Raw genomic sequence first — 57,671 nt, forward strand, 5'->3', positions numbered from 1 at the left:
GATGGCGGCATGGCCCAGATGCATGTAACGCGGGATCGACAGCCGCGCCCGCGGTTCGGCGAGGCGCGCGGCGTCGAAACCATAGTGCTCGAGCAGCGGCTGCGAAGCATGGCCAAGGTGCTCGACGGCGTCGGCCAGGCTGTGCAGGTAGCCAACGGAAAGATCGCCCAGGCGGATGGCGGCAGGTTTCATCGATTAGGTCGCGCAGGAGGGTTCGCCAGCCTAGCCCGGTCATTGGCTGTGCGCCAGATGCGCTGTCATTTATGATCATTGATTTGTCATTTACGATCATTGAGTGGGTGCATCTGCTTCACTATCGTTTAAGAACCTGTTCAAGTCTCGCGAGCTAGAGCAATGCAAGGCGAAAACAGGCGAGGACGCGGAGTTTACGAGCTGTAAATGAGCAGTCCGAGCCTGTTTTTAACGCTGCAGTGCCGACGCGCAGCAGACTTTGAACAGGTTCTAAGCCATACGACCGCTGCCCGCGCAGGTGGCGGCAACCTCCGTGATCGACGCCGATGGATCTGACCATGACCGCCTACCCGCACCTGCTCGCGCCCCTGGATCTGGGCTTCGTGACCCTGAAGAACCGCACCCTGATGGGTTCCATGCACACTGGCCTGGAAGAGAAACCGGGCGGCTTCGAGCGCATGGCGGCCTATTTCGCCGAGCGCGCTCGTGGCGGCGTTGGCCTGATGGTCACCGGTGGCATCGCGCCGAACGAAGAGGGTGGCGTATACGCCGGCGCGGCGAAGCTGAGCACGGCCGAAGAAGCGGCCAGGCACCGCATCGTCACCGACGCGGTGCATGCCGCAGACGGGCTGATCTGCATGCAGATCCTGCACGCCGGCCGCTACGCCTACAGCCCCAAGCAGGTGGCGCCGAGCGCCATCCAGGCGCCGATCAATCCGTTCAAGCCCCAGGAGCTGGACGAGGCGGGCATCGAGAAGCAGATCGCCGACTTCGTCAATTGCGCAGTACTGGCCCGCCAGGCCGGCTATGACGGCGTGGAAATCATGGGTTCCGAGGGCTACTTCATCAACCAGTTCCTGGCGGCCCATACCAACCAGCGCAGTGATCGCTGGGGTGGCAGCTACGCCAACCGCATGCGCCTGCCGGTGGAAATCGTGCGCCGGGTGCGCGAGGCGGTGGGCAGCGATTTCATCATCATCTATCGCCTGTCGATGCTCGACCTGGTCGAGGGCGGCAGCAGCTGGGAGGAGATCGTGGTGCTGGCCAAGGCCATCGAGGCCGCGGGCGCGACGCTGATCAACACCGGTATCGGTTGGCACGAAGCGCGTATCCCGACCATTGCCACCAAGGTGCCGCGCGCCGCCTTCACCAAGGTCACCGCCAGGCTGCGCGGCGAGGTGCAGATTCCGCTGATCACCACCAACCGCATCAACACCCCGGAGGTGGCCGAGCAGGTGCTGGCCGAAGGCGATGCCGACATGGTGTCCATGGCGCGCCCGTTCCTGGCCGACCCGGAGTTCGTCAACAAGGCGGCGGCAGGCCGCAGCGACGAGATCAACACCTGCATCGGCTGCAACCAGGCATGCCTGGATAACACCTTCGCCGGCAAGCTGACCAGCTGCCTGGTCAATCCGCGGGCCTGCCATGAAACCGAGCTGAACTACATCGCCACCACCGCGGTGAAGTCGATTGCCGTGGTCGGTGCCGGGCCTGCCGGGCTCGCCGCCGCCAGCGTGGCGGCCGAGCGCGGGCATCGCGTGACCCTGTTCGATGCGGCAGGGGAAATCGGCGGCCAATTCAACGTGGCCAAGCGCATACCGGGCAAGGAAGAGTTCTCCGAGACGCTGCGCTATTTCACGCGCAAGCTGCAAATCACCGGTGTCGAGCTGCGCCTGAACACCCGGGTAAGCGCGGCCGAACTGCTGGCCGGTGGCTTCGACGAGATCATCCTGGCCACCGGGATCGTGCCGCGCACGCCGGCCATCCCTGGCGTCGAGCACGCCAAGGTTATCAGCTACCTGGACGCCATCCTGGGGCGCAAACCGGTGGGCCAGCGGGTCGCGGTGATTGGTGCCGGGGGCATCGGCTTCGACGTCAGCGAGTTCATCACCCATGCCGGCCCGGCCACCAGCCTGGATCGCGAGGCATTCTGGAAGGAGTGGGGCATCGACCCGAGCCTGCAGGCCCGTGGCGGCGTTGCCGGCGTGCGACCCCAGGTCGAGCCCGCCGCGCGCCAGGTGTTTCTGCTGCAGCGCAAGAAGAGCAAGGTCGGCGACGGCCTGGGCAAGACCACCGGCTGGATTCATCGCGCGGGCCTGAAGAACAAGCAGGTGCAGATGATCAATGCCGTCGAATACCTGCAGATCGACGACGGGGGCCTGCATATCCGCGTGGCCGATGGCGAGCCCCAGGTGTTGCCGGTGGACACGGTGATTCTCTGCGCCGGTCAGGACCCGCTGCGCGAACTGCAGGACGAACTGGTTGCCGGCGGCGCCTCGGTGCACCTGATCGGCGGCGCCGATGTGGCCGCCGAGCTGGACGCCAAGCGCGCCATCAATCAGGGCTCGCGGTTGGCGGCAGAACTCTAGGGACCTGTCCGCGACCTTTTTAGGCGACATTGAAGAGGCTGCTTCAAGGCAAAAGCGGACATCCAGCGCTTTGGCTTTTTTATGTCTCTCTCGTGCAAAAGTAACTGACGACGCCAATCGCCCCTTCAGGAGGCCGAGTGGAATCGTTGTGAAGAGGGTTGAGCGACATGGATGTCGCGAGAGCCGCGATGGGCCAAGGATGGCCCTTCGTGGGGGGCCGCCTAGGTCGGGCCCTCGGAACAATGATGAAGCGAGGGAACCCCGGCGAAGCCGGGGCCGGATGGCGGGGCTAGACCTTTTGGTTTCTTTTGGCGGGGCCGGCCATCCGGGCAATGCCAAAAGAAACCCGCTCGCCAGAGCGGAACCGAGCGCACAGGCAGCTCGGTAATGCTGGCGGGCTCATTCTGGAAGGATGGGCTATGTCCATTATTTTCGCGGGCATGGCCCGCTCCCACAGATAATCACCAGCCACCCTAACGGGAGCAACCGGCCGCTTCCGCCACTTTGCAGTCAAAGCGCTGCAGTCGAGCCGAAAGATCGTTAACAGGCTCTAATCTGCACTTTTCGGCCGGTCTCTACCGAGACGGTCACAATTCGGTCGTGCCGTTCGTCCTGGGGCTGAATGACTGCCAACCGGGTCACACAGGCTGTAATGGGTTCTCGCCTAGACTTGCCTGGCTGCCGCCTCAGCGTGGCCGCTCACATGGACCGAGAACCGTTATTTGCCTGGAGAACATCAATGAGCAAGGCGCAACTGATCGAGGCCGTGATGTTCTTCACCCCGGACGGCAGCATCGGCAAGCAGATGTTCTACGCCGAGTTCGAGACGCTGCTCGATGGTCTGGTGAAGATGACGAGCTTCGCCGACGAACAGGTGCGAGCGGTGTACATGGTGGTCAACGCTCGCCTGCAGATTCGCTCGGCGGTGTTCTTCTACCTGGATTTCGACGAAGAAGGTGCGCCGGACAGCGGCTGGAACATTCCCCTGCAGCAGATGGCCGAGCGTGCCGGCCGTGGCCCGGACCTGGGCGCCGGGCCGATTCGCCTGGCCTGTCGCAGCCAGTGCCCGGTGTCCTGGCACCAGATGCACCTGTGGGACCCCAGCCTGGTACCCGGCAACAATGACCTGGCCACTCTGCGCGAGACGGTGCGCGCCAACAGCCTCGGTATCCTCATCCAGGAAGAAGAGGCGCCCTCGGTAACCCCCGAGCGGCTGCAGGTCGCCTCCGAGGATCAATGGTACGCCGTCGATGCCTCCCGGGACCTGGCCGAGAAACTGGCCGAGCGGTTGTCCCATGACTACCGGCAGAAGGCCGCGCAGCTGGTGCGCCAGCAGCGCGAGCGACTGGCTGCTCTGGCCCGCGAGCAGCAAGCCGAGCTGGCGCGCGCTGCCGCCCATGGCGATGCGCAACGGGCCGAGCTGCAGGGGCAGATCCAGGCGTTGCGCCAATCGCTGCGTCAGCAGGAAGGGCTCAACCAGAGCCTGAAAGCCCAGCTGGCCGAGCAGTTGGCGGCGCAGCTGGGCGAGCGTGAAGAACTGGCGGTACGGGTGCGCGCCGCCGAGCGCCATGCGCGCACCGAGCGCGAGATCCTGCGCGAGCAGTTCGACGAGGAACTGCGCGTGCGCATTCAGGCCACCCAGGCTGCCGCCGAGGAGCAGGCGCGCCGCCGTGAGGGCGAAGCCGCGCAGCGTGGTGCTAGCCAGGTGCTCGAACGCCTTGCCGCGCAAGGCGTGGTGTTCGTGGTGTTCCATCCGGGGGCCGGGCACCTGACCGTGCCGCTGCAGGATGTCGACCGTTACCTTGCCAGCCCGCTGGCCTATGCGGCAAGCAAGTGCTTCGTGCCGGAAGGCCAGTACCGCCAGTGGCTGGAGCACTACCAGCGGCCACGCTGCGCAGGTATGCAGGCGGACGGCCAGCGCTGCGACGTCGCCCTCGAACGGGTCGAGACGCCAGGCCGTTTCGTGGTCGGTGAGTCCAACTGCTGCATGCTGCACAAGGCTGCCCGCCTGCGTACCGTCGGCTAAGTTAAACTCACGGCCTTTTTCCAGGCCGTCTGTTCATGACCTCAATACCACTTGCTGCCATCAGCGCCTGGCATCCCCAGGCGCCACTGCAGCGCGTGCATTTCGACTGGTTGGCGGGCGTCGAGCTGGCGGTGCTGCGCCTGGACCTGATCGACCCGCTGATCAGCGGCAACAAGTGGTTCAAGCTCGCGCCCCATCTGCGCCTTGCGGCCGAGCGGGGCGCAGCCGGCATCGTCAGCCTCGGCGGCGCCCACTCCAATCACCTGCATGCCCTGGCCGCCGCCGGCCAGCGTTTCTCCTTCGCCACCGTCGGGTTGTTGCGCGGCCACCCCCAGAACACGCCCACCGTTCAGGACCTGCAAGGCTTCGGCATGCAGCTGCACTGGCTGGGCTATGGCGGTTATCGCGAGCGGCATAGCCCAGCGTTCTGGTCGCCATGGCATGCGCGCTACCCAGGCTTCACGGCTGTGCCCGAGGGCGGCGGCGGGCTACCGGGCGCCCTGGGCTGTGCGCAGTTGCCCGCCATGGTGGCTGCGCAATTGCCGGCGCTCGGTTGGGACGACTACCACGGCTGGTGGCTGGCCGCCGGTACTGGCACCACGCTTGCCGGGCTGGTGGTCGGCGAAGGCGGGCGGCGCACCGTGCACGGCGCCCTCGCCGTGCCGCTGGATCATGGCGTGCCCGAGCAGGTGCGTTCGCTGCTGAGCGAAGCCGGTGTCAGCGACGCCGGATACCGGCTGCTGGATGCCTGCCGCGGCGGCTTCGCACGCCAGGATGCCGAGTTGCTGGCCTTTATGACGCAATGCGAAGCGCAGAGCGGTTTGCCCCTGGAGCCGCTGTACACCGCCAAGGCGCTGCTGGCCCTGCGCGACGCCATCGGACGAGGCGAAGTCGAGGCGGGCAGGCGTTTGGTCTTCGTGCACACCGGCGGCCTGCAGGGCCGTCGCGCTGCACTTGGTAACGCGTCAGGTAGCTGAGGGCGGCGCGCCGCCGGGTTCGGTGCCGCTGGCCGGCCAGTCATCGGCGACCAGAAAGATCCGCTGGCGCTCGGCGAGCGAGCCGCTGCCATCGGGCTGCAGATCGACCAGCAACTGGGCGCCGGCATCCGCGGGCAGGGCTTGCAGCCAGCTCTGCAACTGAACCTCGGACCAGCCCTGCGTCGCCGGCAGTTTCGCCGCGGCCAGCCAGGCACTGCGCGGCAGCGGTTGCCAGCGGGCATCACCATGCTCGGCCTGTAGCGCCGCCCATTGCCGGCGGTGCAGCCAGCGCCCGCGTAGGTGCGCCGGCTCGGCCCCGGGCGGCGGCGGGTGATCCAGCCCATGGGGATAGAACAGATAGCCACCCAGCCACATCGAAGCCTGGATCGGTGCATCGGTTAGCGCCTGCAAGGTCTCCCGCGCTTCGGAAGAAGCCGACAAGGGCAACTGGTGGGCGGCGAGATGATCGAGCTTGAGATCCAGCCGGTCACGCCCGCCCGGGCCTATCCAGCGCTCAGGTGCGCCCGGCGGCTGGCCCAGGTACAGCTTGATCGCCAGCTCCACATGGTGCACGCCACGGGCATCGTGCAGCAGCAGATCCAGCTCGCCAAGCGTATGACCGGCCTGGCGAATTGGCAGGTTGGCCGCCAGCACCTCGATGCCGGGCGCGGCGTGCAGGGCGAATTGCCACAAGCGTTCGTAGTAGAGGCCCAGGCGACGCACCGAGCTGCGCGACAGCCATTCCTGCAGCGCTTGCGGGTTTTCATCCTGACGCTGCAACCAGTCGGCGAGCAGGCGCGGCTCGGCCGCCCAGCCCGAGTCGGCCAGCGGGTGGCGCTGCGGCCAGGGCGTGTGGGCGAGCAGTGGTGGTGACAAGAGCGTCCAGGCCAGATCGCGCACGGCGGGTTCGCTGAGTTGGCGGGGCAGGTCGGCTAGCGCGGCGAACGGATTCATTGCCGCAGCATAGGCGTTTGCGCGGCTTGGCGTCAGGCTTTGCTGGCCCAGGGTTACTCCGGAAATGTCAGTAAGGTAGTCAGTACCAGGCCTGGGCGGCATCCTCAAACAGCCGAAAAAGTGCCGTGATGGCAACCCGGGTGGTTTTGGGGGTGCCCCTGAAACGGCCTTTCACCCATAATCGAGCCATTAGAGCCAGAGCCTCGCGGGAGCCCCATGGAGCAGTTTCGTAATATCGGCATCATCGGCCGCCTGGGCAGCACCCAGGTGCTCGACACCATCCGTCGCCTGAAGAAGTTCCTGCTCGAGCGCCAGCTGCACGTGATTCTCGACGACACCATCGCCGAAGTGCTGCCTGGCCACGGCCTGCAGACCTCGGCGCGCAAGCACCTGGGCGAGTTCTGCGACCTGGTGATCGTGGTCGGCGGCGACGGCAGCATGCTCGGTGCCGGGCGCGCCCTGGCCCGTCACAAGGTGCCGGTACTGGGCATCAACCGCGGCAACCTGGGTTTTCTCACCGATATCCGCCCGGACGAGCTGGAGTCCAAGGTCGCCGAGGTGCTTGAAGGCAACTACCTGACCGAGAACCGCTTTCTGCTCGAGACCGAGGTGCGCCGCCACTCCGAGGCGATCGGCCAGGGTGATGCGCTCAACGACGTGGTGCTGCACCCCGGCAAGTCGAACCGGATGATCGAGTTCGAGCTGTATATCGACGGCCAGTTCGTCTGCAGCCAGAAGGCCGACGGCCTGATCGTCGCCACACCGACCGGCTCCACGGCCTACGCGCTGTCGGCGGGCGGGCCGATCATGCATCCCAAGCTCGATGCCATAGTCGTCGTACCCATGTACCCGCATACCCTGTCCAGCCGCCCCATCGTGGTGGACGGCAACAGCGAATTGAAGATCGTCGTCTCCAAGGATCTGCAGCTCTACCCGCAGGTGTCCTGCGATGGCCAGAACCATTTCACCTGCGCGCCGGGTGACACCATCACGGTGCGCAAGAAATCCCAGAAGCTGTGCCTGATCCACCCGCTGGATCACAACTACTACGAGGTCTGCCGTACCAAGCTGGGCTGGGGTAGCCGACTCGGCGGAGGCGACTGATGCAACTCGATCCGTCTCGCGGTTATGACCTGATCGGTGATGTGCACGGCTGCGCCAATACCCTGGTGCGCCTGCTCGAACGCATGGGTTATCGCCGCCAGGACGGGGTCTGGCGCCACCCGCAGCGCATGGCGATCTTCCTCGGCGACCTGATCGACCGCGGCCCGCGCATTCGCGAAGCCGTGCACCTGGTGCACGACATGGTGCGCGCCGGCGAGGCGCTGTGCATCATGGGCAATCACGAATTCAACGCCCTGGGCTGGATGACCCCGGCGCCGCCAGGCAGTGGGCGTACCTTCGTGCGCGAGCACACCGCACGGCACGAGCGGTTGATCGGCGAGACCCTGCGGCAGTTCGAGGCCTACCCGGACGAGTGGCGCGACATGCTGGCGTGGTTCTACGAAATGCCGCTGTTTCTCGATGCCGGCCATTTCCGCGTGGTGCATGCCTGCTGGGACGAGGACATGATCGCCTCGCTGCGCCAGCAGTTCCCGGATGGCTGCATCGACGAACATTTCCTGCAGGCCTCGGCCGTGCCCGGCAGCTACGCCTGCACGGTGCTCGACCGGTTGCTGCGCGGCACCGACATGCGCCTGCCGGGCGGGCTTACCATGACCAGCAGCGACGGTTTCACTCGCTCCTTCTTTCGCACCAAGTTCTGGGCAGGCAACCCGCTGACCTACGGTGACGTGCAGTTCCAGCCCGACCCGCTGCCCGAGCAGGTGGCCTGCATGCCGCTCAGCGCAGAGGACAAGGCCCGGCTGCTGACCTACGGCCCCGAGCTGCCACCGTTGTTCGTCGGGCATTACTGGCGCAGCGGCACGCCGGCGCCGATCTGCCCGAACATCGCCTGCCTGGATTACAGCGCGGTGATGTACGGCAAGCTGGTGGCCTACCGGCTGGATCAGGAAACCCGCCTGGATCCGGCCAAGTTCGTCTGGGTCGAGGTGGAAAAACCGGAGCCCCTGCAATGAGCCCGGTGATCGCCCTGCGCGCCCCGCTGGACGAGGATCTCGGGCCGTTCATCAGCTTGCTGGCCAGGCTGGGTGTGCCGCACCGGGTGGCCGAGCAGGGCAACGAGCAGGTGCTCTGGGTGCCGAATGACGAGATCGCCGGGCAGGTGCGTGAGCTGTATGCACGGGCGCCCCAGGGCGACCCGAATCTGCAGCCGCTGCGTGCGCCGGTCACCAGCTCGCGGCCCGGCATCGCCGCCCAGGCCAGGCGCAGCCCGCTGACCCTGGTGGTGCTGGCACTGACTCTGTTGGTCGCGGTGCTGACCTGGGGCGGCGAAGAATACGACGTGGTGCGCTGGCTGAGTTTCGTCGACTTCCATATCGAGGGGCAGTACATCTATTTCGGCACCTTTGCCCAGGCCCTCGACAGCGGCCAGTGGTGGCGCCTGCTGACGCCCATGCTGCTGCATTTCGGCATCCTCCACTTGACGATGAACAGCCTGTGGTACTGGGAACTGGGGCGGCGTATCGAAGCACGCCAGGGCGCCCTGATGCTGTTGCTGCTCACCCTGTGGTTCGGCCTCGCCGCCAACGTGGCGCAATACGTCTATGCCGGGCCGGCTTTGTTCGGCGGCCTGTCCGGTGTGCTTTACGGGCTGCTCGGCCACTGCTGGTTGTTCCAGCTGCTGGCGCCGAATACGGCGTACAAGCTGCCGCGCGGCGTGCTGGTGAGCATGCTGATCTGGCTATTGATCTGCATGACCGGAGTGTTCGAGCTGCTGCAGTTCGGTGCCATCGCCAACGCTGCCCACGTCGGCGGGCTGGTCGCCGGCTGCCTCAGCGGGTTGATCGGCGGGCTGCTGGCTCGCCAGTTCGCGCGCCGCTGAGCGCTGCTGGCGCCTCGGCTTGGTGGGTCAGATAGGGTAGAATCAGCGCTTTTCCAGCCCTGGAGTCAGCCATGTCCTCCTTCGTCGAATTGATCCGCAACATCACCCCGGACGTGTATGAAAGCCTCAAGCTGGCCGTGGAGATCGGCAAGTGGCCGGACGGCCGCAAGCTCACCCAGGAGCAGAAGGAGCTGAGCCTGCAGGCGATGATCGCCTGGGAAATCGAGAACCTGCCCGAGGACCAGCGTACCGGCTACATGGGCACTTCCGAATGCGCGTCGAAATCCGCGCCCATTCCCAACATTCTGTTCAAGTCCTCGGAAACCCTGCACTGATGTTAGAAGTAGCCCGCGGCGCCCTGAGCAAGATGGCCACCAGGCTCGATGCGCCAGTGCAGTATGCATTTCGCCTGGGTGACGAGCAGGTCGCCGTCAATCCGATGATCGGCAAGACCGTGCGCCTGGAATTTCTCGGCGCGATTCACTGCAGCCATTGCGGCCGCAAGACCAAGACCAGCTTCAGCCAGGGCTACTGTTACCCGTGCATGCAGAAGCTCGCCCAGTGCGACCTGTGCATCATGAGCCCCGAGCGCTGCCACTATGACGCCGGCACCTGCCGTGATCCCGGCTGGGGCGAGCAGTTCTGCATGACCGATCACGTGGTCTATCTGGCCAACTCGTCAGGCATCAAGGTCGGTATTACCCGCGCCACGCAGATTCCCACCCGCTGGATCGACCAGGGGGCCACCCAGGCGTTGCCGATCATGCGTGTGGCCACGCGCCAGCAGTCGGGCTTCGTCGAAGACCTGCTGCGCAGCCAGGTGGCGGACAAGACCAACTGGCGCGCGCTGCTCAAGGGTGATGCGGCGCCGGTCGATCTGCTGTACGTGCGTGAGCAGATCTTCGATGCCTGCGCCGGCGGCATCACCGCGCTGCAACAGCGCTTCGGCCTGCAGGCCGTGCAGCCGCTCAACGAGCAGAGCGTGGTGGAGATCCGTTACCCGATCGAGGGCTATCCTGCCAAGATCACCAGCTTCAACCTGGACAAGAATCCCGTTGCCGAAGGCACGCTGCTGGGCATCAAGGGCCAGTACCTGATGTTCGATACCGGCGTGATCAATATTCGCAAGTACACCGCTTACCAGATCGCCGCCAGCTGCGCCGCCTGACCGGCAGGCGCGGCCCACACCATTCACCTGTCTGCCACGCCAGCTGGCGCGGCATCGAAGAGGTTTCCCATGCGCACCGAACAATCCAAGACCATCTACCTCAAGGACTATCAGGCGCCGGATTACCTGATTGACGAAACCCACCTGACCTTCGAGCTGTTCGAGGATCACACCCTGGTCCATGCTCAGCTGGTGATGCGCCGCAACCCGGCGTTGCCTGCCGAATTGCCGGCGCTGGTGCTGGACGGCCAGCAACTTGAGCTGTTGCACCTCAAGCTCGATGACCGCGAACTGGGTGCCGGCGACTATCAACTGACCGACAGCACGCTCACGGTGCAGCCGACCCAGGCCAGCTTCGTCATCGACAGCACGGTGCGCATCCACCCGGAAAGCAACACCGCGCTGGAAGGCCTGTACAAGTCCAGCGGCATGTTCTGCACCCAGTGCGAGGCCGAGGGCTTTCGCAAGATCACCTATTACCTCGACCGCCCGGACGTGATGAGCAGCTTCACCACCACGCTCAGCGGCGACAAGCAGAAGTATCCGATCCTGCTTTCCAACGGCAACCCGATCGCCAGTGGCGAGGAGGACGATGGCCGCCACTGGGCAACCTGGGAAGACCCGTTCAAGAAGCCCGCCTACCTGTTCGCCCTGGTCGCCGGTGACCTGTGGTGCGTGGAAGACAAATTCACCACCATGAGCAGCCGTGAAGTGACCCTGCGCATCTACGTCGAGCCGGAAAACATCGACAAGGTGCAGCACGCCATGGACAGCCTGAAGAAGTCCATGAAGTGGGACGAAGAGGTGTATGGCCGCGAGTACGACTTGGACATCTTCATGATCGTCGCGGTCAACGATTTCAACATGGGCGCCATGGAGAACAAGGGCCTCAACATCTTCAACTCCAGCGCCGTGCTGGCCCGCGCGGAAACCGCTACCGATGCCGCCCACCAGCGCGTCGAGGCGATCGTCGCCCACGAATACTTCCACAACTGGTCGGGCAACCGGGTGACCTGCCGCGACTGGTTCCAGCTGTCGCTCAAGGAAGGCTTCACGGTATTCCGTGACGCGGCCTTCTCGGCGGACATGAACTCGCCGACGGTCAAGCGCATCCAGGACGTCGCCTACCTGCGCACCCACCAGTTCGCCGAGGACGCCGGCCCCATGGCCCACCCGGTGCGCCCTGACGCGTACATGGAAATCTCCAACTTCTACACCCTGACCATCTACGAGAAGGGCGCCGAAGTGCTGCGCATGATCCACACCCTGCTGGGCGCCGAAGCGTTCCGCAAGGGCTCGGACCTGTACTTCGAGCGCCACGATGGCCAGGCGGTGACCTGCGACGATTTCGTCAAGGCCATGGAAGATGCCAGCGGCGTCGACCTGACCCAGTTCAAGCGCTGGTACACCCAGGCCGGCACCCCGCGCCTGGCGGTCAGCGAGCGCTACGATGCTGCCGCGAAAACCTACACCCTGACCTTCACCCAGAGCTGCCCGGCCACGCCGGGGCAGAGCGAGAGCAGCAAGCTGCCGTTCGTGATTCCGGTAGAGCTGGGCCTGCTGGACGGGCAGGGCAACGACCTGCCGCTGCGCCTGCAGGGCGAAGCCGCTGCAGTGGGCAGCAACCGCGTGCTGTCGGTGACCGAGGCTCAGCAGTCGTTCACCTTCGTGGATATCGCCGAGAAGCCGTTGCCGTCGTTGCTGCGCGGCTTCAGCGCGCCGGTCAAGCTCAGCTTCGCCTACGACCGCGACCAGCTGATGTTCCTGATGCAGCACGACAGCGATGGTTTCAACCGCTGGGAGGCTGGCCAGCAGCTTAGCGTGCAGGTGCTGCAGGAGCTGATCGGCCAGCACCAGCGCGGCGAGAAGCTGGTGCTCGATGGGCGCCTGGTCAGCGCGCTGCGCACCTCGCTGCAGGACGATTCGCTGGATCAGGCCATGGTCGCCGAAATGCTCTCGCTGCCGGGCGAGGCCTACCTCACCGAAATCAGCGACGTGGCTGACGTCGATGCCATCCATGGCGCTCGCGAGTTCGCCCGTCAGCAGTTGACCGACGCCCTGTTCGAGCCGCTGTGGCAGCGTTATCAGGCCAACCGCGAGGTGTCGCGCAACACGCCGTACGTGGCCGAGGCCGAGCACTTCGCCCGCCGTGCGCTGCAGAACATCGCGCTGTCGTACCTGATGCTCGGTGACAAGCCTGAAGTGCTGGCCGCGGCGCTCGACCAGTTCGAGACCAGCGACAACATGACCGAGCGCCTGACCGCTCTGGCAGTGCTGGTCAACTCGCCTTTCGAGGCCGAGCGCAGCAAGGCGCTGGCCGCCTTCGCCGAGCAATTCAAGGACAACGCTCTGGTCATGGATCAATGGTTCAGCGTGCAGGCCGCCAGCACCTTGCCGGGCGGCCTGGCCCGCGTGCAGGCGCTGATGGAGCACCCGGCGTTCACCCTGAAGAACCCCAACAAGGTGCGCGCATTGATCAGCGCGTTCGCCGGGCAGAACCTGGTGAACTTCCATGCCATCGACGGCAGCGGTTATCGCTTCCTGGCTGACCAGGTGATCGTGCTCAACGCGCTGAACCCGCAGATCGCCTCGCGCCTGCTGGCGCCGCTTACCCGCTGGCGCAAATACGGCGCCGAGCGCCAGGCGCTGATGAAGGGCGAGCTGGAGCGCATTCTCGCTTCCGGTGAACTGTCGCCCGACGTTTACGAAGTGGTCAGCAAGAGCCTGGCCTGAGGCCGAACCCCGGAGCGGCGTATGCCGCTCCGGGCAACTGCTGCATGTCCCTCCGGCGTCCGTTCTGGACGCCATCGGCCCACCGAGATGCCTCTTGCGTTGTTACCAGCGGCTTGCGTGGTAACAATTTTCTGTTACCTCAGGGAATGAAAAGCTTCCGCTGCGCCCAGGGACACACTTAATATCGCGACCGCTTGCGTGATGCTGGCATTTAGCCGGTTTTTTTACCGGTGGTCAGGTGCTTCGACAGCTTGTTGAAAGCTCTTTTGAGCGATTCTGGGTCGATATCGGGCTGCTGCTGATCAGTGGCCGATCAGTCACAAACAGACGCTACGGAGCTGCTCTAGAAAAGCACTTTCGGCTAATACGATCGTTTGAATTGGCACCAAGGTTGCACTGCACAAGGCAGTGACGCCAGCCAGTCCAAGGTCATCAACGGTATCTCGCCAGGCCCATCGGAAAATGGGCCACAACGAACAATGACTGACTGTCTGCGGAGTAGCGATTCAATGCGTATCAAATCCCTTGAGCAGGCCCAGCGGGCGAAGGCCGGTTTTGCCCTGGCGGGCATGTTGCCGCTGCTGGCTGCCGCGCCCGTGCAGGCGGTGGAATTCAGCTTCGCCGATAACGAGGTCAGTGGCTCGCTGGACACCACGGTGTCCTACGGGCAGCTGTGGCGTGTGCAGGGGCAGAGCAAGGACAACGACGACGTCAACCTCAACGACGGCAATCGCAACTTCGATACAGGCCTGGCCTCGGAAGTGTTCAAGATCACCTCCGACCTGGAGATGAATTACCAGAACTATGGGTTGTTCGTGCGCGGCACGGCGTTCTATGACACGCAGATCATGGACAAGCGCAACGACTTCTACAGCGGCAACCGCAGCGCCCAGCCCAGCCAGAACAGCCCCGACGATGACCGCTTCACCCGTGACACGCGGCACGCCGCCGGGCGTGATGCGCAGATTCTCGACGCCTACGTCTATGGCAACTGGGATATCGCCGAGCACCCGGTCAGTGCGCGCTTGGGGCGCCAGGTGTTCAATTGGGGCGAGGGCCTGTTCTATCGCGGCGGGGTGAATTCCAGCAACCCGGTGGACGGTGCACGTTTCCGACTGCCTGGCGCCGAGATCAAGGAAGTGCTGATTCCCGTCGAGGCGGTCAGCTTCAATATCGGCCTGACCGACAACCTGTCGATGGAAACCTTCTACCAGTTCAACTGGAAGGAGACCGCCATCGATCCGGTGGGCAGCTATTTCTCCGAGACCGATCTGTTCGCCGAGGGCGGCCATACGGCCTACAGCCGCAATGCAGCCTTGGGCAGTGCGGCGTTCCAGAACACCTACAACGCCTTGAGTGGCCTTGGCGTTGGCGGGCTGCAGGGTAGCGACTATCTCGACAGCAACGGCTATTTCAAGGTCGCCAGCATCGGCTCCGATCTCAATGCCAAGGATGACGGGCAGTTCGGCGTTGCCTTTCGTTATATCGCCGAACAGCTGAACGCCACCGAGTTCGGTTTCTACTTCATCAACTATCACGCCAAGGAGCCGACGCTCTACGCCGATCTGGATGGCTTTTCCGGCCTGGATCTGGATGCCGTTAGCCGCGTTGCCAGTGGCGGTGGTTTCGCCGACTACGCCTCCCTGCTCAGCGCCGCAGGTGCCGGCAGCGTACCGGCGCAGACGCTGCTGGGGCTGGTCAACGGGGCGGCGACCGTCGATGCGGCCAACCAGGTCAATGCCCGTCGCGAGTACGTCGAGAACATCCGCATGTACGGCGTCAGCTTCAACACCACTCTGGGCGATGCCTCGCTGTTCGGTGAGCTGGCTTACCGGCCAAACCTGCCTATCGGGGTTGCCGCGACCAACGACCTGCTCGGCGATCTGCTGCGCCAGGCACCGCGACTGGTACAGGGCCAGCAAGGCAACATAGGCGGTCAGGCTTTGCAGCTCGGTGATGCCATCCACAACTACGAGCGTGTCGAGGCCTACAACGCCTCGCTGGGCAGCATCTACAACTTCGGCCCGTCGCTGGGCTTCGATGCCCTGACCGGGGTGGCCGAACTGGCCTCCGAGCACCTGCGCGGCAGCGACCTGAAGTACACCGCGTTCGATGGCTCGACGCGGTATTACTCGGGGCGCGGCGATTCGTCCTACACCTTCGGTTATGGGCGCAGCTACCAGGTAGACAGGAATGCCTATGGCTACACCCTGGTGCTGTCCGGCACCTGGAACGATGTGATGGCTGGGGTCAACCTGTCGCCCTTCGTCGTCTACAAGGATGATTTCGAGGGCAACTCCTACCAGACCGGCAATTTCATCGAGGGCCGCAAGGCCTACACCCTCGGCATGAAGGCGGCGTACATGAACAGCCTGGAAGCCGAGCTGCAGTACACCGAGTTTTCCGGTGGTGGCAACAACAACGCCGTGCGAGACCGCGACAACATCGGCGTCAACGTCAAATACTCCTTCTGATCACGGGGAAACAGCATGCTGAACATCAAGGGTGTCGCCGTCGCGCTGGTGCTGCTGGCTGGCAACAGCATGGCGGCCGTCGCGCCGCAGGACGCCGCCAAACTCGGCAGCAGCCTGACGCCGCTGGGCGCTGAAAAAGCTGGCAACGCTGCCGGCAGCATTCCCCCGTGGACCGGTGGCATCACCCAGGCGCCAGCCGGGTACAAGGGCTCGGGCACCCACCACATCGACCCGTTCGCCGGCGACAAGCCGCTGTTCACCATCACCCGCGCCAACCTGGCCCAGTACCGCGATCAGCTGACGCCGGGGCAGGTGGCGTTGTTCGAGAGCTACCCGGACAGCTTCCAGATGCCGGTCTACCCCAGCCGCCGCTCCGGCTCGGCGCCGCAGTGGGTGTATGACAACACCGCGAAGAACGCCGTCAGCGCCAAGCTGCTGGACGGCGGCAACGGCTTTGCCGACGCCTATGGCGGCATCCCGTTCCCCATCCCGCAAAGTGGCGTCGAGGCCCTGTGGAACCACATCGCCCGCTACCGCGGCACCTACGTGGTGCGCCGCGCCTCGGAAGTGGCGGTGCAGCGCAACGGCTCCTATTCGCTGGTTACCTCGCAGCAGGAAGCGCTGTTCAAGTTCTACGACCCGAAAGGCAGCTACGCCGACCTGAACAACGTCCTGTTCTACTACCTGTCGTTCACCCGCAGCCCGGCACGTCTGGCCGGGGGCGCGGTGCTGGTGCACGAGACCCTGGATCAGGTCAAGGAGCCACGCCAGGCCTGGGGCTACAACGCCGGCCAGCGCCGTGTGCGACGTGCGCCGAACCTGGCGTACGACACGCCGATCTCGGCAGCCGACGGCCTGCGCACTGCCGATGACACCGACATGTTCAACGGCGCCCCGGATCGTTACGACTGGAAGCTGCTCGGCAAGCGCGAGATCTACATTCCCTACAACAGCTACAAGCTCACCAGCCCAGAGGTGAAATACAAGGACCTGCTGCAGGTCGGCCATCTCAACCCGGCCTACACGCGCTACGAGCTGCACCGCGTGTGGGTGGTGGAGGGTACGCTCAAGACTGGCGCCCGGCATATCTATTCCAAGCGTACCCTGTTCCTGGACGAAGACAGCTGGCAGGCCGCTGTGGTCGATCAGTACGATGGTCGCGGTGAACTGTGGCGTGTGTCGATGGCGTACCTGAAGAACTACTACGAACTGCCGACCACCTGGTCTGCTCTGGACGTGTTTCACGACCTGCAGGCACGCCGCTACCACGTGCAGAACCTGGACAACGAGGAAGCCAATACCATCGACTTCAGCCAGCCGACTGCCGATGATGGCTATTTCACGCCGGCGGCGCTGCGTCGTCGCGGCACCCGATAGCAGGGAAGGCCCGCCTGTTGTGTGGCCGGCATTCGCGCGGTCGATAACACGGGCTTTTTCTTACAAAACAGCAGATCGTGGCGGCTACCATGATGCATAAAGGCCGCTAGCATAGGCGGCGCCGCCCAGGCGCCGGATATAACAAGAACAAGGGGGAGTTGTGTATGAGTGAGCCCATCGTGCGGCGCACCCGAAGCGGTAAGATCGCCCGGCCCATGCTGCGGGCATTGGCGCTGTGTTCGCTGCTGGTGGCCGCCGCGCCGCTCGTCCAGGCACAGGCCGCCGATGCGGCGACCTTCTCGGTGCCGTCGAGCCGCGCCGTCTCCAGCCTTCTGCTCGACGTCGCCCATGCCGGCAAGCGCTTGGTGGCGGTCGGTGAGCGCGGCCACGTGCTGTACTCCGACGATGACGGCGGCAACTGGACCCAGGCCAAGGTGCCGACCCGGCAGATGCTCACCGCCGTGTACTTCGTTGATGACCAGCATGGCTGGGCGGTCGGCCACGATGCGCTGATCCTGGCGAGTAGCGACGGCGGCGCGACCTGGAGCAAACAGTTCGAAGACCTGCAGCGCGAAGCGCCGCTGCTCGACCTGTGGTTCAAGGATGCGCAGCACGGTTTTGCCATCGGCGCCTACGGTGCGTTGCTGCAAACCAATGATGGCGGCGCCACCTGGGACGACGTCAGCGACCGCCTCGACAACGAAGACACCTATCACCTCAACGCCATCGCCGATGTGCCGGGCGCTGGTCTGTTCATCGTCGGCGAAGCGGGCGCTCTGTTCCGTTCCATCGATGAGGGGCAAAGCTGGGAAACCCTGGAGGGGCCTTATCAGGGCTCGCTGTTCGGCGTGATCGGCAGTGGCGAGGCCAATGGCCTGCTGGTATTCGGCCTGCGCGGCCACCTGTTCCGTTCCACGGATGCGGGCGATACCTGGCAGCAGGTTCCGCTGACCACCGCCGGTGGTGGCGACCTGGAGTTCGGCCTGGCCAGTGCGGCCACCTTGAACGATGGCAGCATCGTGGTGGTGGGCCACGGCGGCAGCGTGTTGCGCAGTACCGATCACGGCAACAGCTTCAGCGTGTTCAACCGCCCGGATCGTTTATCGGTGGCGGGCGTTACCGCCGGGGCAGACGGCAAATTGGTGCTGGTCGGGCAGGGCGGTGTACGCCTGACCACCGAGACCGGTGCCAATCCAGGCCAACAATAACAAGCTGGGGTAGTGTTCGATGAGTAACCTTGATCAAGACAAGGCCAGCTTGCTGGAGCGCCTGATCTTCAATAACCGACCGGCAGTGATCCTGATCTGCTTGCTGGTCAGCGTCTTCCTGTTCTTCCAGGCCACCCAGGTGCGCCCCTCGACCAGCTTCGAGAAGATGATCCCGCTGAGCCATCCGTTCATCCAGAACATGATGGAGCACCGCAACGACCTGGCGAACCTCGGCAATACCGTGCGGATTGCCGTGGAGGCCAAGGATGGCGACATCTTCAGCCAGTCCTACATGGAGACCCTGCGCCAGATCCACGACGAGGTGTTCTACATCCCCGGCGTCGATCGCTCGGGACTGAAGTCGCTGTGGAGCCCCAGCGTGCGCTGGACCGAAGTGACCGAGGAAGGCTTCGCCGGTGGCGAGGTGATTCCGCAGACCTACGACGGCAGCGCGCAGAGCCTCGAAGAGCTGCGCGGCAACGTGCTCAAGTCCGGGCAGATTGGTCGCCTGGTGGCCAACAACTTCAAGTCCAGCATTATCGACGTGCCGCTGCTCGAGTCCTACCCGGACCCTGAAGACCAGGGCCGGCTGATCAAGCTCGACTACCAGCAGTTCTCCCACCAGCTCGAAGAGAAGATCCGCAACAAGTACCAGGCGCAGAACCCGGACGTGCAGATCCACATCATCGGTTTCGCCAAGAAGGTCGGTGACCTGATCGATGGTCTGATGATGGTCGCGCTGTTCTTCGGCGTGGCGCTGCTGATCACCTTCGTGCTGCTGTACTGGTTCACCTGGTGCATCCGCAGCACCATCGCCGTGGTGATCACCACCCTGGTGGCGGTGGGCTGGCAACTGGGCCTGATGCACACGGTGGGCTTCGGTATCGACCCTTACTCCATGCTGGTGCCGTTTTTGATCTTCGCCATCGGCATTTCCCATGGCGTGCAGAAGATCAATGGCATCGCCCTGCAGTCCAGCGCGGCGGACACGCCGCTGATGGCCGCGCGGCTGACCTTCCGCCAGCTGTTCCTGCCGGGGATGATCGCCATCCTCGCCGACGCCGTGGGCTTCATCACCCTGCTGCTGATCGATATCGGGGTGATTCGCGAACTGGCCATCGGCGCCTCCATCGGTGTAGCGGTGATCGTGTTCACCAACCTGATCCTGCTGCCGGTGGCGATTTCCTACATCGGCATCAGCAAGAAGGCCGTGGATCGGAGCAAGCGCGACGCGGTGAGCGAACACCCGTTCTGGCGGCGGTTGTCCAACTTCGCCAGTGCCAAGGTAGCGCCGATTTCCGTGAGCCTGGCATTGGTCGCTGCCGTGGGCGGTTTCTGGTACCAGCACCAGTACCTGCAGGTCGGCGACCTCGATCAGGGCGCCCCGGAGCTACGCCCGGACTCGCGCTACAACCTCGACAACGACTTCGTGATCCGCAACTACTCGACCAGCTCCGACGTGCTGGTGGTCATGGTCAAGACCGCGCCGGAAGGCTGCTCCACCTATGAAGCCATGGCCGCCATGGACGAGCTGATGTGGACCATGGACAACACGCCAGGCGTGCAATCGGCGATCTCCATGGTCAGCGTGTCGCGCCAGGTGATCAAGGGCATGAACGAGGGCAACCTGAAGTGGGAAACCCTATCGCGTAACCCCGACGTGCTCAACAACTCCATCGCCCGCGCCGACGGCCTGTACAACGCCGACTGCTCGGTGGCGCCGGTGCTGGTGTTCCTCGAAGACCACAAGGCGGAAACCCTCAAGCACGCGGTGAAGGCGGTCGAGGGCTTCGTTGCCGAGCATGAGTCCGACAAGGTGGAGTTCCTGCTGGCCGCCGGTAATGCCGGTATCGAGGCAGCGACCAACGAGGTGATCAGTACCTCCGAGCTACTGATTCTGGTGCTGGTGTACCTGTGCGTCGGCGTCATGTGCATGATCACCTTCCGCTCGTTCGCCGCGACCGTGTGTATCGTGCTGCCGCTGATCCTCACCTCGATCCTCGGCAACGCGCTGATGGCCTTCCTGGGCATCGGCGTGAAGGTCGCGACCCTGCCGGTGATCGCCCTGGGCGTCGGTATCGGCGTGGACTACGGCATCTACATCTACAGCCGCCTGGAAACCTTCCTGCGCGCCGGCCTGCCACTGCAGGAAGCCTACTACCAGACGCTGCGCTCCACCGGTAAGGCCGTACTGTTCACCGGCCTGTGCCTGGCCATAGGCGTGGCGACCTGGATGTTCTCGGCGATCAAGTTCCAGGCCGACATGGGCCTGATGCTGACCTTCATGTTTATCGTCAACATGTTCGGCGCGCTGTGGCTGCTGCCGGCGCTGGCGCACTTCCTGATCAAGCCCGAGAAGCTGGCGGGCAAGAAGGGCGGTTCGTTGCTGGCGCACTGACGGGTTGACTCTATAAAAGGCGCGACCTCTACGGCATTTGTATGCCGTGGAGGTCGTTTTGCTACTGCACGGTGGGGCTGATTTTTATAGGGCAGTGATGGCCGTGAAAATGCGGAAGTCAGGCGAATACAGGTGCGGCCGTTCCATAGGTGGATAAGTTGTTGATTGACATGGAGTTTGATTTGTGCGGATACGTGTGGGGCGCGCTTATACAGGGCGCTTTACTATTGTGTTAACGCAGAATTCTGTTTAATCAATGTTATACGCAGCCCACACTCAGGAGCTATGTAGTGGCAAGGAATACATTAAGGCCAGTTGCAGCTTGGATATTGTTCATTTTATCCATGGCACTAATTGTCCCAGCAACCTTAACGTACATCCCCGCTTCGCTATATCTATTTCTGGGAATACCCGAAGCGCCTGGGTTAATTTTATTCATACCACTCGCTGGATACGGACTTTATTGCTCGTGGTGCATAACGCTAAAAATGGATGAGTATACTCAATTCGGAGCACCACTCCACATATACATAGGGGTTTTAGCTGGCACCATTGGTTTGCTAATGCTTACGAAGATATTCGGCATCCATAGGTCAATTCAAGAAATGATGGAAAACCCATTCTCTGCAATAATTTCCGGCTACGGCCCTCTCATTTCGTCGTACACATCACTGCTAGTTATTTTCTTCATGCGGCGCACCGTTGTTGACCACGGATAGCGTGTGTAACAACTGGTTCAAACCGTTCGCTTCGCTCACTGGGACGGGCTAAAGCCTGCCCCTTAACCAAACGTTAGGTGTCTTACAAACATGGTCATTGACCTAACATCAAAGCCAATGCTCGGCCACTGGGATGTTTCTTCTTCAATATCGCAGTGTGAATATCAATTTGGGAAAAGACTTATCTACGTGCAGCATCCAAAAGATGAGTCTCCTAAACTATACCTTTCGAGGGCACAGGTGACCGTTGAGGCTGCGTGGAGCGATATCGATAATGCAGTTTTCTTTGCGGAGGAATTGTCACGGTATTTGCTTCCTGATTTTTGGGGGGCGCACGATGAAAGCAACAAAGCCGGCGCAAGATTTACCGTTTACTCAATTCACTATAATCTCGACACGCCATACCCCATCTATGTAATCGGTAAGAGTCACGACTTTGTTTTTGAGTACACATCCTACGCCGAAGATGATTTGTGGCAAGAATCACCAACAACTACAAATCTACCTGAACCACCGGATAATTTCTGGATATCTATAAGGCGCATCAAAGAAAACCACTTTGAAAATGCCACCTAACATGCGTATGTGGTCTCTCCCCACAAGTGGTGGAAAAGGGGACAGATTTATTTACGGCACAGCGCCACTGGTCTAAAAATAAATCTGTCCCCTTATTCTTGAAATGTGGAAGCAGACCATACTCTTTCCGGCTTAACAGATAGCATAAAATTTGCACATGCACATGCTGAAAACTGGATAGCCGCCAACGGAAAGAAGGCAGAAATTCATTGCTACACAATAGTTAACGGTCAATGCAATCTAGAACCTGAGCTTTATTCAAGCATCAACGACATAGATGTCAGAAATAGAAAAACAGAGGTACGCAACTGGAATTTCGTGCCTCGCGTATAACAATTGGTTCAAGCCGTTCGCTTCGCTCAATCGGGACCGGCTAAAGCCGGCCCCTTAACCACACGTTAGAGGCCATTCTAGTGCCATCGGATGTCCGCACTAAAAGCACAAGGGCAGCGCTTTACCACCAAGCCTTCTGGTGCGCTGCCTTGCTACTGGTATCAGGCAATTGGCTTTATCAAGGGTATATAGGCAGAGCGCTAATAGCTCTTGTAGTAACAACACTGTATTTTGCGCTCGCAGTTGCAAACTATAGGCTCGGGAACAAGCTCGTTTGGCTTTGCTTTGCCCCCGCGGCTGGCGTTATGTTCTTCGCGGCGTACCCAATAACAAGCTTGTGGTACTACCTATACATCGGCATAGTCGGGCAGCCCTTCACCATAAGTATTGCAGGCGCAATCGGCATAATGAGCGTCAACACCGCTATTGGTGTAGTCATTCCAATGCTAATTTGTATCCACCTGCTGAGGTCGCGGCGTCATGCTCTCTAACAGGTAAAAGGGGACCAGGTAAAAGGGGACAGATTTATTTCTGGCACTGTGCTGCTGGTGTAAAATAAATCTGTCCCCTTTTCTGAATCACTGTTATAGCTACTAAAAATTGTAGGGTGTGCACGTAATGAAATTGAGCAACAGCTTTAGTGGCGCATTAAGAACGTTTGCTTACTTCATGGCAAGCGGTACGCAAAATACGTTAGTGGGTGTGAATTACCTTGAGCTTTATGGCGAAGAGCCGAGTGCAATTGAGCAAGTATTTGCAATATATGCAAACGTCATCGAGCTAGACGAAAACGGTAATGTTCTAAATTCAAAGTATGCCGAAAAAAGAGCAACTGATTATTTAAGGGCATATTGTGATCCTATGTTCAAAGTTGAGCCACCTTACGAGGCGTGGGAAGTGGAACTGTATGGCCCACCACCTTTAAAAGACTTAATTTAAACCGGCCTAATCAAAGGCTATCGAAAAAGGGGGCAGATTTATTTATGTACGTCGTGCATCGCCACTGATCTAAAAATAAATCTGTCCTTATTCCCTCTAGCCGACCGGATCTGTCGTCTCCGCGGCCAGCCTCGGAGTTGATCAGTTTTCCGTTTCAGAACGTGCGAATTTTCTTCAATACGCCCGCATTGGCGCTGCGTAACGTGCCTCACTCGATCAGCAGTGAGGTAGGCGTGATGATGAGTCTGTATCTGTCCATGGCGGCGTTCGCGCTGGCTGCTTCCATTTCACCCGGGCCGGTCAATCTGGTGTCGCTGAGCGCGGGGGCCCGCCATGGCCTGCGGGTGGCCATGGGGCATGTCGCTGGGGCGACCCTGGGCTTTACGTTGCTGCTGGTGTTGATCGGACTGGGGCTGCATCAGGTGTTGGTGCTGCTGCCCTGGCTGACGGCAACGATTCAGTGGGCTGGCGTGGCGTTTCTGCTGTATCTGGCCTTTCGGTTGGCGGTCGATAACGGTGCGTTGAACAGCGCTGAAGGTGGGGCGGTTGCGTCTTTTACTGGCGGGGCTTTGATGCAATGGCTCAACCCCAAGGCGTGGTTGGCGGCGATTGCTGGCATGGGGGCCTTCGCGGCTGATGGCGATATCGGGTTGGTGGTGCAGTTCGCGGCGATCTATTGCGTGGTTTGCTACCTGTCGCTGGCTTGCTGGGCTATTGCCGGTGTCTGTTTGCAGCCGTATCTGCAGGCGCCGCATCGGGTGCGGGTTTTCAATCGGGTGCTGGCGGGGTTGCTGGTGGCCAGTGCGGGGTATCTGGTGTTGGGGTAAGCCCGTAAAGCCTGTTCGCGGTCTTTATGCTCGTGAAGCTGCAACTACAAGGCGGAAACCGACTTTCACCCGTGGGAGAGGCTTTAGCCTCGAGTTTTTATAAGGCAAACAAAGAGCTCGGGGCTAAAGCCCCTCCCACGAGATCGCGAACAGCACGGTAGGGCGTACTCGCGAAGCAGTACGCCGTTGTGGCGGTGTCAGGATCGGCATGAATTGGCGGGCTGTTCGCTTCGCTTCTGAGTCCGCCCTACGAGCTGAGTGCGCAAGCAACACTGTACTCATTGTGGGTACGGGCGGCGCCCAGTCCATGCCCGCGATTTTTTTTCGCGGGCATGGCCCGCTCCCACAGGTAATAACCAGTCAATCCTATGAGAGCAACCGGCCGCTTTCGCCACTTAGCTACCAAAATCGACGAACCTAGGCTGAAAGATCATGAGCAGGTTCTTGGAGCACGGTAGGGCGTACTCGCGAAGCAGTACGCCGTTGCCATGGTTTGAGGATCGGCATCAGTTGGCGGACTGTTCGCTTCGCTACGAGCGGCCGGCGCTCCGGTTCGCCCTGCGAGCTACAGCGTCGGAGCTGGCTAGCCGCGGTATTGGCCGGGGGTGGCGGCGAGGAGTTGTTTGAAGGTGCGCTGGAAGTGTGCCTGGTCGGCGAAGCCGGCTTCCTGGGCGACTTCGGCCAGGGCCGCGCCGCTTTTCAGGAGGGCGTGGGCGAACTGGATGCGGCGGTTGAGCAGGTAGGCGTGGGGCGTCAGGCCGTAGCGTTGTTTGAAGCCGCGAATCAATTGTGACGGCGACAGCTGCGCTGCCTCGCACAGGGTGTCCAGCCGCAGCGGCTCGCCGCAGTGTTGCTGGATCAGCTCGGCGGCCAGTTCCAGGCGCGGATTCAGGCTGTCGTCACGCTCGCCTTCGAGAGCCAGCTGCTGCAGCGTCAGGCCGAAGAATGCCTCGGCTTGGGCACGCTTGTCGGCGGTGCTTACCAAGGGATCGAGCAGGCTGCGCCGCAATGCCAGCAGGCCCTGATACAGCTCGGCATCATCACTGGCGATATCGGCGAAGCGCTGGAACGCAGGCGCGTCGGTAAAGCCCCGGGCGTGCTGCAGCTCGCCCAGCCACTGCGGGTCGACGTAGCACATGAGATAAGACCAGGGCTCGCCGTCGATGGGGTTGCAGGCGTGCACGTCGCCGGGGTTCATCAGCACCACGGTGCCCTGGCTCACCTGGCAGTCCACCTCGCGGTTGCTGTAGGTGCTCTGGCCCCCGGTGATCGCGCCGATGGAAAAGAACGCATGGCTGTGCCGCCCGTAGCAAACCTGGCGGCCATCCTCGATGGAGCGCAGCTCGATAAAGGCCAGGGCGGGGTCACGCCAGAAACTGGGGGCGGCGGGACGAGCGTCCATGGTTGCTCCTGTCTTAGCGCGGATACAGCGGTGGCAGCCCGCTGGCTTCCCCGCCATTTTCCTGGGTTTTCTCGGCCGGTGGCAGTTCGCCGATGGCCTGCCACAGTTGCTTGCCTTGCCAGTGCTGGCCGGCCTCACTGTACAGCGCGCCGTTGAGGCCATCCATGGCTTCGGACAGGGGCGCGAAGCGTGCCGCCATATCGGCCAGGGTTTCCGGTTGCTGGCGAGCCCAGGCATCCAACGCCTGGCGAGTGGCTTGGCTGTCATTGGCCAGACAGGCGCGCTTGAGGTCGTCAAGCAGGGTGCGCGGGCTGGGGCCGACCTGGGCACTGCGTTGCACAGCCGGCTGGCTGCGCGCATGCCACCAGAGGCCAAAGCCGAGCAGGGTGGTCAGCGCCAACAGCACGGTGCTCAGCTGCCAGGGCCACAGCAGTACCTCATCGGTGCTGCTCGAGCGTGGGCGGGTTTCCACTGGCTGATCGACGCTTAGCGCCGGGTCGGCGGCCACCGTCAGGGTGCGTGCCGGCAGGCTGCTGTGCTCCAGGCGATCCTCGTGGGTGTTCCACCACACCAGGTCCACAGCCGGCAGCTCCAGAGTGCCGGCCTTGCTGGCGACCAGCGCCTCGCGCTCTTCACGGCTGCCGATCACGCCGCGCTCGCTGCTCTCGTTGGTCAGCTGCGGCTGATCCGGGTAGCGCCTGAGGCCTTCCACGTCTGTGGCCGGCAACGGCGGCAGCTGGGCGCTGGACAGCCCGTCGGCCTTGAGCATCAGGCTGCGGGTCAGCGAATCGCCGACCTTGATCTTGCCAGGCTCCGGGCTCCAGGCCTCGGCCAGGCTGAGGGCGCGGGCCGGCAGCCAGGGCGCATCGGCCGGGTAGTCGGCCGGCTTGGCCTTGACCGTCAGGGGGATTTCCGGGGAGCGCACCCGGGTGACCTTGCCGGGGCGCGGGCCGAACGGCGTGTAGCCGTTGCGGCTGCTGCGGTCGGCCAGGGTGGCGCTGAATACCTGGCTGGGGATGGTCAGCTGGCCACTCTTCTGCGGGAAGATGGCGTAGCGCAGCTCGATCACGCCGTGGCGCACGCCGCCGATGTCCTGCTCGTAGGTGCGCGGATCACCCAGGGATTCGACCCGCGCGTCGGCGATTTCCAGCGGCGTGAGGCTGCTGTCGTCGTACAGCGACACCGAGTGATAGATGCGCAGGGTCAGCACGCTCTGCGCCTGCACGTAGACAGTCTCATGATCCAGGCTGGCGTCGATGAACACCGGGGCCATCTGCTCGTCCGCGCTCTGGCTGGCCGATTCCACCACGTGCAGGCTGACGGGCTGGCTCTGCGAATCACCCAGGCGCAGCGGCGGCACCACCACATAACCACTGTGCCGCGGACGCAGGGTGACGATCCAGCGGGTGCTGGCGCGCGCCTGGCCGTCCAGGGTGGTGAGGCGGTTGACCTGGCGCGTACCCAGCACGTCGAACAGCTCGTCGAGCGGCGTCAGGTCGGGCTTGCCGAACTCGGTGGCATCCGTCGATTCGAGGGTCAGGTCGAGGCTTTCGCCCAGCTTCAGCCGGCTGCGGTCGACGCTGGCGGTAAAGTCCTGCGCGCTGGCCTGCCATGCCAGCAAACAGAAAAGCAGGGTGCAGAGCAGGCGGGTCATCGGAGTTGTTCCTGACGCTGTTGCTGTTCATACCAGAACTTGCGGCGCAGCAATTCGCCCGGGTCATCGGGAATCTGCCGCAGCCATTGTTCCAGAGCCTGGCGCCGCTCGCCATCGAGCGGCGTATCAGCTTCGGGTGCCGCTTTTTCAGGTGGCGCGTTCTGCGCCGGCTCGGCCTTGTCCGCAGGTTCACCTTCGCCGGCTGGGTCCGGTTGCGGCTGATCCTGCTCGGGAGGCTGCTGCTCCTGGGCAGTTGACGGCTGGCCCTGGCCTTTCTGCTGGTCTTCACTTGCGGCCGAGGATTGGCCGGGTGGCTGCTGCCCATCAGGCTTGTCTTCGGGCTGCTGATCCTCGTCGCCATCCGGCTGCTCGGCCTGCTGTTGGCGCTGGCGCAGCAGCTCCTCGACCAGGGCCTTGTTCTTGGCCGCCTGCTGCAGCTGCGGGTCGATTTCCAGGGCCCGTTCGTAGGCATCTATGGCCGCTTCCAGCTCGTTGCTGCGGGCCAGGGCGTTGCCGCGGTTATAGAGCGAGGGTGCGCTATCGTCCTTGGCGAACTGTTCGGCCGCCGCCGCGTAGTCGCCCGCTTCGTAGAGCGCCAGGCCGCGCCAGTGCGGATCCTCGAAGCGCTCGGCGGCCTCCTTGGGGCGCCCGGCTTCGAGCAGGCGCTGGCCCTGCTGGTCGGTGCGCAGCCAGAGGTCGTCGAAGCTCATGGCCATGCCGGTCTGCGGTGTGCCGAGTAGCAGCAGCGGCAGGCACAGCAGCCAGCCACGGCGCCCAGCGCAGGCGGCCAGCAGCAACAGCGGCAGGAGCAGCCAGTAACCCTGGTCGGCCCAGTTGCGCAGTTGCGTCTTGTGGCCGTTGTCGCGCAGTTGCGACGGGCCGTCGAGCAGACCTAGGCTGCGCAGGTCGCGATCGTCGAGGCTGACGCTGCGGTACTGCCCCTTGAGACTTGTCGCGAACTGCCGCAGACCGCTGACATCCAGGCGCGGCATGAGGATGGCACCTTGCTCGTCCCTCATGAAGGTGCCGTCTTCCTGGACGATCGGCGCGCCCTCGCTGCTGCCCACGCCAAGGATGCGCAGGCGCTCGCCGCGGTTGCCGAGCAGCCTGGCGATGGCGCTGCGCTCGCCGTCGTCCAGGCTGCTGGTGATCAACAGCAGGCGCCCCTGGCCCTGGGCGCCGCCCTTGAGCAACTCGAGCGCCTTGGCCACCGCCAGGTCGGCGCGCTTGCCGGGTTCGGGCATGATCGAGGGCTTGAGCGCTTCGAGCAGATTGCGGCTGGTGCCCAGGTCATCGGACAGCGGCACCAGGGTGTGGGCGCTGCCGGCGTACACCACGATGGCGGTCTGCGCGTCACCGCGCGCCTGCAGCAGGTCGAGCAGCTTGCGACGGGCCTGGGCCAGGCGGTTGGGCGAGGCGTCGCTGGCCAGCATCTGCGGCGTCAGTTCGAGCATCACTACCAGCGGGTCGGCCGGCTTGAGGTCATTCTGCTCGATGCGTTGCCAGCTGGGGCCGACCAGCGCCAGGGTGGTCAGCAGCCAGGCCAATGCGAGGATGACCAGCGGCAGGCGGCTGCGGCGACCGCGCCCGCCACGCAGCAGCGCGGCGTGAAAGGCAGGCGGCAGCAGCGTCTGCCAGCGGCCGCTGCGGGTTTCCCGGTGCGCCAGCAACCACAGCAGCCAGGCCAGTACCGGCAGTGACAGCAGCCACCAGGGGCGCAGCAGGTGAGGCAGCAAATCGCTCATGAGGTCTTGCGCCCCATTCGTTGCTTGGCGCTTGCCGCCTGCTGGCGCAGCTGTGGCCACAGGCTGCGGATCACCAGCGCCAGGCTCAGCAGCAGGGCAGCCGCCAGCGGCCAGGCATACAGCGCCTGGGCCGGGCGCGCCAGGGTCGGTTGCTGGGCGACCGGTTCGAGGCGGTCGAGGGTCGCTTCGATGCTCTGCAACTCGCGCTGATCACGGGCACGGAAGTATTCGCCGCCGGTGAGTTCGGCGATGGCGCGCAGGCTCGGCTCATCCAGATCCAGGCTCGGGTTCAGGCCGAACGCGGCGAAATTGCCGGCGTGCTGCGGGTCGGAGCCAATGCCGATGGGGTAGATGGTCACGCCTTGCTCGGCGGCCAGGCGGGCGGCGGTCATCGGTTCGATCTGCCCGCCATTGTTGGCACCATCGGTGATCAGCACCAGCACGCGGCTGTCGGCCGGGCGCTGGCGCAGGCGCTTGACCGCCAGGCCGATGGCGTCGCCGATGGCGGTGTTCTGCCCGGCAATGCCGATCACCGCTTCGTCGAGCCAGGTGCGCACCGTTAGCCGGTCGAAGGTCAGCGGCGCCTGCAGGTAGGCCTGGCTGCCGAACAGGATCAAGCCGACGCGGTCGCCGGTGCGGCCATCGATGAATTCGCCGATCAGTTGCTTGACCAGGGTCAGGCGGCTGACGTCCTCGTCTTCCAGGCGCATGTCGGCGTAATCCATGGAGCCCGATACATCCACGGCGATCAGCAGGTCACGCCCGCTGGCCGGCAGTGGCAGGGGCTCGCCGACCCATTCTGGGCGCGCGGCGGCGATCAGCAGCAGCAACCATAGCAGGGCGAAATGCACCTGCTTCTTCCACGGCGGCAACTGCAGGCGGGCACGGCGCCCGGAGAGGTTTTCCAGCTCGCCGAGAAAGCTCACCTGCAGCGCCGCTTCACCGCTGTCGGCAGCCGGCAGCCACAGGCGCAGCAGCCAGGGCAAGGGCGCGAGCAGGAAGATCCACGGCCAGGCGAACTCAAACATGCTTGCGGATCCAGGTGGCGACCGCCTGGTGCAGGCCATCGATGGCCTTGTCGTCCAGGGTGCAGTGCGGTTTGTAGGCGCCCTCGACGAGGATCATCCAGCGCGTCAGCCCGGCTGCCGGGCAACGGTTGTCGAGAAACGCCAGCCAGGCGCGGCTGCTCAAGGTATGGCTGTGGCTGTCCGGGTAGCGCTCGCGGCACAGGCGCTTTAGCAGGCCGTTGAGCTGTTGCAGCCAGGGGCCGGCGGCGGCGCCGTCATAGGGTTTGCTCAGGCGCTGCAATTCCTGCAGGGCCGCCTCGCGCAGCGGATCGAGGGGCTGTTCGACAGCCTGCTTGCGGCGTGGCCGGGGCAACCGCGGCGCCAGGCGCCAGACGGCCCACAGCAGCAGGGGCAACAGCACGGCGAGCAACCACCAGCCGGGCGCCGGCGGCCACCAGCCGATGGCGGTGGGTGCGATCAGCGGCTCGAGCCCGTCCAGCGGGTTCATGCCGACTTACCTGGGCGAAGGTTGTTGAGGTGCTCGTGCAACTGCTCGACCAGCTCCTGTCCGGAGGACAGCGACAGCAGCGGCACGCCGAGCTTGTTCGCCAGGCGCTGCCAACGTGCGCGGCGTGCCTGGGCCTGCTCGCGGTAACTGTGCTGCAGGTTGGCGTCTTCGGTGTCGACGTCGAGCTGGGCATCGCCTTCGCCGAAGCGCAGCAGGCCGGAGGCGGGCAGGGCGTGGTCGAGCGGGTCGCAAATCGGCAGCAGCAAGAGGTCGGTGTGCCGGGCCAGGAGCATCAGCTGCTGTTCGCTGCTGTCGCCCAGGGTGCGCTCGTCGCAAAGGATCACTACCAGGCTGCCAGGGCGCAGCACTTCCCGGGCACGGCGCAGGGCCTGGCCGAAGCTGTCGCGCACCAGCGGCGTATCGGTGGACAGCGCCTGGTTGGCACGGGCCAGGCGGGCGAGCAGTTGCAAGAGGCTCTGCTTGCTGCGCCGCGGTTTGATTTCGTGGTGGTCCTGGCCGCCGAATACCAGGCCGCCGATGCGGTCGTTGTGGCCCAGGGCGGCCCAGCCGATCAGCGCCGCGGCGCGGGCGGCGAGCACCGACTTGAACATCAGGCCGGAGCCGAAGAACAGCTGGCGGCTCTGCTCGACGAGCAGGTAGATGGGCCGTTCGCGCTCTTCGTGGAACAGCTTGGTGTGCGGCTCCTGGGTCCGCGCGGTGACGCGCCAGTCGATGGTCCGTACGTCATCGCCGGGCTGGTAGACCCGCACCTGGTCGAAGTCGACGCCGCGCCCGCGCAGTTTCGAGTGGTGCAGGCCGATCAGCGGACTGCGCCGGCCGGGCGTGGAAAACAGTTGCACCTCGCGCACGCGATGGCGCATGTCGATCAGTTGCTTGAGATCGGTACGGATGCCCGCCTGCAGCTCAGGGTTATCCGCGTGCGGGAGCATCAGGCCACCGCGACCACGTCGAGAATGCGCTGGACCACGCGATCCTGGTCGACGCCCGAGGCCTCGGCCTCGAACGACAGGATGATGCGGTGGCGCAGCACGTCGAACAGCACCGCCTGGATGTCCTCGGGGCTGACGAAGTCGCGGCCGGCCAGCCAGGCGTGGGCGCGCGCGCAGCGGTCCAGGGCGATGGAGCCGCGTGGGCTGGAACCGTGGGCGATCCACTCGGCCAGCTCGGCGTCGAACTTGCCGGGGGTGCGCGAGGCCATCACCAGTTGCACCAGGTATTCCTCCACCGCATCGGCCATATAAAGGCCGAGGATTTCCTTGCGCGCGGCGAAGATCGCCTGCTGGCTGAGGCGGTGATCCGGCTTGGTTTCGCCGTGCAGGGCTTCGCCACGGGCCTGGGCGAGGATCTTGCGTTCCACGCTGGCGTCGGGAAAACCCATCTTCACGTGCATCAGAAAGCGGTCGAGCTGGGCCTCGGGCAGGGGATAGGTGCCTTCCTGCTCGATGGGGTTCTGGGTGGCCATGACCAGAAACAGTGGCGACAGGTCATAGGTGCTGCGGCCCACCGATACCTGGCGCTCGGCCATGGCCTCGAGCAGCGCCGACTGCACCTTGGCCGGGGCCCGGTTGATCTCGTCGGCGAGCACCAGGTTATGGAAGATCGGCCCCTGCTGGAACACGAAGCTGCCGGTTTCCGGGCGATAGATCTCGGTGCCGGTGATGTCGGCAGGCAGCAGGTCGGGGGTGAACTGGATGCGGTGGAACTCGGCTTCGATGCCCTCGGCCAGCTCCTTGATCGCCTTGGTCTTGGCCAGGCCGGGAGCGCCCTCGACCAGCATGTGGCCGTCGGCGAGCAGGGCGATCAGCAGGCGATCGATGAGCTTTTCCTGACCGAGAATCTGGCTGGCGAGAAAGTGGCGAAGAGCGAGCAGCGCGTCTCTGTGTTCCATGGGGCTGTCCAGATACGAATCGCGAGCGACGAACCCCGCTCGTCAGGGCCGCCCATGATAATCGAAGGCAGGGGCGTTAAGCCATGCGAGCCTGCTCGGGTCTGTGACCGGGTTGCCAGCCGCGGCAGTCTGGTGCGCGGCTGGCACGGCCTCAGGCGATGCGGAACTGGTTGGCGCTGTGGTTGAGCGCTTCGACCTGGCGTGACAGGCCCTGGGTGTGCTCGTCCAGGCTCAGGCGCAAGGTCCTGGTCTTGCCGGTGTGCAGGTTGATGCCTTCGACCTTGGCGGCGATCTCCTCGGTGGTGCAGGAAATCTGCTCGATGGCCACCACCACCTGGCTCATTTCCGCGCTCAGGTCCTCCATGGAGCCGGTGATGCCGTCGATGGCCTGGGCGACTTCGGCTGAGCTGCGCTCGCCCTGGGTAGCCAGGCCCAGGCCGCTGCTCATCAGCTGGTCCATCTGCCGGGTCTGCTGGTGCAGCTCGTCGACGATTACCGCGATATCGGTGGTGGCCGCCACGGTCTTCTGGGCCAGAGAACGTACTTCATCGGCGACCACCGAGAAGCCGCGGCCGGCCTCGCCAGCCCGGGCAGCCTCGATGGCGGCGTTGAGGGCCAGCAGGTTGGTCTGGTCGGCCAGGCCGTTGATCACGTCGATAATGCTGGTGACCTTGGTGCTCGACTGGGTGAGGGCGCTGACCTGGGCATGGCTGTCCTGGATCAACTGCGCCAGGTGACGCATGTTGTCGGCGCTGGCATTGATCACCGAGGCGCCGTTGCGCGCCGCCTGATAGGCCGCCTGGGTGGCGTTGCCGACGTCGGTGGTGCGCTGGGCCATCTCGTGGACGGTGGCGGAAATCTGCTGGGAAGCCGAGGCGGCCTGCTCGGTCTGCATTTCCACCTGGCTGCTGTTCTCCTCGAGGCGGCGCATGGCGTCATTGAGGTAGCTGTGCAGCTGGTAGAGCTCCCTGTTGCCGTCGAGCACCTGGCGAATCACCCCGGCGATGCCCTGGGTCATCTGGTTCGAGGCGCTGCCCAGCTGATTGAATTCGTCACGGTGGTTGTGGCCGACGTCGATCCGCGCGGTGAGATTGCCCGCCGCGACCTGGGCGAGCAGGCGGTTGACCCTGTTCAGCTGCGCCATCAGCAGGCGTGAAGCGCGGCCCAGGGTGATCAGCATGAATAGCGAGACCGCCGCGAAGGTCAGCCCCATGACCCAGTTGGCCGTGCTGCGCGCCTGGTCAGCCTGGCGAGTTGCAGTGGCCAGCAGGTTCTGTTGCAGGTAGGTGCACTGGGTTGCGATGCTGTTTTCGATCTTCCGGCCCAGGTCGAGCAGGTGTTTTTCGGTGGCGGCGATGCGCTGGATCATGGCATCCGCAGTGGCGAAATCCGCGCTGTAGGTGGCGACCGCCTTGCCGACCTGACTGTCCTGCCACTCCAGTTCGACGATGCGCGCTTGCAGATCGCCCAGCGCTGCCCGCACCCGCTCGGCATAGGCCCCGTCGAAGGTGGCCAGGTAATCACGCTGGTTGCTCAGTGCTTCGGCGATCGATGCCTGGATCAGGCTGATGCTCACGCGCTCGAGGCCTTTGCCGCTTTCGGCGAGCTTGGCGCGTTGCCCGGTGAATGGCGTCAACCCCAGTTCGTGGGACTGTTCCAGCCAGCTGCGCTGCAGTTGCACGTCTTCCTGCAGCAGCTCGTCGATCTGCCTGGAACTGTTGGTGACGGCATCGTCGTCCAGGTCTGCGGCGCGCTCGGCGTATTGCCGGGAGAGCGCGCTCAACGCGGTCAGGCCGTCCTGAAAGCGCTTCTCATCGTCGGCCGTGAGGCGTCGCCGTTCTGCGCCCAGCTTTAGCCACTGGTTCATCAGGGTGGCCGAGGCACCTGCATAGGCCGTGGCGCTTTCCCTTGCCTGCAGGGCGTTGCCGAGGGTCTGGCTGGCCCAGAAAGAGGCGGCCGTCATCAGTGCCAAGCTGGAGAGGGTAGTGAAGATGAGCAGACGAAACTTCTGCTTCCAGGAGAGGAACAGTGGCATGGGCGGTGTCCGATTGGCTTTATTTTTATTGACGCCAGACTTTAGGCGCTGTGCCACTACGGTGCAAGCAGTTGTATGACATCTGTTGAGATGCTGGCCCCGTGAACGAAAATGTCGCCGCACCGCAAGCGTGCGTTGCGCTTGCCTCGTTAAGCTCGTCGGGCGCCTGTGACCGGCGCGTCATTTACGCATCGGGTAGCGTTTGCAAGTTGCCGGTCTAAGGTTGAACTACGTACGGAAACAATAATCGCACTTACCAAGCCTACAGACGGAGTACAAGCATGGCGTTCTTCACCGCGGCCAGCAAAGCCGACTTTCAGCATCAACTGCAAGCGGCCCTGGCGCAGCACGTCAGTGAGCAGGATCTGCCACAAGTGGCCCTGTTCGCTGAACAGTTCTTTGGCATCATCGCACTCGAAGAGCTGACTCAGCGGCGACTTTCCGACCTCGTTGGCTGCACCCTTTCAGCCTGGCGCCTGCTGGCCCAGTTCGACCCCGCCCAGCCCCAGGTCCGCGTCTTCAACCCCGATTATGAAAAGCACGGCTGGCAGAGCACCCACACCGGCATCGAGGTGCTGCACCCGGATATCCCGTTCCTGGTCGATTCCGTGCGTATCGAACTCAAGCGCCGTGGCTACAGCATCCATACCCTGCAGAACAGCGTGCTCAGCGTGCGCCGCGATGCTCAGGGCGCGCTGCTCGAACTGCTGCCCAAGGGCACCACGGGCGAGGGCATCAGCCTAGAGTCGTTGATGTTCCTGGAGATCAACCGCTGCGCCAGCAACGTCGAGATCAAGTCACTACAGAAGACCCTGCTCGACGTCCTCGAGGAAGTGCGCCTGAGCGTGGCCGACTTCCAGCCGATGAAGGCCAAGGCCCAGGAACTGCTGGGCAAACTGGGTGACGGCACCTTTGGTCATGGCAGCGCCGACCCGGCCGAGCTGGAAGAGATCAAGGTGTTTCTCGCCTGGCTGCAGGACAACCATTTCACCTTTCTCGGTTACGAGGAGTTCACCGTTCACGACGCCGCCGATGGTGGCCACCTGCAGTACGACGAAAGCTCGTTGCTGGGCCTATCCAAGCGCCTGCGCAGCGGCCTGAGCAAGGACGACCTGCATATCGAGCCCTATGCCCTGGCCTATCTGCGCGAGCCGACTCTGCTGTCGTTCGCCAAGGCTGCGCAACCGAGCCGCGTGCACCGCCCGGCCTACCCGGATTTCGTCTCCATCCGCGAGATCGACGCCAGCGGCAAGGTGGTCAAGGAGTGCCGCTTCCTCGGCATCTATACTTCGACCGCCTACAGCGAGAGCGTGCGCGATATCCCCTATATCCGCCGCAAGGTCGCCGAGGTCGAGCAGCGCTCCGGGTTCATTTCCCAGGGCCATCTGAGCAAGGAGCTGGTCAAGGTTCTCGAAGTGCTGCCGCGTGACGACCTGTTCCAGACGCCGGTCGACGAACTGGCCAGCACGGCGCTGTCGATCGTGCAGATCCAGGAACGCAACAAGGTGCGCTTGTTCCTGCGCTTCGATCCCTACGGCCGCTTCGTCTATGCGCTGGCCTATGTGCCGCGCGATATCTATTCCACCGAAACCCGCCTGCGTATCCAGCAGGTGCTGGTCGACCGCCTGCAGGCCAGCGACTGCGAGTTCTGGACCTACTTCTCCGAATCCGTGCTGGCCCGAGTGCAGTTCATCCTGCGCGTGGATCCGAAAAACAAGCTGGACATCGATCCGCAGCAACTCGAGCGCGAAGTCGTACAGGCCTGCCGCTCGTGGACCGACGATTACGCCGCCCTGGCCGTGGAGAACTTCGGCGAAGCCAAGGGCACCCGCGTACTCACCGATTTCCCGAAAAGCTTCCCGGCCGGTTATCGCGAGCGCTTCGCGCCGCACTCGGCGGTGGTCGACATGCAGCACCTGCGCAGCCTCTCCGAAGAGCGCCCGTTGGTGATGAGCTTCTACCAGCCGCTGGTTCCCGGCGAGCGTCAATTGCACTGCAAGCTCTACCACGCCGATACGCCGCTGGCCCTGTCTGACGTGTTGCCGGTGCTGGAAAACCTCGGTCTGCGCGTGCTGGGCGAATTCCCGTATCGCCTGCAGCACCAGAACGGTCGCGAATTCTGGATTCATGACTTCGCCTTCACCTACCCCGAAGGCATCAAGCTCGACATCCAGCAGCTCAACGACACCCTGCAGGATGCCTTCGTACACATCGTGCGCGGTAACGCCGAGAACGACTCCTTCAACCGCCTGGTGCTGACTGCTGGCCTGGCCTGGCGTGACGTGGCGCTGCTGCGCGCTTATGCCCGTTACCTGAAGCAGATTCGCCTGGGCTTCGATCTGGGCTACATCGCCAACACGCTGCTCAATCACGCGGATATCGCCCGCGAGTTGGTGCGCCTGTTCAAGACGCGTTTCTACCTGGCCCGCAAGCTCAGTGCTGATGACCTGAACGACAAGCAGCAGAAGCTCGAACAGGCAATTCTCGGCGCCCTGGACAACGTCGCGGTGCTCAACGAAGACCGCATCCTGCGTCGCTACCTGGACCTGATCAAGGCCACCTTGCGTACCAACTTCTATCAGCCCGACGCCCTGGGCGAGACGAAGAACTACTTCAGCTTCAAGTTCAACCCGAGCGCGATTCCAGAGCTGCCACGGCCGGTGCCGAAGTTCGAGATCTTCGTTTATTCGCCTCGGGTCGAAGGCGTGCACCTGCGCTTCGGCAACGTAGCCCGTGGTGGCCTGCGCTGGTCGGACCGTGAAGAGGACTTCCGTACCGAAGTGCTCGGCCTGGTCAAGGCCCAGCAGGTCAAGAATGCGGTGATCGTGCCGGTCGGCGCCAAGGGCGGCTTCGTGCCGCGCCGTCTGCCGGTGGGTGGTGGCCGCGACGAGATCCAGGCCGAGGCCATCGCCTGCTACCGCATCTTCATCAGTGGTCTGCTAGATATCACCGACAACCTGAAAGAGGGCGAGGTGGCGCCGCCGGCCAACGTGGTGCGCCACGATGCCGATGATCCCTACCTGGTGGTCGCGGCCGACAAGGGCACCGCAACCTTCTCCGACATCGCCAACGGTATCGCCAACGAATACGGCTTCTGGCTCGGCGACGCCTTCGCTTCGGGCGGCTCGGCCGGTTACGACCACAAGGGCATGGGCATCACCGCCAAGGGCGCCTGGGTGTCGGTGCAGCGTCATTTCCGCGAGCGCGGTATCGACGTGCAGAAGGACCTGACCACCGTGATCGGCATCGGCGACATGGCCGGTGACGTGTTCGGTAATGGTCTGCTGCTCTCCGAGTCGCTGCAGCTGGTCGCCGCCTTCAACCACCTGCATATCTTCATCGACCCGAACCCGGATGCGGCGCGCAGTTTCGCCGAGCGCAAGCGCCTGTTCGACCTGCCGCGTTCCAGCTGGGCCGACTACGACGCCTCGCTGATCTCCCAGGGCGGCGGTATCTTCCTGCGCAGTGCCAAGAGCATCACCATCAGCCCGGAAATGAAGGCGCGTTTCGATATCCAGGCCGACAAGCTGGCACCGACCGAGCTGCTCAACGCGCTGCTCAAGGCGCCGGTCGATCTGATCTGGAACGGTGGTATCGGCACCTACGTCAAGTCCAGCCGCGAGAGCCATGCCGACGTCGGCGACAAGGCCAATGACGTGCTGCGCGTCGACGGCCGCGAACTGCGTGCCAAGGTGGTGGGCGAGGGCGGCAACCTGGGCATGACCCAGCTCGGCCGTGTCGAGTACGGCCTCAATGGCGGGGCCAGCAACACCGACTTCATCGACAACGCCGGTGGTGTGGATTGCTCCGACCATGAAGTGAACATCAAGATCCTGCTCAACGAGATCGTCACCGCCGGCGACATGACCGGCAAGCAGCGCAACACCCTGCTGGCCGAGATGACCGAGGACGTGGGCAATCTGGTGCTTGGCAACAACTACAAGCAGACCCAGGCTCTGTCGCTGGCCGAGCGCCGTGCCCGGGAACGCCAGGGCGAGTACAAGCGCCTGATGGCGGCGCTGGAAGCCTCCGGCAAGCTGGATCGCGCCCTGGAGTTCCTGCCCAGCGAGGAAGAACTCAACGAGCGCGCCACCAAAGGCCAGGGGCTCACCCGCCCCGAGCTGTCGGTGCTGATCTCCTACAGCAAGATCGAGCTGCAGGAAGCGCTGATCAAGTCCGATATCGCCGATGACGAGTACCTGTCGCGCGAGATGGAAACCGCCTTCCCGGCGCGCCTGGCCCAGGAGTATGGCGAAGCCATGGGCCGCCACCGCCTCAAGCGCGAGATCGTCAGCACGCAGATCGCCAACGATCTGGTCAACCACATGGGCATCACCTTCGTGCAGCGCCTGAAGGAGTCCACCGGGGTGGGTTCCGCCCAGGTTGCCGCGGCTTATGTGGTGGTACGGGATGTCTTCCACCTGCCGTTCTGGTGGCGGCAGATCGAGGCCCTCGACAACCAGGTGCCGGCCGACCTGCAGCTGACCATGATGGACGAGCTGATGCGCCTGGGCCGTCGCGCCACGCGCTGGTACCTGCGCAGCCGCCGCAATGACCTGGATGCCGCCCGTGATGTCGCTCACCTCGGCCCACGTGTGAAAGCCCTGGCCATGCGTCTGGACGAGCTGCTCGAAGGCCCGGCCCGTGACGAGTGGATGGCGCGCTACCAGACCTACGTCGAAGCCGGTGTGCCGGAACTGTTGTCGCGCGTGGTCGCGGGTACCGGCCACCTGTATACGCTGCTGCCGATCATCGAGTCGGCGGATCTCACCGGCCGCGAGCCGACCGAGGTGGCATCTGCCTACTTCGCGGTGTCCGATGCGCTGGACCTGTCGTGGTACCTGCAGCAGATCAGTGGCCTGAGCGTGGAAAGCAACTGGCAGGCCCTGGCCCGCGAGGCGTTCCGTGACGACCTGGACGCGCAGCAGCGCGCCATCACCGTCTCGGTGCTGCAACTGGCCAACGGCCCGGAGTCGATCGAGGCGCGGGTCGAGATGTGGCTGGAGCAGAACCGTCGACTGGTCGAGCGCTGGAAGGCCATGCTCGCCGAACTGCGTTCGGCCTCGGGCAGCGATTACGCCATGTACGCCGTGGCCAATCGCGAGCTGAGCGACCTGGCGCAAAGTCAGCTGCCGGTACTGCCGGCTTGATCTGAACCAGCCGCTGGAAACAAAAACGCCCCGACCTGTTCGGGGCGTTTTCTTTACTGCGCGGCTGTCATGGCCGATTGATGCGAACCGCCATGGGGGCAGACCGCTTCTGCTGCGCCAGGATGGCGAAACAGACCAGCACGGCCAGGGTCGTGAGCAGCACGGCCGAAGATCCCACTGTGCCGAGATCCAGCCCACCCTTGTCGGTGCTCTTGGTCAGCACATCCCCCAGGGTGGCGCCAAACGGGCGGGTCAATACGAAGGCGGCCCAGAACAATGCCACGCGCGACAGTTGCGTGCGGTAGTAGGCCGCTGCCACCAGCGCCAGCAGGCTGCCGATCAACAAGGCGCCGCCGGCGAAACCCAGGCCCGAATCGTCGGCCAGATAATCGCCCAGTGCCGTACCCAGGGTGTTGGAAACCAGTATCGCTGCCCAGTAGAAAAGCTCTGCGCGGCGCGAAACGATGCGGTCGACTGAAAGGGATTTCTCGCTCAGCTGCCAGCTCAGCAGGATGCCGGTCAGCAGTGCGATGAGAATCATCGAGCCGCTGGCATAGCCGAGGCCGAGGGTGCGGTCCATGAAGTCGGAGATGGTCGTGCCGGCGGTACTGGTCATCAGAATGACTGTCCAGTAGAGGGCCGGTTTGTAGCGACGGGTGCTCAGTTGCCCGAGCAAGGCGAGGAGGAACAGACTGATCAGCAGCAGGGAGCTCAGTGCATAGCCGATGTTAAGTGTCATGGACAGCAGATCGCCTGCTGTCTCGCCGAGGGTCGTGGCGCAAATCTTCATGACCCAAAATGCCAATGTGATCTGTGGGAGCTTGTTCATAGCGGCCTCGCTCGGTCCGAGGAATTCGGACATGAGGCCACTGTGCGGCGGTAGGCGTCATGCTGGCGTCAACAAACAATAAAAATTGCGTGAAGCGCCATGGTCGCCGGGCCGCTTCCCGGCGACTGTGCAATACGCGGCATTGCTGCTGGATGGCGACGCAGGCCGGCCTGGGCATCACCACCAGCAGCGCATGCGCCTCAGGTGCCTGCCGAGCCCCGTGGCTGGCTGGAATTGACCAGGCCCTTGAGCAGCGCCTCGTGGAATCGCTCCGGCTCCTGAATCTGTGGCGAATGGCCGAGGTCCGGGAAGGTCACCAGGGTCGCATCGGGGATGCGCTCGGCGGTCGCCGGGCCCAGCGCCTTGTAGTCTCCCAGCTTGTTGCGCAACGCCTCGGGCGCGGCGTCCTTACCGATGGCGGTATTGTCCTGTTCGCCGATCAGCAACAGCACGGGCATCTGCAAGCGGGAGAACTCGTAGACCACCGGCTGGGTGTAGACCATGTCGTAGGTCAGCGCCGAGTTCCAGGCGACGAGCTGCTTGCCGTCACCGTTGAACATCCCTGCCTGCATGTCGACCCAACGATCGAACTCGGGCCGCCACTGGCCGGCGTAGTAGGTGTTCTTCTGGTAGTTGCGGCTGGCCTCTGCGGTGGTTTTCAGTTCACGCTGGTACCACTGGTCGACGCTCAGGTACGGCACCCCTAGGGTTTTCCAGTCCTCCAGGCCAATCGGGTTGACCATCACCAGTTGCTCGACCTGATCGGGGTAGAGCAGGGCGTAGCGGGTGGCGAGCATGCCACCCATGGAATGGCCCATGACGGTCACCTTGTCGACGCCGATCTGTTCGAGCAGCGCGCGGGTATTGCTGGCCAGTTGCTGGAAGCTGTACTGGTAATGCGCCGGCTTGCTGGATTTGCAGAAGCCGACCTGATCCGCCGCCACCACGCGGTAACCCGCCGCGGTCAGCGCCTTGATGCTGCCTTCCCAGGTCGCCGCGCAAAAGTTCTTGCCGTGCATCAGCAGTACGGTGCGGCCATTGGCCTTTTCCGGCTGCACGTCCATGTAGGCCATCTGCAAGGCGTTGCCTTGGGATTCGAAATTGAAGCGTTTGACTTCATGGGGGTAGTCGAAACCTTGCAGCTCGGCGCCATAGCGCGGTGTATCGGCGAGGGCAGGCAGGCTGCCTGCGATCAGCAAAGAAGCGAGGGCAATGCGCACGGCGATGCTCCAGACAAAGAGGGGAGCAAAGACTGACCTCTTACCGGTGCGCGCATCCAAACGAAGTGGTTACAAAACCTGTCGGTCAGCTCAGCTCGCGCAGGTATTGCAGCATGTCCGGTGCCCCGGCCTGCAGCAGGCCTTCGCCCAGTGCGCAGGCCTGCGGGGAATGCTTGGGCAGCAACAGGAATTCGGGTGAGCCCGGCGTGCGCAGCAGGTTCAGGCGCGCATAGGGCACCTCGTGCTCCATCAGCAACTGCATGAAGCTGGCATCGCTCCAGGCCGCGCAGGGCATCGCCAGGGCGTGGTAGCGCTGCTCCAGATCATGCAGGCCATCGAGGCTGATGCGGTAGTCGGTGATGTGCGCCGGCAGGGTGATGTCCAGCCCGCGCAGCCGAGCATATGCCACCGCGCTGGCGAAGGCGGCGGGGTTGGATTCGCCGGCCCAGAACAGGCGCTCGCCGCGCCACTGGGCGCGGAACAGTTCGAGGCGCTGGTGGGGATAATCGGGCAACGCCTTGCCCAGGTGCTTGAGGAAGTCGCGATAGCTGATGATGCGGATCTGCCGGCAGGCTTCGCTGGTCGCGTAATCCTCCAGACTGGCGTAGCTGCCATCGCAATGCACCAGGCTGTCGACCTGGCGCAGGTCGAACTGCGCCAGGTCGTGGTGCTCGACTTCGATAAGCTGGATCAGCGCAGCGTGGGCTTCGGCCTTGTCCTCCTGCACGGGCCCGGACAGCGCGCTACGCGGTAGATCCTTGAGGCGCTGCAGGGGCGGGCCGCCCAGCCAGCAGATGTTGTCGGCAAAAGTGGGAATGGCGCGGAACGGCAGTTGCAACTGGCTGGCGCGTTCAAAGATCGGCTTGCAGCCACGGCCAAGCAGGCCAACGCGCTGAGCCAGGGCGGCCAGGCGTGAGGAGAGAGGGCTGGGCGGTTCAGGCAGGCTCATGGCAGCTCGCGTACGTCGGTGTGCCTGGCGCAGTGTGGCAGAGGCGGCAGCGACTTGCATCACTCGCCAAGCACAATGTCCGTCGAGTGGCCGAAATGCCACGGCCTCGCGGGTGCAGCGCCCGACGCTGTGGCAGAATCCGTTCATTCATCTGCAAGGAGCCTCCATGGCCAGTCTGGTTTTCGATATCTCGCTACCCGCAGACCGCCTGCAGGCGATCTATCAGGGGCGGGCCAACCGCATACAGGCGGTTAGCCGCGATGGTCGACGGGTCAGCATTCCGGCCCATCATTTCCGGATGTTTCTGACCCATGCCGGCATCCATGGTTCCTTCGAGCTGCAATTCAACGATGCCGGTGAGCTGCTCAGCCTGCGGCGCTTGCCCTGAGAACCTGTTCATAATCTTCAGGCCAGGTTCGTCGATTTTGGCAGCTAAGTGGCGGTAGCGGCCGTTCGCGATCTCGCGGGAGGGGCTTCAGCCCCGAGCTCTTTAAACCTAGTCAGGCACAATCGAGGCTAAAGCGGATCGCCGCCCGGCCTCTCCCACAAAAACTCTGCTCACCGACCGCTTCTGCCTTGTAGATGCCGGTTCTTGCGTATCTAGCTCGCGAGATCGTGAACAGCCCCTAATCCTCGCTACGCGGGCGCTTGGCCGGCTATAATTCGCGCCTTCGATTTCGCCACTGCCGAGCTAAGCCTGCCCATGTACAACCTGGCCCGCGAGCTGCTGTTCAAACTGTCCCCGGAAACTTCCCACGAGCTGTCCATCGACCTGATCGGCGCCGCTGGCCGCCTGGGTCTGGCCGGGCGCTTGTGCAAGGCGCCGAGCAGCCTGCCGGTGACGGTGATGGGGCTGCAGTTCGCCAACCCGGTGGGCCTGGCAGCAGGCCTGGACAAGAACGGCGACGCCATTGACGGCTTCGCCGGGCTTGGCTTCGGTTTCGTCGAGATCGGCACCGTGACGCCGCGCCCGCAGCCAGGCAATCCCAAGCCGCGCCTGTTCCGCCTGCCGCAGGCGGAGGCGATCATCAATCGCATGGGCTTCAACAACCATGGCGTCGACCACCTGCTGGCCCGCGTGCAGGCGGCGAAGTATCGCGGCGTACTGGGCATCAATATCGGCAAGAACTTCGATACACCGGTCGAGCGGGCGGTGGACGATTACCTGATCTGCCTGGACAAGGTCTACGCCCACGCCAGCTACATTACCGTCAACGTCAGCTCGCCAAACACGCCGGGTCTTCGCAGTCTGCAGTTTGGCGATTCACTCAGGCAACTGCTCGATGCCCTGCACAAGCGCCAGAACGAACTGGCCCTGAGCTACGGCCGTCGCGTGCCCCTGGCGATCAAGATCGCCCCGGACATGAGCGACGAGGAAACCGTGCAAGTCGCCGCCGCGCTGCTGGAAAGCGGCATGGATGCGGTGATTGCCACCAACACCACGTTGAGTCGCGAGGGGGTCGAGAACCTGGCGTTCGCCAATGAAGCCGGCGGGCTTTCCGGTGCGCCGGTGCGGGACAAGAGCACCCACACAGTCCGCGTGCTGGCAGGTGAATTGCGCGGGCGGCTGCCGATCATTGCCGTCGGCGGTATTACCGAAGGCCGCCATGCCGCCGAGAAGATAGCGGCGGGCGCGAGCCTGGTGCAGATCTATTCGGGCTTCATCTACAAGGGACCGGCGTTGATTCGCGAGGCGGTGGACGCCATCGCCGCAGCACGTCGTTGAATCACTGGCAATAAAAAGGGCTCCCTGAGGGAGCCCCTGGGCTTGCGCCCGCCGCTCGGATGGAGCGTGCTTGGTGAAGTCGGTAGGTCCTTGGCTTTAGCCGACAGCGCGAAGTTCGTTGAGTCGATGGATACCGGCAGTGCCGGTCAAACCGTCCCAGTTGTCACCGCGGCCTTCACGCCAGCCATTGAGCCAGGCTTGACGCACGGACGGAAGAGTGAAAGGACACAGCTCGCGGGATTTACCACTGATACCGTACTGATAGCCGCGCAAAAATGCTTTTTCTAACGGATCACGCTTTAGTCTTCTCATAGGGTGTAGCCCTCACTTGTTGACTGTTATGTCCCGTAGACCTCTAGAAGGTCAGGCAGAAGGTCTGCCGTTGGAGTCCGCTGCCGGCGTCGCGAGCCTCCTGTGCCATCGTCGTTGCAACGACGGCCTGGGTAGATTTCTATCGAATGCACGGTGCCCTGTGAATGATCGATTTGTCATAAGGACGTAACGCTTTTGAGGGTGAGGCCATAAGGTTTCTGGCCAGATAGCACGGAGGTAGCTGGAACCCCCGCCATTGGCGGCTCACATAGCGGTTGCCGGTGTTTTGCCATCGTGAATGGCTATCGATTGCACCTGCTAATTATTCGGACGAAGGGTCGCATTGCGACTTCTTGTCACTTATTTTCGGTTGCTCCCCATTGGGCCAACCCATTACTGCCTGCGGGCACTGGATCTATGATGTCGGACCAAAACGAACTCTTCCTCACTTGTCCCAAGGGCCTCGAAGGCTTGTTGCTCGAGGAAGCCAAAGCGCTGGGCCTGGACGAGGCCCGCGAGCACACCTCGGCGATTCGCGGCGTTGCCAGCATGGAAACGGCCTATCGGCTGTGCCTGTGGTCGCGCCTGGCCAACCGCGTGTTGCTGGTGCTGGCGCGTTTCCCGGTGCGCGATGCCGAGAGCCTTTACGAGGGCGTGTTGAATGTCGACTGGTTCGAGCATCTGGAGCCGAGCGGCTCCCTGGCGGTGGAGTTCAGTGGCCATGGCTCGGGCATCGACAACACCCATTTCGGCGCGCTGAAGGTCAAGGACGCCATTGTCGACAAGCTGCGTCAGGCCGATGGCACGCGCCCCTCGGTGGACAAGCTCAACCCCGATCTGCGCGTACACCTGCGTCTGGACCGTGGCGAGGCGATCCTTTCCCTCGACCTGTCAGGCCATAGCCTGCATCAACGTGGCTACCGCTTGCAGCAGGGCGCCGCGCCGCTGAAGGAAAACCTCGCCGCTGCCGTACTGATCCGTGCCGGCTGGCCGCGCATCGCCGCCGAGGGCGGCGCCCTGGCCGACCCGATGTGCGGCGTGGGCACCTTTCTGGTCGAGGCGGCGATGATCGCCGCCGATATCGCACCCAACCTGACACGCGAGCAGTGGGGCTTCAGCAACTGGCTCGGTCATGTGCCGGCCACCTGGAATCGTCTGCGTGCCGAGGCCGAGGAGCGTGCCGCAGCGGGATTGGCCAAGCCACCGCTGTGGATTCGCGGTTACGAGGCCGACCCGCGGCTGATCCAGCCGGCGCGCAACAACATCGATCGTGCCGGCCTGAGCGACTGGATCAAGGTCTATCAGGGCGAAGTGGCGACCTTCGAGCCGCGTCCGGATCAGAACCAGAAAGGCCTGGTGATCAGCAACCCGCCCTATGGCGAGCGCCTGGGCGACGAAGCGAGCCTGCTGTACCTCTATCAGAATCTCGGGGAGCGCCTGCGCCAGGCCTGTATGGGCTGGGAGGCGGCGGTGTTCACCGGGGCGCCCGACCTGGGCAAGCGCATGGGTATTCGCAGCCACAAGCAGTACTCGTTCTGGAACGGCGCATTGCCGTGCAAGCTGCTGCTGATCAAGGTGCAGCCCGAGCAGTTCGTCACCGGCGAGCGGCGCACGCCCGAGCAGCGTGAGCGCGAACGTGAGCAGAACGAGCTGCAGGCCGAGGCACCAAAGCTCAACCGCAACGGCAATCCGATCAAGCCCGCGCCGGCACCGGTTGAGCAGGCGCGCCTGAGCGAGGGCGGGCAGATGTTCGCCAACCGCCTGCAGAAGAACCTCAAGCAGCTTGGCAAGTGGGCACGTCGCGAAGGCGTCGACTGTTACCGCCTGTACGACGCCGACATGCCCGAGTACGCCCTGGCCGTGGACCTGTATCACGACTGGGTGCACGTGCAGGAGTACGCCGCGCCGCGCTCCATCGACCCGGAAAAGGCCCAGGCCCGGCTGTTCGACGCCCTGGCCGCGATTCCCCAGGCGTTGGGTATCGACAAGAGCAAGGTGGTGATCAAGCGCCGCGAGCGGCAGAGCGGCACCAAGCAGTACGAACGCCAGGCGGCCCAGGGGCAGTTCATGGAGGTCAAGGAGGGCGGCATCAAGCTGCTGGTCAACCTTACCGACTACCTGGATACCGGCTTGTTTCTCGACCACCGCCCGCTACGCCTGCGCATCCAGAAGGAGGCGGCTGGCAAGCGCTTTCTCAACCTGTTCTGCTACACCGCCACGGCATCCGTGCATGCGGCCAAGGGCGGTGCGCGCAGCACCACCAGCGTCGACCTGTCGAAGACCTACCTGGACTGGGCACGGCGCAACCTGTCGCTCAATGGTTTCTCGGACAAGAACCGCCTGGAGCAGGGCGATGTGATGAGCTGGCTGGCCGAGGACCGTGGCGAATACGAGCTGATCTTCATCGACCCGCCGACCTTCTCCAACTCCAAGCGCATGGAAGGGGTGTTCGACGTGCAGCGTGATCACGTCCAGTTGCTGGACATGGCCATGGCGCGTCTGGCGCCGGGCGGCGTGCTGTATTTCTCCAACAACTTCCGCAAGTTCGCCCTCGACGAGCAGTTGCCGGCGCGTTATCGGGTCGAGGAGATCACTGGCGAAACCATCGATCCGGACTTTGCGCGCAATGCCAAGATCCACCGTGCCTGGAAGGTGATGGCCAAGTAACTCGGCTCAGTGTCGGTAGCCTGGGTCGAGCGTAGCGACACCCAGGTTGTGCCCTGGATGCCGCTGCTTTCAGCCTGCCTTTAGCGTTTCGGCTGTTTATAGAGGTCGAGCAGCACCTGATCGAGGATCACCGAGGCGCCCCAGGGTTTCGGATCGTTGAGGATGGCCACCACGGCCCAGCTGTTGCCGTTGCTGTCGCGGCTGAAGCCGGCAATGGCCCGCACGTTGTTCAGGGTGCCGGTCTTGATGTGCGCCTGGCCGGCCATCGGCGTGTTGCGCAGGCGTTTGCGCATGGTGCCATCCAGCGCGACGATCGGCATCGAGCTGATGAACTCGGCGGCGTAGGGGCTCTTCCAGGCCGCTTCCAGAATGCGCCCCATTTCCCGGGCGCTGAGGCGTTCCGCACGCGACAGCCCCGAGCCGTTTTCCATGACCAGTTGCGGCGCGGTGATGCCCTTGCGCGCCAACCAGGCGCGGATCACCCGCTGCGCAGCGTGGGCATCGTCGATGTCCGCCTCGTTGCGGTTCTGCGCGCCGATGCTGAGAAACAGCTGGCGGGCCATGGTGTTGTTACTGTACTTGTTGATGTCGCGGATGATCTCCACCAGATCCGGCGAGAAGGCGCGGGCCAGCAAGGTCGCGCTCTTGGGCACTTCGGCCTGGCGGTCCTTGCCCATGATGCTGCCGCCCAGCTCACCGAAGATAGCCCGTACCGCGCCGGCGGCATAGGCCGGGTGATCGAGCAGCGACAGGTAGGTCTGGGCGCTGCAGCCGTCGGTCAACTGGCCGGTGACGATTACTCGGGTGCCGTCGAACTCCTTGACCGGGTTGTAGCGCACGTCGGGCCAGGCCGGGCATTTGCCGGCCTTGAGCACCTTGATCTGGTTGTCCAGTTTCAGGCCGGCCAGCGGCGGTTCGGCAGCCACGGTGACCTTGCCGTTCTCGGCCCGGGCGATAAAGCGCAGCGCCTTGAGGTTGACCAGCAGCGAATCGGGAGTGACCAGATAGGGCTTGTTGGCATCGCCGCCATCATCATTGAAGGCCGGCAGATCCGGCTGCACGAAGTGCGTGCGGTCGAGCACCAGGTCGCCCGTGACCTGGCGCACGCCATTGGCGCGCAGGTCACGCAGCATCAGCCAAAGCTTTTCCATGTTCAGCTTGGGGTCACCGCCACCCTTGAGGTAGAGGTTGCCATTGAGCACGCCGTCCTTGAGCTGGCCATCGGTATAGAACTCGGTCTTCCACTGGAAGGTCGGGCCGAGTATTTCCAGCGCGGCAAAGGTCGTCAGCAGCTTCATGGTCGAGGCCGGGTTGACCGACACGTCGGCGTTGAAGACGGTGCCAGTGCCCTGACCGTTGAGCGGCAAGGTCACCACCGACAGTGACTGCTGGCCGATCTTGTTGGCCTTGAGGCTCTTGGCGACGCTTTCCGGGAGGTTGGCGCTGGGGGCAGCATGGCCAGGCAGGGCGGTGGGCAGGATGAGGCAGGCGAGGGCCAGAGGGCGGAGGATGCGCAACCTCCGCACGGCGGGTACAACGGAAAATCGCATTACGAGCTCCCACAGCGGTTTGGGACAATGCCGCGCATTATGCCCCATGACCGTACCGGCAAGGGCTGTGATCGCGGGATTTTGTGGCCGGTGATCGGTTGCCGGCCTCCGCCGTTCAGATCGGCGGCAGCGCAGGGTGATTTTTCGTCGTCTGGCGGGCATCCCCGCCACTAAACTGGTAGAGTGCCGCGCGTTATCACTCTGCAAGGATCTATACCCATGGCTACCAATCGTTCCCGTCGTCTGCGCAAGAAACTCTGTGTTGACGAGTTTCAGGAGCTGGGCTTCGAGCTGAACCTGAACTTCAAGGAAGACCTGAGCGATGAAGCGGTCGACGCCTTCCTCGATGCCTTTCTGAGCGACGCGATGAACGCCAACGGCCTGGGCTATGTTGGCGGCGACGACTACGGCCTGGTGTGCCTGGCCAAGCGTGGCTCGGTCAGCGAAGAGCAGCGCGCAGCTGTGGAAGCCTGGCTAAAGGGCCGTTCCGAGCTGGTCGATTTCAGCGTCAGCCCGCTGCTCGACGTGTGGTACCCGGAAAAAGAGATCAACTCGGCTTCCTGATCCACAAAGGGCCTCGTTCGAGGCCCTTTTCTTTTCTGCCGCGCCGCACTGTGCCGGTCACTCGTCGCTCCCCACCTTGGCTTCCGCTTGCTGCGTCGGCGCCTGCTGATCCGTTGCCATGGCGCGCTGCCGGGTGGCGTTGCGGTTCTCCAGCCACTGGCGCAGGCCATGCATCAGCAGGGCGATGAACAGGGTCAGCAGGATACCCAGGGTGACGTTGAACAATCGCACTTGCGGCAGGTGCCAGTCCTTGGCCAGGCTCTCGGCCAGGAGCACGAAGCACACCGTCGTCTGCAGCACGAACAGGCCGTAGTGGTTGGCCTGCAAGGCGCGGCTGAGCATGATCAGCGGCAACATGATGGCGACCATCATCGGTGGGCTCTGCAGGCTATGGCCGAACAGGATGAGCAGACCGGCGGCGGTAAGGCTGGCCATGCTCGCCTGCAATGCCCGCACCAGGCTGCCCCTGAACTCCAGCTGCAAGGTGGTGACCACGGCCAGGGTCAGCCAGTAGCCACGCTGCAGGTGCGCCATGTTGACGATCAAGCCGGCCATTGACACTGCCAGCGTACAGCCCAGGGCGTACAGGCCCCATTGCTGGCGAGACTGACGCCCGGCGTGGCGACGCAGCACCTTGAGCAGGCTTATCAGTCGCGGCATGTACGGCCACATGCGCAGGCCATGCAGGCCGCGCAGGCCGAATGCCAGCAGCATCACCCACAGCCCGCCAAGCATGAACAGCATGGCGATGGCATTGGGGTTGTTGAGCATGCTGCTGCCGTGCTGGCCTTGCCCCAGGCACAGGCATACCGTCAGGCCGATGCCGAGCTTGCCGGCCTCGGTGCCATAACGCTGCAGCCACGCCAGCAACAACCCGAAACCGGCGAACAGCGACAGGCTGATCAGCGGATGGGTGGCCGACCAGAAGCCCAGCCCGGCACTACAGGCGCCCAGACCGGTGAGCAGCAGCATGCGCAGCATGCCAAAGCGGTGCAGCGGATTGGCCTGGGCAGCCTGGAAGGCGCCGACCGATGCCCACAGGAACCCTGGGTGGGCGCTGAACAAACCAAGCAGCAGTGGTAGCGCGCAACCCAGGCCGGCGACCACGGCCGGCCCCCAGGCGGGTGGCCCGGCGTGCCAGCTGAACAGCTGCCTGAATACCTGGCGCATCGTCAGACCGGGCTCGAGCGACCGGTCATTTCCCGCGCCATTTCGGTGGCGTAGCTGTCGGTCATGCCGGCGATGAAGTCGATCATGCGCAGGAACGAGCGGTACAGCGGCCAGTGCGGGTCGGGGGCGTTATGGCCCAGCAGGTCGAGGATCCGCCGGTTCTTGAATGACGGCGTGCGCCCGCCGTGTTGCTCCAGGGCCGCGCCGCAGAAGGCATTGAGCAGGATTTCCAGGGTGGTGTAGGCACCGATCTCGTGCAGCGTCTTGCGCTTGTCCTGAAAGATCTTCTCGCGGGCCATGGCCTTGGCCGCTTGCACGCAGTGCTTGGCCGGGCCGTGCATGTGCTCGACCAGGTCGCCCTCCAGGCGGCCGGCCAGCAGGCTGGACTGCTGCTCGACGAACGCCTGGGCGGCCGAGTTGGTGAGGTGCTCGATGGCCTTGCCACGCAGGATCGCCAGCTTGCGCCGACGCGAATCCTGCGGGCCGAGCTGGCGGTAGGTTTCCGGCAGGTCGTCACCCACCAGGTCGAGCAGCAGGGACTCCACTTCGGCGTAGTCGAGCAGCTCCATTTCCAGGCCGTCTTCCAGGTCGATCAGCCCGTAGCAGATGTCGTCCGCGGCCTCCATCAGGTACACCAGCGGATGACGTGCCCAGCGCTGCTCTTCGAGCTGCGGCAGGCCCAGTTTGCTGGCGATCTGTTCGAGCAGTGGCAGCTCGCTCTGGTAGCAACCGAACTTGTGTTTCTTGTAGCCCAGCGCTTCGGCATGCCGCGAGGTCCAGGGGTACTTGAGGTAGGCGCCGAGGGTGGCGTAGGTCAGCCGTGTGCCGCCATCGAACTGATGGTACTCGAGCTGGGTGAGCACACGAAAACCCTGGGCGTTGCCTTCGAAACTGAGGAAGTCGCCGCGCTCGGCGTCGCTCATGGCGTCGAGCCAGCCGCGCCCGGCGGCCTGCTGGAACCAGTGACGGATCGCGTCCTCGCCGGAATGGCCGAACGGCGGGTTGCCGATATCATGGGCCAGGCAGGAGGATTGCACGACCATGCCCAGGTCGCTCGGCTCGCACCAGGCCGGCAGTTCGCCGCGCAGCATCTCGCCGACACGCATGCCCAGCGAGCGGCCCACGCAGCTGACTTCCAGGGAATGGGTCAGGCGCGTGTGGATATGGTCGTTGCTGGATACCGGATGCACCTGGGTCTTGCGCCCCAGGCGGCGAAAGGCGCCGGAAAAGATGATGCGGTCGTGATCCTTGTGGAATGGGCTGCGGCCCAGTTCATCGGCGCTGGGCGAGGGTTTGCCGAGACGTTCACGGGTGAGCAGTGTTTGCCAGTCCAAGCGTGTTTCCTTTACCGGTTACCGCGGGTCAAAGATGTGCGCTCTTGCCAGCGGAGCCGCACAGGCGAATGCCTGTTAGCTTCCCTGTTCATTGGGGCAACTGCAAGGCCGTATCCACTAAAGTCCACTGGCGTCGATATCGACCAGCAGCAGGCGCGCGCCGTCATCGATGAACTGCCCGGCGGTCAGGCAATACTGATTGGTCGTGGCGTCGCGGTAGGTATTGGACAGGACCAGGCGGCGCTCGTCCCAGCCTTCGGCCAGCAGCTGATAGAAGTAGGGGCGCCAGGACCAGTTATGGCCCAGGTAGCGATCGTCGGCTTGCCACCTGCCATCGCGCCATTCGAGGTTTGGGGTGATCTGGGTGCCATGCCTGTCGCATTGGTAAAGGCGCAGCAGCCATGGGTACGTGGCTGGCGTGACCGCGGGCGCGCGTGACTGGGTGTCGCTTTTAAGCTGCGTGAACAGCTCGGCGAGCTGCCTGCGCAATGCCATGAGACGCATGCGCTCGGCGAGCTTCTTCTGCACATAGGCGTCGCGCAACCTGGCGAAGTGCTCGACGAAAGCGTCGCTATCAAAGAACGCGAGTTCTGGCTTGGCGAACAGGTAGCCCTGTACAAAACGGGCGCCGCATTCCAGCGCGAAATGCAGTTCGGCTTCGGTCTCTACACCTTCAGCGATGATCCAGCAGCCGGTCTTTTCCGCCATCAGGGCTAGGGCCTTGACCACTTCTCCACTGGGCCCGCCGCGGGCCGCCTCCTTGAACAGGCGCATGTCCAGTTTGAGAATGTCGGGGTGCAAGGCCAGAACGCGGTCGAGCTGCGAATACCCGGCGCCGAAGTCGTCGATGGCAATGCGCACCCCGGCCTCGCGATAGCGGGCTGCCACGGCCGCCAGGCGCTGGCTGGCGCCGCCCAGCTCGGTAATCTCGAACACCACGCGCCTGGGGTCGATAGCACTGCCTGCCAGTTGCTTGAGGCTTGGCAGCGCCTGTTGCGGTCGCAGGCGACCAATCCAGCGCGGAGAGATGTTCACGCTCAGGAACCAGTCCGGCGGCGCATCTTGAAAGCGCGCGAACGCCTGCTCGCGAACGGCGCGGTCAAGCTTGCGCAGGGCAGCGGCAGGTGTTTTCGGATCGGCGAACAGCGGCCCTGCCGACTGCAGGTGGCCATCGGCGTCGCGCAATCGGGCGAGCGCTTCGACACCGGCGATCTGTCCGCTAGCGGTGTCGATGAAGGGTTGGAAGACGGCGACAGGTTGACCGTCGAGCACCGGGCACATCCTTAGTGATAGGGCGGGGGCCGGGATATGACCTGGCCTTTAGCGCCGTTTCTAGCAATAAGGTGGCCAGTTTTACGCTTGATCGGGTTTTTCTGCTGGCTTTTCGCCTGTATCCCGAGGTGCGCGTTTGCGCAGGTCAGGAAAGGCGGCAAGTGCCATGCGCAGCCAACGGCGCCATTGGCCCCCGCGCATGCCCAGTACCGTCAGGGCGAACACGCCACCGGTGATCCAGATTGGTGCGTTGCTCTTCTTGAGTTCCTCGCGCCAATGTGTGCCCAGGTTCTTGGCTCTTTGCAGCGGCTCGAGCATGACCAGGGTTTCATGGCGAATTTCCTGGCGATGCATTTCCAGGCGCAACCGCAGCATGGTCTTGCGCAATTCCCTGGTGCTTTTGTCGGTCATGGCAGCAGTTGCTCGCGATCACGGGCCAGTTCTTCGAGGCTGGCGCTGAAGGGCGCCGGCGCATTGCGCATGCGCTGTACCAGGTGCCAGCCGCAAACCAGCAGGCCTGCTGCATAGAAGAGGCAGAGCAGGGTGATGACCAGAATACGGTGGGTATCCCAGAAGAGAATCAGCAGCGCGGCCGACACGCCAATAATCAGCATGAGACCGAATAGCACACAGAGACCTGTCAGGATCAGCAGGGTGACGGTGCGGGCCTGCTGTTCCTTGATCTCTTCGCTGAAAAGTGCCACATGGCCATGAACCAGCCCGAGCAGCGCACCGGCCAGGCGCCGTGGCGAAGGGCCGCGGCTGGGAGGTGCTGCTGTCTGGCTGTCATCCATGTGCTGTCCTGATCAACGTCGGCTAATGAGCATGCCAATCAGTATACCAATGCCGGCGGCAATGCCGATGGTCTGCCACGGATGGGTCTGCACATAGTCTTCGGTTGCGCCGGCCACTGCACGGCCACGCTGAACCACGGTTTCTTCGGTGTTCTTCAGTGTAGTGCGCGCACGGCCGAGGCTGTCACGGATCTGTGCACGCAGCTCTTCTGCCTGTTCGCCGACCAGACCAGCCGAGTGCTGCAGCAGGGTTTCGGTGTCACGTACCAGTGCCTGGAACTCTTCGAGCAGTTCTTCCTTGTTGGCGGGAGCTGCGGGGCGCGGGGGAAGGGGACGGGCCATTGATCAATCTCCTGAAGGTATGAGGCGGTGTAAGGGGTTCGAGTTGCGCGTCCCGGGCAGGTTCACTCTATCTGCCAAGTCAGCTGAAAAGCGCGCATGGAAGGGCACAGGCATTGCATTGGCGAAACCCGAGGTTGGCGGCAATGCATGGTTATGGTGCCGGGCCGTCTTCTTGGCATCTGTCTGGTGCCTAATTAACTTTTTGATAAATATAGATAAATTCCAGAAAAGAGCTGGCTACGGAGCGCCGTTGCGCCAGTGTGCTCCCTACGGGAGCGCGGCGTGACAAAAGTGTGTGCCTATAAATGGTGCTTCTCGACAGGCAGATGTTCTTTTTTGGTGCTTTTCGCTGCGGAGTCCTTGCTTCGATGGAACACCTCGACAGTGCCGTACAAACCCTGATCCACGGATCCAACACACTATTCATTCTGATCGGCGCAATCATGGTGCTGGCCATGCATGCCGGCTTCGCCTTTCTGGAAGTCGGTACGGTGCGCCAGAAGAACCAGGTCAACGCGCTGTCAAAGATCCTTTCGGACTTCGCCATTTCAGCCGTTGCCTACTTCTTTATCGGCTACTGGATCGCCTATGGAGTCAGCTTTCTGCATCCGGCCAGCATGCTGGTCGAGGGCAGCGGCTATGGGCTGGTGAAGTTCTTTTTCCTGCTGACCTTCGCCGCGGCGATTCCGGCGATCATTTCCGGGGGCATTGCCGAGCGCGCACGCTTCGGCCCGCAGCTGTGTGCCACTGCCCTGATCGTTGCCTTCGTCTATCCGTTTTTCGAAGGCGTCATCTGGAACGGCAACTTTGGCTTCCAGGCCTGGTTGCAGGCGCATTTCGCCGCGCCGTTCCATGATTTCGCCGGCTCGGTGGTGGTGCATGGGGTCGGGGGCTGGCTGGCCTTTGCCGCGGTGGTACTGCTGGGGCGCCGCGATGGTCGCTACCGGGATGGCCGTCTGGTGGCCATGGCGCCGTCGAGCATTCCGTTTCTGGCGTTGGGTTCCTGGGTGCTGATCATCGGCTGGTTCGGCTTCAACGTCATGAGCGCGCAGACCCTGGGCAGCATCAGCGGGCTGGTGGCCGTCAACACGCTGATGGCGATGGTCGGCGGTACCCTGGCGGCGCTGATCGTCGGGCGCAACGACCCGGGCTTCCTGCACAACGGGCCACTGGCCGGGCTGGTGGCCATCTGCGCCGGCTCCGACCTGATGCATCCGGTTGGCGCCCTGGCGACCGGCGCGATAGCCGGGGCGCTATTCGTCTGGGCCTTTACCGCGACCCAGGTGAAATGGAAGATCGATGACGTGCTTGGCGTCTGGCCGTTGCACGGCTTGTGTGGTGTGTGGGGCGGCATTGCCTGTGGCATTTTCGGCCAGCCCTGGTGGGGCGGCCTGGGCGGTGTGAGTCTTGCCAGCCAGGTGGTCGGCAGCCTGGCCGGCATTGCCGTGGCGCTGCTCGGTGGTTTCGCCGTGTATGGGCTGCTCAAGCTGTTGGTCGGTATTCGCCTGACCCAGGAGCAGGAGTACTACGGTGCTGACCTGTCGATCCATCGGATCGGCGCCGTCAGCCAGGACTGAGCATCGCCAATCCTTCGGTCGACTCAGGGCTGGGGCGGCCTAAACTTTTGTCGAGGGCTGCCGTCAACCTTGGACATGCTCCGTTTTCGGTGACTTGCCATGGCTATTTCAATCCCGCTGTCGACCAATACGACAGGCCGCTCGCCGCAGATCGGCGGGCAGCCTACCATCCGCAACGCAGCCGATGCCCAGGCGACGCTGGCCAACCGTCTCGCCGAGCGCCTGGGCTTGCCGCCCGGCTCGCTGACGGCCAAGCAGGACGACTTCTCGCCGGAAAAAGTGGCGGATCGTGTACTGGGCTTCGTCGAGCAGCGACTCAAGAGCGAAGCGGCTTCCGGCGCCGACCCTGAAAAACTGCAGAAGCTGCTGGATCAGGCCCGCTCCGGTGTGCAGAAGGGCTTTGACGATGCGCGCAAGATTCTCGACGGCATGGGGATGCTCAAGGACAAGGTCGCCGCCGACATCGACGACACCTTCAAGCGCATCCAGCAGGGCTTTGCCAATCTCGACAAGCAATTTGGTTCTGCACCTGCCGCCGGCGGCACCGGGGTTACGCCTACCGCCAGTGATCGCTTCGCGGCGGTCGCGGAAAGCTTCGAACTCAACATCACCACCCGTGACGGCGACCGCCTGCGGGTATCGGTAGCCCAGGCCTCGGCTGCCTGGTCTCGCAGTGAAGGCACCAGCCAGCAGTCGGGCAGCCTGCAGATCGGCGGTTGGCAGGTGGAGGTCGAAGGCGAGCTGGATGATCAGGAAAAGGCTGCCCTGGAGAAACTCTTCGGCCAGGTGCAGGATCTGTCCAATGCCTTCTATTCGGGCGATATGGGCGGCGCGTTCGATCGCGCCATGTCGCTGGATATGGACGGCTCGCAACTGGCCTCCATGTCGCTGCGGCTCACCCAAACCAGCGTACGCCAGGCAACCGACACCTATGGCGCGGTATCCAGCGAGGGCGGGCAGTCGGCCAGTGCCGTGAACGGCGCCTTGACCGACTACGCGCAGGGGCTGCTCGATGCGCTGCGCACCGCCGATGCCTGGGCCAGCGATGGCAAGGGGCTGCTGCAGGATCTGCTCAAAGGCGGCTTCTCGCTGGATGAGCGCTTCGATCCGGCGCGCCTGGACAAGGCCGAGCAGCTCAATGGTCGCCTGCTCGATGGTCTGCAAGGGTTGCTGGCACCGCAGGGCAACGCGGTGGGAGACAAAACCTGACATGATGGCGCGAGATGGTAAACTGCCATCTTTGTCGCTGCGCAGGCATGATCATGCTTCCTGAATGCCAGCTGTTGGGCACCCTGGGCTGCCATCTGTGCGAGTACGCAGAGGCCGTGCTGATGCCGTTCGTGGACAACGGCCTGTCGGTCGAGTTGCTGGATATCGCCGAGCAGCCCGGGTGGCTGGAGCGCTATGCCCTGGTAATTCCGGTGCTGCGTCGCACGGACACGGGGGCTGAGCTGCACTGGCCGTTCGACGCCTCACAGGTTGCCGCCTTTCTCGGTTGACCTGCGGCATCAGAACGACAGGCACCTGGCCTTGGGGCCAACTTTCTTTTTTGCTAAATGGGGAATCACGTCCATGAACATGGTGCTTGGCGATGCGTTATCGCTGCTGCTGTTTCGTTTGCACAGCGGCCGCTTGTTGGGCATCAACCTGCTCAAGGTCAATGAAATCATTCCCTGCCCGGCCCTGACCAAGATGCCCAGCCGTCATCCGCACGTGCGTGGGGTAGCCACGCTGCGCGGCT

At 63.5% G+C, this 57,671-nt stretch carries 46 protein-coding genes (2 of these 46 only partly in view); 25 read left to right on the forward strand and 21 right to left on the reverse strand.

Annotated elements, in window-relative coordinates:
- Positions 1-192, reverse strand: the 5' portion of a protein-coding gene (locus tag BM154_RS13075) for an AraC family transcriptional regulator (protein ID WP_074884414.1). The gene continues 867 nt to the left of window position 1, outside the view; 192 of the gene's 1,059 nt are visible here — the first part of the coding sequence; it begins with the start codon at positions 190-192; the stop codon falls past the left edge of the window.
- Between the two features lie 338 nt (positions 193-530).
- On the opposite strand from BM154_RS13075, the gene BM154_RS13080 reads away from it, so the two are divergent.
- From BM154_RS13080 to BM154_RS13090, 3 genes are all read left to right on the forward strand, one after another.
- Positions 531-2,561 carry an NADPH-dependent 2,4-dienoyl-CoA reductase gene (locus BM154_RS13080; protein ID WP_139225448.1) on the forward strand — a complete coding sequence of 677 codons (2,031 nt, stop codon included), beginning with the start codon at positions 531-533 and terminating at the stop codon, positions 2,559-2,561.
- 739 nt (positions 2,562-3,300) lie between these two features.
- Positions 3,301-4,587, forward strand: coding sequence for a chromosome partitioning protein ParA (locus tag BM154_RS13085; RefSeq protein ID WP_074884417.1), 1,287 nt, complete (start codon positions 3,301-3,303; stop codon positions 4,585-4,587).
- Between the two features lie 35 nt (positions 4,588-4,622).
- On the forward strand, positions 4,623-5,564 hold the full coding sequence (locus BM154_RS13090) for a 1-aminocyclopropane-1-carboxylate deaminase/D-cysteine desulfhydrase (RefSeq protein ID WP_074884419.1): 942 nt from the start codon (positions 4,623-4,625) through the stop codon (positions 5,562-5,564).
- On the opposite strand, the gene BM154_RS13095 is transcribed toward BM154_RS13090, so the two are convergent.
- Positions 5,553-6,518 carry a DUF1853 family protein gene (locus BM154_RS13095; protein WP_074884422.1) on the reverse strand — a complete coding sequence of 322 codons (966 nt, stop codon included), beginning with the start codon at positions 6,516-6,518 and terminating at the stop codon, positions 5,553-5,555. The two genes, BM154_RS13090 and BM154_RS13095, sit on opposite strands and share 12 nt — an antisense overlap.
- A gap of 216 nt (positions 6,519-6,734) precedes the next feature.
- Between BM154_RS13095 and BM154_RS13100 the strand changes: the two genes are divergently transcribed.
- The 13 genes from BM154_RS13100 (at position 6,735) to BM154_RS13165 (ending at position 24,214) form a co-directional block, all read left to right on the forward strand.
- Entirely contained in the window at positions 6,735-7,622 is an 888-nt protein-coding gene (locus tag BM154_RS13100; RefSeq protein WP_073268818.1) for an NAD(+) kinase, read from the forward strand.
- Positions 7,622-8,596 (forward strand): metallophosphoesterase, encoded by a 975-nt coding sequence (locus tag BM154_RS13105; RefSeq protein WP_074884425.1) that lies wholly within the window; start codon positions 7,622-7,624, stop codon positions 8,594-8,596. The genes BM154_RS13100 and BM154_RS13105 overlap by 1 nt, the downstream gene beginning before the upstream one ends.
- Positions 8,593-9,462 (forward strand): rhomboid family intramembrane serine protease, encoded by an 870-nt coding sequence (locus BM154_RS13110; RefSeq protein WP_074884427.1) that lies wholly within the window; start codon positions 8,593-8,595, stop codon positions 9,460-9,462. Before BM154_RS13105 ends, BM154_RS13110 begins: the two co-directional genes overlap by 4 nt.
- A gap of 71 nt (positions 9,463-9,533) precedes the next feature.
- The gene (locus BM154_RS13115; protein WP_013790930.1) at positions 9,534-9,797 is read left to right on the forward strand and encodes a YeaC family protein; all 264 of its coding nucleotides are present in this window, start codon (positions 9,534-9,536) and stop codon (positions 9,795-9,797) included.
- Positions 9,797-10,630: a DUF2797 domain-containing protein gene (locus BM154_RS13120; protein WP_074884429.1), complete on the forward strand. Its 834-nt coding sequence runs from the start codon at positions 9,797-9,799 to the stop codon at positions 10,628-10,630. Before BM154_RS13115 ends, BM154_RS13120 begins: the two co-directional genes overlap by 1 nt.
- A gap of 69 nt (positions 10,631-10,699) precedes the next feature.
- Positions 10,700-13,363: an aminopeptidase N gene (gene pepN, locus BM154_RS13125; RefSeq protein WP_074884432.1), complete on the forward strand. Its 2,664-nt coding sequence runs from the start codon at positions 10,700-10,702 to the stop codon at positions 13,361-13,363.
- 509 nt (positions 13,364-13,872) lie between these two features.
- The gene (locus tag BM154_RS13130; RefSeq protein WP_074884435.1) at positions 13,873-15,837 is read left to right on the forward strand and encodes a DUF1302 domain-containing protein; all 1,965 of its coding nucleotides are present in this window, start codon (positions 13,873-13,875) and stop codon (positions 15,835-15,837) included.
- Positions 15,838-15,852: 15 nt separating this feature from the next.
- Positions 15,853-17,214, forward strand: coding sequence for a DUF1329 domain-containing protein (locus BM154_RS13135; protein ID WP_074884438.1), 1,362 nt, complete (start codon positions 15,853-15,855; stop codon positions 17,212-17,214).
- A gap of 164 nt (positions 17,215-17,378) precedes the next feature.
- Positions 17,379-18,422: a WD40/YVTN/BNR-like repeat-containing protein gene (locus BM154_RS13140; RefSeq protein WP_074884440.1), complete on the forward strand. Its 1,044-nt coding sequence runs from the start codon at positions 17,379-17,381 to the stop codon at positions 18,420-18,422.
- A gap of 19 nt (positions 18,423-18,441) precedes the next feature.
- The gene (locus tag BM154_RS13145; RefSeq protein ID WP_074884442.1) at positions 18,442-20,820 is read left to right on the forward strand and encodes an efflux RND transporter permease subunit; all 2,379 of its coding nucleotides are present in this window, start codon (positions 18,442-18,444) and stop codon (positions 20,818-20,820) included.
- 809 nt (positions 20,821-21,629) lie between these two features.
- On the forward strand, positions 21,630-22,115 hold the full coding sequence (locus tag BM154_RS23910; protein ID WP_074884444.1) for a hypothetical protein: 486 nt from the start codon (positions 21,630-21,632) through the stop codon (positions 22,113-22,115).
- Between the two features lie 951 nt (positions 22,116-23,066).
- The gene (locus BM154_RS13160) at positions 23,067-23,387 is read left to right on the forward strand and encodes a DUF7677 family protein (RefSeq protein ID WP_074884449.1); all 321 of its coding nucleotides are present in this window, start codon (positions 23,067-23,069) and stop codon (positions 23,385-23,387) included.
- 239 nt (positions 23,388-23,626) lie between these two features.
- Positions 23,627-24,214 carry a LysE family translocator gene (locus BM154_RS13165; protein ID WP_074885345.1) on the forward strand — a complete coding sequence of 196 codons (588 nt, stop codon included), beginning with the start codon at positions 23,627-23,629 and terminating at the stop codon, positions 24,212-24,214.
- Between the two features lie 583 nt (positions 24,215-24,797).
- Here the strand turns inward: BM154_RS13165 and BM154_RS13170 are convergent.
- The 8 genes from BM154_RS13170 to BM154_RS13205 form a co-directional block, all read right to left on the reverse strand.
- The gene (locus BM154_RS13170; protein ID WP_074884452.1) at positions 24,798-25,616 is read right to left on the reverse strand and encodes a helix-turn-helix transcriptional regulator; all 819 of its coding nucleotides are present in this window, start codon (positions 25,614-25,616) and stop codon (positions 24,798-24,800) included.
- A gap of 13 nt (positions 25,617-25,629) precedes the next feature.
- A complete protein-coding gene (locus BM154_RS13175) occupies positions 25,630-27,270 on the reverse strand; it encodes a BatD family protein (protein WP_074884455.1) in 1,641 nt (546 codons plus the stop codon).
- The gene (locus BM154_RS13180) at positions 27,267-29,015 is read right to left on the reverse strand and encodes a VWA domain-containing protein (protein ID WP_074884458.1); all 1,749 of its coding nucleotides are present in this window, start codon (positions 29,013-29,015) and stop codon (positions 27,267-27,269) included. The genes BM154_RS13175 and BM154_RS13180 overlap by 4 nt, the downstream gene beginning before the upstream one ends.
- Entirely contained in the window at positions 29,012-30,043 is a 1,032-nt protein-coding gene (locus BM154_RS13185) for a vWA domain-containing protein (RefSeq protein ID WP_074884460.1), read from the reverse strand. Before BM154_RS13185 ends, BM154_RS13180 begins: the two co-directional genes overlap by 4 nt.
- Positions 30,036-30,530: a DUF4381 domain-containing protein gene (locus BM154_RS13190; RefSeq protein ID WP_074884464.1), complete on the reverse strand. Its 495-nt coding sequence runs from the start codon at positions 30,528-30,530 to the stop codon at positions 30,036-30,038. Before BM154_RS13190 ends, BM154_RS13185 begins: the two co-directional genes overlap by 8 nt.
- Positions 30,527-31,480, reverse strand: a complete 954-nt coding sequence (locus tag BM154_RS13195) for a DUF58 domain-containing protein (RefSeq protein ID WP_074884465.1) — start codon at positions 31,478-31,480, stop codon at positions 30,527-30,529. Before BM154_RS13195 ends, BM154_RS13190 begins: the two co-directional genes overlap by 4 nt.
- Positions 31,480-32,439 (reverse strand): AAA family ATPase, encoded by a 960-nt coding sequence (locus tag BM154_RS13200; protein WP_074884468.1) that lies wholly within the window; start codon positions 32,437-32,439, stop codon positions 31,480-31,482. The genes BM154_RS13195 and BM154_RS13200 overlap by 1 nt, the downstream gene beginning before the upstream one ends.
- A gap of 151 nt (positions 32,440-32,590) precedes the next feature.
- The gene (locus BM154_RS13205) at positions 32,591-34,474 is read right to left on the reverse strand and encodes a methyl-accepting chemotaxis protein (RefSeq protein ID WP_083414567.1); all 1,884 of its coding nucleotides are present in this window, start codon (positions 34,472-34,474) and stop codon (positions 32,591-32,593) included.
- Positions 34,475-34,755: 281 nt separating this feature from the next.
- Between BM154_RS13205 and BM154_RS13210 the strand changes: the two genes are divergently transcribed.
- Positions 34,756-39,624 (forward strand): NAD-glutamate dehydrogenase, encoded by a 4,869-nt coding sequence (locus tag BM154_RS13210; protein ID WP_074884471.1) that lies wholly within the window; start codon positions 34,756-34,758, stop codon positions 39,622-39,624.
- A 67-nt stretch (positions 39,625-39,691) separates the two neighbouring features.
- Here the strand turns inward: BM154_RS13210 and BM154_RS13215 are convergent, their stop codons facing one another.
- The 3 genes from BM154_RS13215 to BM154_RS13225 all read right to left on the reverse strand — a co-directional run bounded on the left by BM154_RS13215 (position 39,692) and on the right by BM154_RS13225 (position 42,622).
- Positions 39,692-40,453 carry a COG4705 family protein gene (locus tag BM154_RS13215; protein ID WP_074884476.1) on the reverse strand — a complete coding sequence of 254 codons (762 nt, stop codon included), beginning with the start codon at positions 40,451-40,453 and terminating at the stop codon, positions 39,692-39,694.
- A gap of 200 nt (positions 40,454-40,653) precedes the next feature.
- Positions 40,654-41,673 (reverse strand): alpha/beta fold hydrolase, encoded by a 1,020-nt coding sequence (locus BM154_RS13220; RefSeq protein ID WP_208609436.1) that lies wholly within the window; start codon positions 41,671-41,673, stop codon positions 40,654-40,656.
- An 85-nt stretch (positions 41,674-41,758) separates the two neighbouring features.
- Positions 41,759-42,622, reverse strand: coding sequence for a DUF6685 family protein (locus tag BM154_RS13225; RefSeq protein ID WP_074884478.1), 864 nt, complete (start codon positions 42,620-42,622; stop codon positions 41,759-41,761).
- Positions 42,623-42,788: 166 nt separating this feature from the next.
- Between BM154_RS13225 and BM154_RS13230 the strand changes: the two genes are divergently transcribed.
- Positions 42,789-43,010, forward strand: coding sequence for a DUF2835 domain-containing protein (locus BM154_RS13230; protein WP_074884480.1), 222 nt, complete (start codon positions 42,789-42,791; stop codon positions 43,008-43,010).
- A gap of 315 nt (positions 43,011-43,325) precedes the next feature.
- The gene (locus tag BM154_RS13235; RefSeq protein WP_074884483.1) at positions 43,326-44,348 is read left to right on the forward strand and encodes a quinone-dependent dihydroorotate dehydrogenase; all 1,023 of its coding nucleotides are present in this window, start codon (positions 43,326-43,328) and stop codon (positions 44,346-44,348) included.
- Between the two features lie 96 nt (positions 44,349-44,444).
- Here BM154_RS13235 and rmf read toward each other — a convergent pair whose 3' ends face one another.
- Positions 44,445-44,660 (reverse strand): ribosome modulation factor, encoded by a 216-nt coding sequence (gene rmf / locus BM154_RS13240; RefSeq protein ID WP_073268316.1) that lies wholly within the window; start codon positions 44,658-44,660, stop codon positions 44,445-44,447.
- Between the two features lie 420 nt (positions 44,661-45,080).
- Between rmf and rlmKL the strand changes: the two genes are divergently transcribed.
- Positions 45,081-47,327: a bifunctional 23S rRNA (guanine(2069)-N(7))-methyltransferase RlmK/23S rRNA (guanine(2445)-N(2))-methyltransferase RlmL gene (gene rlmKL, locus BM154_RS13245; protein ID WP_074884485.1), complete on the forward strand. Its 2,247-nt coding sequence runs from the start codon at positions 45,081-45,083 to the stop codon at positions 47,325-47,327.
- 80 nt (positions 47,328-47,407) lie between these two features.
- Here the strand turns inward: rlmKL and dacB are convergent, their stop codons facing one another.
- A complete protein-coding gene (dacB, locus tag BM154_RS13250; protein ID WP_074884487.1) occupies positions 47,408-48,877 on the reverse strand; it encodes a D-alanyl-D-alanine carboxypeptidase/D-alanyl-D-alanine endopeptidase in 1,470 nt (489 codons plus the stop codon).
- 219 nt (positions 48,878-49,096) lie between these two features.
- On the opposite strand from dacB, the gene BM154_RS13255 reads away from it, so the two are divergent.
- A complete protein-coding gene (locus BM154_RS13255; RefSeq protein ID WP_013790960.1) occupies positions 49,097-49,441 on the forward strand; it encodes a YggL family protein in 345 nt (114 codons plus the stop codon).
- A gap of 57 nt (positions 49,442-49,498) precedes the next feature.
- On the opposite strand, the gene BM154_RS13260 is transcribed toward BM154_RS13255, so the two are convergent.
- From BM154_RS13260 to BM154_RS13285, 6 genes are all read right to left on the reverse strand, one after another.
- A complete protein-coding gene (locus BM154_RS13260; protein WP_074884492.1) occupies positions 49,499-50,611 on the reverse strand; it encodes an FUSC family protein in 1,113 nt (370 codons plus the stop codon).
- 2 nt (positions 50,612-50,613) lie between these two features.
- Positions 50,614-51,945, reverse strand: a complete 1,332-nt coding sequence (locus tag BM154_RS13265) for a deoxyguanosinetriphosphate triphosphohydrolase (RefSeq protein WP_074884495.1) — start codon at positions 51,943-51,945, stop codon at positions 50,614-50,616.
- 117 nt (positions 51,946-52,062) lie between these two features.
- Positions 52,063-53,217 carry an EAL domain-containing protein gene (locus BM154_RS13270; RefSeq protein WP_074884496.1) on the reverse strand — a complete coding sequence of 385 codons (1,155 nt, stop codon included), beginning with the start codon at positions 53,215-53,217 and terminating at the stop codon, positions 52,063-52,065.
- 81 nt (positions 53,218-53,298) lie between these two features.
- A complete protein-coding gene (locus BM154_RS13275) occupies positions 53,299-53,628 on the reverse strand; it encodes a hypothetical protein (RefSeq protein WP_074884499.1) in 330 nt (109 codons plus the stop codon).
- Positions 53,625-54,011, reverse strand: a complete 387-nt coding sequence (locus tag BM154_RS13280; protein WP_074884502.1) for a phage holin family protein — start codon at positions 54,009-54,011, stop codon at positions 53,625-53,627. The genes BM154_RS13275 and BM154_RS13280 overlap by 4 nt, the downstream gene beginning before the upstream one ends.
- Positions 54,012-54,023: 12 nt before the next feature.
- The gene (locus BM154_RS13285; protein WP_074884505.1) at positions 54,024-54,353 is read right to left on the reverse strand and encodes an ElaB/YgaM/YqjD family protein; all 330 of its coding nucleotides are present in this window, start codon (positions 54,351-54,353) and stop codon (positions 54,024-54,026) included.
- Between the two features lie 368 nt (positions 54,354-54,721).
- Here BM154_RS13285 and BM154_RS13290 point away from each other — a divergent pair, with 368 nt between their 5' ends.
- The 4 genes from BM154_RS13290 to BM154_RS13305 form a co-directional block, all read left to right on the forward strand.
- Positions 54,722-55,930: an ammonium transporter gene (locus BM154_RS13290; protein ID WP_074884507.1), complete on the forward strand. Its 1,209-nt coding sequence runs from the start codon at positions 54,722-54,724 to the stop codon at positions 55,928-55,930.
- 99 nt (positions 55,931-56,029) lie between these two features.
- The gene (locus BM154_RS13295; protein WP_074884510.1) at positions 56,030-57,139 is read left to right on the forward strand and encodes a DUF5610 domain-containing protein; all 1,110 of its coding nucleotides are present in this window, start codon (positions 56,030-56,032) and stop codon (positions 57,137-57,139) included.
- Between the two features lie 53 nt (positions 57,140-57,192).
- Positions 57,193-57,429: a glutaredoxin family protein gene (locus tag BM154_RS13300; protein ID WP_074885356.1), complete on the forward strand. Its 237-nt coding sequence runs from the start codon at positions 57,193-57,195 to the stop codon at positions 57,427-57,429.
- A 73-nt stretch (positions 57,430-57,502) separates the two neighbouring features.
- Positions 57,503-57,671 carry the 5' end (the start) of a chemotaxis protein CheV gene (locus tag BM154_RS13305; RefSeq protein WP_074884514.1) on the forward strand. It continues 719 nt past the right edge of the window, so only the first 169 of its 888 coding nucleotides appear in the window; it begins with the start codon at positions 57,503-57,505; its stop codon lies off the right edge, out of view.

It is taken from the genome of Phytopseudomonas argentinensis (assembly GCF_900113905.1).
GTDB classification, from domain to species: Bacteria; Pseudomonadota; Gammaproteobacteria; order Pseudomonadales; family Pseudomonadaceae; genus Aquipseudomonas; species Aquipseudomonas argentinensis.

What these genes read in the sequence shown, in the direction of transcription:
- BM154_RS13080 (WP_139225448.1), top strand. Translation starts at nt 531, where the DNA reads ATGACCGCCTACCCGCACCTGCTCGCGCCCCTGGATCTGGGCTTCGTG.
- BM154_RS13085 (WP_074884417.1), top strand. Translation starts at nt 3,301, where the DNA reads ATGAGCAAGGCGCAACTGATCGAGGCCGTGATGTTCTTCACCCCGGAC.
- BM154_RS13090 (WP_074884419.1), top strand. Translation starts at nt 4,623, where the DNA reads ATGACCTCAATACCACTTGCTGCCATCAGCGCCTGGCATCCCCAGGCG.
- BM154_RS13095 (WP_074884422.1), bottom strand. Translation starts at nt 6,518, where the DNA reads ATGAATCCGTTCGCCGCGCTAGCCGACCTGCCCCGCCAACTCAGCGAA.
- BM154_RS13100 (WP_073268818.1), top strand. Translation starts at nt 6,735, where the DNA reads ATGGAGCAGTTTCGTAATATCGGCATCATCGGCCGCCTGGGCAGCACC.
- BM154_RS13105 (WP_074884425.1), top strand. Translation starts at nt 7,622, where the DNA reads ATGCAACTCGATCCGTCTCGCGGTTATGACCTGATCGGTGATGTGCAC.
- BM154_RS13110 (WP_074884427.1), top strand. Translation starts at nt 8,593, where the DNA reads ATGAGCCCGGTGATCGCCCTGCGCGCCCCGCTGGACGAGGATCTCGGG.
- BM154_RS13115 (WP_013790930.1), top strand. Translation starts at nt 9,534, where the DNA reads ATGTCCTCCTTCGTCGAATTGATCCGCAACATCACCCCGGACGTGTAT.
- BM154_RS13120 (WP_074884429.1), top strand. Translation starts at nt 9,797, where the DNA reads ATGTTAGAAGTAGCCCGCGGCGCCCTGAGCAAGATGGCCACCAGGCTC.
- pepN (WP_074884432.1), top strand. Translation starts at nt 10,700, where the DNA reads ATGCGCACCGAACAATCCAAGACCATCTACCTCAAGGACTATCAGGCG.
- BM154_RS13130 (WP_074884435.1), top strand. Translation starts at nt 13,873, where the DNA reads ATGCGTATCAAATCCCTTGAGCAGGCCCAGCGGGCGAAGGCCGGTTTT.
- BM154_RS13135 (WP_074884438.1), top strand. Translation starts at nt 15,853, where the DNA reads ATGCTGAACATCAAGGGTGTCGCCGTCGCGCTGGTGCTGCTGGCTGGC.
- BM154_RS13140 (WP_074884440.1), top strand. Translation starts at nt 17,379, where the DNA reads ATGAGTGAGCCCATCGTGCGGCGCACCCGAAGCGGTAAGATCGCCCGG.
- BM154_RS13145 (WP_074884442.1), top strand. Translation starts at nt 18,442, where the DNA reads ATGAGTAACCTTGATCAAGACAAGGCCAGCTTGCTGGAGCGCCTGATC.
- BM154_RS23910 (WP_074884444.1), top strand. Translation starts at nt 21,630, where the DNA reads ATGGTCATTGACCTAACATCAAAGCCAATGCTCGGCCACTGGGATGTT.
- BM154_RS13160 (WP_074884449.1), top strand. Translation starts at nt 23,067, where the DNA reads ATGAAATTGAGCAACAGCTTTAGTGGCGCATTAAGAACGTTTGCTTAC.
- BM154_RS13165 (WP_074885345.1), top strand. Translation starts at nt 23,627, where the DNA reads ATGAGTCTGTATCTGTCCATGGCGGCGTTCGCGCTGGCTGCTTCCATT.
- BM154_RS13170 (WP_074884452.1), bottom strand. Translation starts at nt 25,616, where the DNA reads ATGGACGCTCGTCCCGCCGCCCCCAGTTTCTGGCGTGACCCCGCCCTG.
- BM154_RS13175 (WP_074884455.1), bottom strand. Translation starts at nt 27,270, where the DNA reads ATGACCCGCCTGCTCTGCACCCTGCTTTTCTGTTTGCTGGCATGGCAG.
- BM154_RS13180 (WP_074884458.1), bottom strand. Translation starts at nt 29,015, where the DNA reads ATGAGCGATTTGCTGCCTCACCTGCTGCGCCCCTGGTGGCTGCTGTCA.
- BM154_RS13185 (WP_074884460.1), bottom strand. Translation starts at nt 30,043, where the DNA reads ATGTTTGAGTTCGCCTGGCCGTGGATCTTCCTGCTCGCGCCCTTGCCC.
- BM154_RS13190 (WP_074884464.1), bottom strand. Translation starts at nt 30,530, where the DNA reads ATGAACCCGCTGGACGGGCTCGAGCCGCTGATCGCACCCACCGCCATC.
- BM154_RS13195 (WP_074884465.1), bottom strand. Translation starts at nt 31,480, where the DNA reads ATGCTCCCGCACGCGGATAACCCTGAGCTGCAGGCGGGCATCCGTACC.
- BM154_RS13200 (WP_074884468.1), bottom strand. Translation starts at nt 32,439, where the DNA reads ATGGAACACAGAGACGCGCTGCTCGCTCTTCGCCACTTTCTCGCCAGC.
- BM154_RS13205 (WP_083414567.1), bottom strand. Translation starts at nt 34,474, where the DNA reads ATGCCACTGTTCCTCTCCTGGAAGCAGAAGTTTCGTCTGCTCATCTTC.
- BM154_RS13210 (WP_074884471.1), top strand. Translation starts at nt 34,756, where the DNA reads ATGGCGTTCTTCACCGCGGCCAGCAAAGCCGACTTTCAGCATCAACTG.
- BM154_RS13215 (WP_074884476.1), bottom strand. Translation starts at nt 40,453, where the DNA reads ATGAACAAGCTCCCACAGATCACATTGGCATTTTGGGTCATGAAGATT.
- BM154_RS13225 (WP_074884478.1), bottom strand. Translation starts at nt 42,622, where the DNA reads ATGAGCCTGCCTGAACCGCCCAGCCCTCTCTCCTCACGCCTGGCCGCC.
- BM154_RS13230 (WP_074884480.1), top strand. Translation starts at nt 42,789, where the DNA reads ATGGCCAGTCTGGTTTTCGATATCTCGCTACCCGCAGACCGCCTGCAG.
- BM154_RS13235 (WP_074884483.1), top strand. Translation starts at nt 43,326, where the DNA reads ATGTACAACCTGGCCCGCGAGCTGCTGTTCAAACTGTCCCCGGAAACT.
- rmf (WP_073268316.1), bottom strand. Translation starts at nt 44,660, where the DNA reads ATGAGAAGACTAAAGCGTGATCCGTTAGAAAAAGCATTTTTGCGCGGC.
- rlmKL (WP_074884485.1), top strand. Translation starts at nt 45,081, where the DNA reads ATGTCGGACCAAAACGAACTCTTCCTCACTTGTCCCAAGGGCCTCGAA.
- dacB (WP_074884487.1), bottom strand. Translation starts at nt 48,877, where the DNA reads ATGCGATTTTCCGTTGTACCCGCCGTGCGGAGGTTGCGCATCCTCCGC.
- BM154_RS13255 (WP_013790960.1), top strand. Translation starts at nt 49,097, where the DNA reads ATGGCTACCAATCGTTCCCGTCGTCTGCGCAAGAAACTCTGTGTTGAC.
- BM154_RS13260 (WP_074884492.1), bottom strand. Translation starts at nt 50,611, where the DNA reads ATGCGCCAGGTATTCAGGCAGCTGTTCAGCTGGCACGCCGGGCCACCC.
- BM154_RS13275 (WP_074884499.1), bottom strand. Translation starts at nt 53,628, where the DNA reads ATGACCGACAAAAGCACCAGGGAATTGCGCAAGACCATGCTGCGGTTG.
- BM154_RS13280 (WP_074884502.1), bottom strand. Translation starts at nt 54,011, where the DNA reads ATGGATGACAGCCAGACAGCAGCACCTCCCAGCCGCGGCCCTTCGCCA.
- BM154_RS13285 (WP_074884505.1), bottom strand. Translation starts at nt 54,353, where the DNA reads ATGGCCCGTCCCCTTCCCCCGCGCCCCGCAGCTCCCGCCAACAAGGAA.
- BM154_RS13290 (WP_074884507.1), top strand. Translation starts at nt 54,722, where the DNA reads ATGGAACACCTCGACAGTGCCGTACAAACCCTGATCCACGGATCCAAC.
- BM154_RS13295 (WP_074884510.1), top strand. Translation starts at nt 56,030, where the DNA reads ATGGCTATTTCAATCCCGCTGTCGACCAATACGACAGGCCGCTCGCCG.
- BM154_RS13300 (WP_074885356.1), top strand. Translation starts at nt 57,193, where the DNA reads ATGCTTCCTGAATGCCAGCTGTTGGGCACCCTGGGCTGCCATCTGTGC.